General features: G+C 64.6%; 58 protein-coding genes, 1 tRNA gene and 2 pseudogenes (1 of these 61 only partly in view). 26 read left to right on the forward strand and 35 right to left on the reverse strand.

Features of this window, described 5'->3' with window-relative positions:
- Positions 1–48: 48 nt before the first annotated feature.
- The 7 genes from AC1D3B_RS15730 to AC1D3B_RS15760 all read left to right on the forward strand — a co-directional run bounded on the left by AC1D3B_RS15730 (position 49) and on the right by AC1D3B_RS15760 (position 7,827).
- On the forward strand, positions 49–978 hold the full coding sequence (locus AC1D3B_RS15730; RefSeq protein ID WP_478191607.1) for a branched-chain amino acid ABC transporter permease: 930 nt from the start codon (positions 49–51) through the stop codon (positions 976–978).
- 7 nt (positions 979–985) lie between these two features.
- The gene (locus AC1D3B_RS15735) at positions 986–2,050 is read left to right on the forward strand and encodes a branched-chain amino acid ABC transporter permease (protein ID WP_478191608.1); all 1,065 of its coding nucleotides are present in this window, start codon (positions 986–988) and stop codon (positions 2,048–2,050) included.
- 41 nt (positions 2,051–2,091) lie between these two features.
- A complete protein-coding gene (locus AC1D3B_RS15740) occupies positions 2,092–3,420 on the forward strand; it encodes an ABC transporter substrate-binding protein (protein ID WP_478191609.1) in 1,329 nt (442 codons plus the stop codon).
- Positions 3,421–3,523: 103 nt separating this feature from the next.
- Positions 3,524–4,336 (forward strand): ABC transporter ATP-binding protein, encoded by an 813-nt coding sequence (locus tag AC1D3B_RS15745; RefSeq protein ID WP_478191610.1) that lies wholly within the window; start codon positions 3,524–3,526, stop codon positions 4,334–4,336.
- A gap of 135 nt (positions 4,337–4,471) precedes the next feature.
- Positions 4,472–5,719 (forward strand): phenylacetate--CoA ligase family protein, encoded by a 1,248-nt coding sequence (locus tag AC1D3B_RS15750; RefSeq protein WP_478191611.1) that lies wholly within the window; start codon positions 4,472–4,474, stop codon positions 5,717–5,719.
- 68 nt (positions 5,720–5,787) lie between these two features.
- The gene (locus AC1D3B_RS15755) at positions 5,788–7,122 is read left to right on the forward strand and encodes a cytosine deaminase (RefSeq protein ID WP_478191612.1); all 1,335 of its coding nucleotides are present in this window, start codon (positions 5,788–5,790) and stop codon (positions 7,120–7,122) included.
- 102 nt (positions 7,123–7,224) lie between these two features.
- On the forward strand, positions 7,225–7,827 hold the full coding sequence (locus tag AC1D3B_RS15760; RefSeq protein ID WP_478191613.1) for a hypothetical protein: 603 nt from the start codon (positions 7,225–7,227) through the stop codon (positions 7,825–7,827).
- A gap of 12 nt (positions 7,828–7,839) precedes the next feature.
- On the opposite strand, the gene AC1D3B_RS15765 is transcribed toward AC1D3B_RS15760, so the two are convergent.
- On the reverse strand, positions 7,840–8,472 hold the full coding sequence (locus AC1D3B_RS15765) for a class I SAM-dependent methyltransferase (protein ID WP_478191614.1): 633 nt from the start codon (positions 8,470–8,472) through the stop codon (positions 7,840–7,842).
- A 17-nt stretch (positions 8,473–8,489) separates the two neighbouring features.
- Positions 8,490–8,930: a CBS domain-containing protein gene (locus AC1D3B_RS15770; RefSeq protein WP_478191615.1), complete on the reverse strand. Its 441-nt coding sequence runs from the start codon at positions 8,928–8,930 to the stop codon at positions 8,490–8,492.
- Between the two features lie 144 nt (positions 8,931–9,074).
- Between AC1D3B_RS15770 and AC1D3B_RS15775 the strand changes: the two genes are divergently transcribed.
- Positions 9,075–9,830, forward strand: a complete 756-nt coding sequence (locus AC1D3B_RS15775; protein ID WP_478191616.1) for an SDR family NAD(P)-dependent oxidoreductase — start codon at positions 9,075–9,077, stop codon at positions 9,828–9,830.
- Positions 9,831–9,842: 12 nt separating this feature from the next.
- Positions 9,843–10,790: an acetamidase/formamidase family protein gene (locus tag AC1D3B_RS15780; protein ID WP_478191617.1), complete on the forward strand. Its 948-nt coding sequence runs from the start codon at positions 9,843–9,845 to the stop codon at positions 10,788–10,790.
- Here the strand turns inward: AC1D3B_RS15780 and AC1D3B_RS15785 are convergent.
- The 3 genes from AC1D3B_RS15785 to AC1D3B_RS15795 form a co-directional block, all read right to left on the reverse strand.
- Complete coding sequence (locus tag AC1D3B_RS15785) at positions 10,763–11,512, reverse strand: SIR2 family NAD-dependent protein deacylase (protein ID WP_478191618.1); 750 nt, start codon at positions 11,510–11,512, stop codon at positions 10,763–10,765. The genes AC1D3B_RS15780 and AC1D3B_RS15785 overlap by 28 nt on opposite strands.
- Positions 11,513–11,561: 49 nt before the next feature.
- Positions 11,562–12,932, reverse strand: a complete 1,371-nt coding sequence (locus AC1D3B_RS15790) for a tetratricopeptide repeat-containing protein (RefSeq protein ID WP_478191619.1) — start codon at positions 12,930–12,932, stop codon at positions 11,562–11,564.
- A 111-nt stretch (positions 12,933–13,043) separates the two neighbouring features.
- Entirely contained in the window at positions 13,044–13,565 is a 522-nt protein-coding gene (locus AC1D3B_RS15795) for a hypothetical protein (RefSeq protein ID WP_478191620.1), read from the reverse strand.
- A 255-nt stretch (positions 13,566–13,820) separates the two neighbouring features.
- On the opposite strand from AC1D3B_RS15795, the gene AC1D3B_RS15800 reads away from it, so the two are divergent.
- Positions 13,821–14,795, forward strand: coding sequence for a tripartite tricarboxylate transporter substrate-binding protein (locus AC1D3B_RS15800; RefSeq protein WP_478191621.1), 975 nt, complete (start codon positions 13,821–13,823; stop codon positions 14,793–14,795).
- Positions 14,796–15,026: 231 nt separating this feature from the next.
- On the opposite strand, the gene AC1D3B_RS15805 is transcribed toward AC1D3B_RS15800, so the two are convergent.
- A complete protein-coding gene (locus AC1D3B_RS15805; protein ID WP_478191622.1) occupies positions 15,027–17,135 on the reverse strand; it encodes a PQQ-dependent dehydrogenase, methanol/ethanol family in 2,109 nt (702 codons plus the stop codon).
- Positions 17,136–17,267: 132 nt separating this feature from the next.
- Between AC1D3B_RS15805 and AC1D3B_RS15810 the strand changes: the two genes are divergently transcribed.
- On the forward strand, positions 17,268–18,521 hold the full coding sequence (locus AC1D3B_RS15810; RefSeq protein ID WP_478191623.1) for a helix-turn-helix domain-containing protein: 1,254 nt from the start codon (positions 17,268–17,270) through the stop codon (positions 18,519–18,521).
- Position 18,522: 1 nt separating this feature from the next.
- Here AC1D3B_RS15810 and AC1D3B_RS15815 read toward each other — a convergent pair whose 3' ends face one another.
- The 4 genes from AC1D3B_RS15815 to xylF all read right to left on the reverse strand — a co-directional run bounded on the left by AC1D3B_RS15815 (position 18,523) and on the right by xylF (position 22,763).
- Positions 18,523–19,671 carry an ROK family transcriptional regulator gene (locus tag AC1D3B_RS15815; protein WP_478191624.1) on the reverse strand — a complete coding sequence of 383 codons (1,149 nt, stop codon included), beginning with the start codon at positions 19,669–19,671 and terminating at the stop codon, positions 18,523–18,525.
- Positions 19,672–19,783: 112 nt separating this feature from the next.
- Positions 19,784–20,551, reverse strand: a complete 768-nt coding sequence (locus tag AC1D3B_RS15820; protein ID WP_478191625.1) for an ATP-binding cassette domain-containing protein — start codon at positions 20,549–20,551, stop codon at positions 19,784–19,786.
- A complete protein-coding gene (locus tag AC1D3B_RS15825; protein WP_478191626.1) occupies positions 20,552–21,736 on the reverse strand; it encodes a sugar ABC transporter permease in 1,185 nt (394 codons plus the stop codon).
- 4 nt (positions 21,737–21,740) lie between these two features.
- Positions 21,741–22,763, reverse strand: coding sequence for a D-xylose ABC transporter substrate-binding protein (xylF, locus tag AC1D3B_RS15830; RefSeq protein ID WP_478191627.1), 1,023 nt, complete (start codon positions 22,761–22,763; stop codon positions 21,741–21,743).
- Between the two features lie 184 nt (positions 22,764–22,947).
- Here xylF and AC1D3B_RS15835 point away from each other — a divergent pair, with 184 nt between their 5' ends.
- The 4 genes from AC1D3B_RS15835 to AC1D3B_RS15850 all read left to right on the forward strand — a co-directional run bounded on the left by AC1D3B_RS15835 (position 22,948) and on the right by AC1D3B_RS15850 (position 26,544).
- The gene (locus AC1D3B_RS15835; RefSeq protein ID WP_478191628.1) at positions 22,948–23,967 is read left to right on the forward strand and encodes a thiamine pyrophosphate-dependent dehydrogenase E1 component subunit alpha; all 1,020 of its coding nucleotides are present in this window, start codon (positions 22,948–22,950) and stop codon (positions 23,965–23,967) included.
- A complete protein-coding gene (locus AC1D3B_RS15840; protein ID WP_478191629.1) occupies positions 23,958–24,965 on the forward strand; it encodes an alpha-ketoacid dehydrogenase subunit beta in 1,008 nt (335 codons plus the stop codon). The genes AC1D3B_RS15835 and AC1D3B_RS15840 overlap by 10 nt, the downstream gene beginning before the upstream one ends.
- Positions 24,962–25,417, forward strand: coding sequence for a MarR family winged helix-turn-helix transcriptional regulator (locus AC1D3B_RS15845; RefSeq protein WP_478191630.1), 456 nt, complete (start codon positions 24,962–24,964; stop codon positions 25,415–25,417). Before AC1D3B_RS15840 ends, AC1D3B_RS15845 begins: the two co-directional genes overlap by 4 nt.
- Positions 25,418–25,578: 161 nt before the next feature.
- Positions 25,579–26,544, forward strand: a complete 966-nt coding sequence (locus tag AC1D3B_RS15850) for a Bug family tripartite tricarboxylate transporter substrate binding protein (RefSeq protein WP_478191798.1) — start codon at positions 25,579–25,581, stop codon at positions 26,542–26,544.
- 109 nt (positions 26,545–26,653) lie between these two features.
- On the opposite strand, the gene AC1D3B_RS15855 is transcribed toward AC1D3B_RS15850, so the two are convergent.
- On the reverse strand, positions 26,654–26,935 hold the full coding sequence (locus tag AC1D3B_RS15855) for a DUF1840 family protein (protein WP_478191631.1): 282 nt from the start codon (positions 26,933–26,935) through the stop codon (positions 26,654–26,656).
- A gap of 52 nt (positions 26,936–26,987) precedes the next feature.
- The gene (locus tag AC1D3B_RS15860) at positions 26,988–28,256 is read right to left on the reverse strand and encodes a class I SAM-dependent methyltransferase (protein WP_478191799.1); all 1,269 of its coding nucleotides are present in this window, start codon (positions 28,254–28,256) and stop codon (positions 26,988–26,990) included.
- A gap of 107 nt (positions 28,257–28,363) precedes the next feature.
- On the opposite strand from AC1D3B_RS15860, the gene AC1D3B_RS15865 reads away from it, so the two are divergent.
- The 6 genes from AC1D3B_RS15865 to AC1D3B_RS15890 are packed head-to-tail and all read left to right on the forward strand — an operon-like array spanning position 28,364 to position 35,252.
- Positions 28,364–30,721, forward strand: coding sequence for a bifunctional salicylyl-CoA 5-hydroxylase/oxidoreductase (locus tag AC1D3B_RS15865; protein ID WP_478191632.1), 2,358 nt, complete (start codon positions 28,364–28,366; stop codon positions 30,719–30,721).
- 1 nt (position 30,722) lies between these two features.
- On the forward strand, positions 30,723–31,199 hold the full coding sequence (locus AC1D3B_RS15870) for a MarR family winged helix-turn-helix transcriptional regulator (RefSeq protein ID WP_478191633.1): 477 nt from the start codon (positions 30,723–30,725) through the stop codon (positions 31,197–31,199).
- On the forward strand, positions 31,196–32,050 hold the full coding sequence (locus tag AC1D3B_RS15875; protein ID WP_478191634.1) for an enoyl-CoA hydratase family protein: 855 nt from the start codon (positions 31,196–31,198) through the stop codon (positions 32,048–32,050). Before AC1D3B_RS15870 ends, AC1D3B_RS15875 begins: the two co-directional genes overlap by 4 nt.
- 3 nt (positions 32,051–32,053) lie before the next feature.
- Positions 32,054–33,247 (forward strand): acyl-CoA dehydrogenase family protein, encoded by a 1,194-nt coding sequence (locus tag AC1D3B_RS15880; protein WP_478191635.1) that lies wholly within the window; start codon positions 32,054–32,056, stop codon positions 33,245–33,247.
- Positions 33,244–34,860, forward strand: coding sequence for an AMP-binding protein (locus tag AC1D3B_RS15885; RefSeq protein ID WP_478191636.1), 1,617 nt, complete (start codon positions 33,244–33,246; stop codon positions 34,858–34,860). Before AC1D3B_RS15880 ends, AC1D3B_RS15885 begins: the two co-directional genes overlap by 4 nt.
- Positions 34,857–35,252: a RidA family protein gene (locus AC1D3B_RS15890; RefSeq protein WP_478191637.1), complete on the forward strand. Its 396-nt coding sequence runs from the start codon at positions 34,857–34,859 to the stop codon at positions 35,250–35,252. Before AC1D3B_RS15885 ends, AC1D3B_RS15890 begins: the two co-directional genes overlap by 4 nt.
- An 85-nt stretch (positions 35,253–35,337) precedes the next feature.
- Here the strand turns inward: AC1D3B_RS15890 and AC1D3B_RS15895 are convergent.
- The 19 genes and pseudogenes from AC1D3B_RS15895 to rplN form a co-directional block, all read right to left on the reverse strand.
- Positions 35,338–35,414 (reverse strand) — tRNA-Met (locus AC1D3B_RS15895).
- Positions 35,415–35,432: 18 nt separating this feature from the next.
- On the reverse strand, positions 35,433–35,834 hold the full coding sequence (gene rplQ, locus AC1D3B_RS15900; RefSeq protein WP_478191800.1) for a 50S ribosomal protein L17: 402 nt from the start codon (positions 35,832–35,834) through the stop codon (positions 35,433–35,435).
- An 85-nt stretch (positions 35,835–35,919) separates the two neighbouring features.
- Positions 35,920–36,909: a DNA-directed RNA polymerase subunit alpha gene (locus tag AC1D3B_RS15905; protein WP_158721727.1), complete on the reverse strand. Its 990-nt coding sequence runs from the start codon at positions 36,907–36,909 to the stop codon at positions 35,920–35,922.
- A 131-nt stretch (positions 36,910–37,040) separates the two neighbouring features.
- A complete protein-coding gene (gene rpsD / locus AC1D3B_RS15910; protein ID WP_093105298.1) occupies positions 37,041–37,664 on the reverse strand; it encodes a 30S ribosomal protein S4 in 624 nt (207 codons plus the stop codon).
- A gap of 129 nt (positions 37,665–37,793) precedes the next feature.
- Positions 37,794–38,198 (reverse strand): 30S ribosomal protein S11, encoded by a 405-nt coding sequence (gene rpsK, locus AC1D3B_RS15915; RefSeq protein WP_009124825.1) that lies wholly within the window; start codon positions 38,196–38,198, stop codon positions 37,794–37,796.
- Positions 38,199–38,210: 12 nt separating this feature from the next.
- On the reverse strand, positions 38,211–38,576 hold the full coding sequence (gene rpsM / locus AC1D3B_RS15920; RefSeq protein WP_019653977.1) for a 30S ribosomal protein S13: 366 nt from the start codon (positions 38,574–38,576) through the stop codon (positions 38,211–38,213).
- 24 nt (positions 38,577–38,600) lie between these two features.
- Positions 38,601–38,714, reverse strand: coding sequence for a 50S ribosomal protein L36 (gene rpmJ, locus AC1D3B_RS15925; RefSeq protein ID WP_038201958.1), 114 nt, complete (start codon positions 38,712–38,714; stop codon positions 38,601–38,603).
- A 33-nt stretch (positions 38,715–38,747) separates the two neighbouring features.
- A pseudogene (gene infA, locus AC1D3B_RS15930) lies at positions 38,748–38,965 on the reverse strand (translation initiation factor IF-1).
- A 6-nt stretch (positions 38,966–38,971) separates the two neighbouring features.
- Positions 38,972–40,282: a preprotein translocase subunit SecY gene (secY, locus tag AC1D3B_RS15935; protein ID WP_435518284.1), complete on the reverse strand. Its 1,311-nt coding sequence runs from the start codon at positions 40,280–40,282 to the stop codon at positions 38,972–38,974.
- 25 nt (positions 40,283–40,307) lie between these two features.
- A complete protein-coding gene (rplO, locus tag AC1D3B_RS15940; RefSeq protein ID WP_478191638.1) occupies positions 40,308–40,739 on the reverse strand; it encodes a 50S ribosomal protein L15 in 432 nt (143 codons plus the stop codon).
- Positions 40,740–40,763: 24 nt separating this feature from the next.
- Entirely contained in the window at positions 40,764–40,949 is a 186-nt protein-coding gene (gene rpmD / locus AC1D3B_RS15945; protein ID WP_009124818.1) for a 50S ribosomal protein L30, read from the reverse strand.
- Between the two features lie 15 nt (positions 40,950–40,964).
- Positions 40,965–41,483, reverse strand: a complete 519-nt coding sequence (gene rpsE, locus AC1D3B_RS15950) for a 30S ribosomal protein S5 (RefSeq protein WP_028250822.1) — start codon at positions 41,481–41,483, stop codon at positions 40,965–40,967.
- A gap of 18 nt (positions 41,484–41,501) precedes the next feature.
- A complete protein-coding gene (rplR, locus tag AC1D3B_RS15955; RefSeq protein WP_478191801.1) occupies positions 41,502–41,867 on the reverse strand; it encodes a 50S ribosomal protein L18 in 366 nt (121 codons plus the stop codon).
- Positions 41,868–41,881: 14 nt separating this feature from the next.
- Entirely contained in the window at positions 41,882–42,415 is a 534-nt protein-coding gene (gene rplF / locus AC1D3B_RS15960) for a 50S ribosomal protein L6 (protein WP_478191639.1), read from the reverse strand.
- Positions 42,416–42,439: 24 nt separating this feature from the next.
- Positions 42,440–42,835 carry a 30S ribosomal protein S8 gene (gene rpsH / locus AC1D3B_RS15965; protein ID WP_478191640.1) on the reverse strand — a complete coding sequence of 132 codons (396 nt, stop codon included), beginning with the start codon at positions 42,833–42,835 and terminating at the stop codon, positions 42,440–42,442.
- 20 nt (positions 42,836–42,855) lie between these two features.
- A complete protein-coding gene (gene rpsN / locus AC1D3B_RS15970; protein WP_038118843.1) occupies positions 42,856–43,161 on the reverse strand; it encodes a 30S ribosomal protein S14 in 306 nt (101 codons plus the stop codon).
- A gap of 8 nt (positions 43,162–43,169) precedes the next feature.
- Positions 43,170–43,709: a 50S ribosomal protein L5 gene (rplE, locus tag AC1D3B_RS15975; RefSeq protein WP_478191641.1), complete on the reverse strand. Its 540-nt coding sequence runs from the start codon at positions 43,707–43,709 to the stop codon at positions 43,170–43,172.
- Positions 43,710–43,720: 11 nt separating this feature from the next.
- Complete coding sequence (gene rplX, locus AC1D3B_RS15980; protein WP_478191642.1) at positions 43,721–44,038, reverse strand: 50S ribosomal protein L24; 318 nt, start codon at positions 44,036–44,038, stop codon at positions 43,721–43,723.
- A gap of 13 nt (positions 44,039–44,051) precedes the next feature.
- Entirely contained in the window at positions 44,052–44,420 is a 369-nt protein-coding gene (gene rplN, locus AC1D3B_RS15985; protein WP_435518278.1) for a 50S ribosomal protein L14, read from the reverse strand.
- A gap of 368 nt (positions 44,421–44,788) precedes the next feature.
- On the opposite strand from rplN, the pseudogene AC1D3B_RS15990 reads away from it, so the two are divergent.
- Together AC1D3B_RS15990 and proC are read left to right on the forward strand one after the other, a co-directional pair.
- Positions 44,789–45,633 (forward strand): annotated as a pseudogene (locus AC1D3B_RS15990) (esterase-like activity of phytase family protein).
- 3 nt (positions 45,634–45,636) lie between these two features.
- A complete protein-coding gene (proC, locus tag AC1D3B_RS15995; RefSeq protein ID WP_478191643.1) occupies positions 45,637–46,494 on the forward strand; it encodes a pyrroline-5-carboxylate reductase in 858 nt (285 codons plus the stop codon).
- A gap of 18 nt (positions 46,495–46,512) precedes the next feature.
- Here the strand turns inward: proC and ubiA are convergent, their stop codons facing one another.
- The 3 genes from ubiA to AC1D3B_RS16010 all read right to left on the reverse strand — a co-directional run bounded on the left by ubiA (position 46,513) and on the right by AC1D3B_RS16010 (position 49,114).
- Positions 46,513–47,352, reverse strand: a complete 840-nt coding sequence (gene ubiA, locus AC1D3B_RS16000) for a 4-hydroxybenzoate octaprenyltransferase (RefSeq protein WP_478191802.1) — start codon at positions 47,350–47,352, stop codon at positions 46,513–46,515.
- Positions 47,353–47,419: 67 nt separating this feature from the next.
- Entirely contained in the window at positions 47,420–48,013 is a 594-nt protein-coding gene (locus AC1D3B_RS16005; protein ID WP_478191644.1) for a Dps family protein, read from the reverse strand.
- Positions 48,014–48,148: 135 nt separating this feature from the next.
- Positions 48,149–49,114, reverse strand: a complete 966-nt coding sequence (locus AC1D3B_RS16010; RefSeq protein WP_478191645.1) for a LysR substrate-binding domain-containing protein — start codon at positions 49,112–49,114, stop codon at positions 48,149–48,151.
- A gap of 307 nt (positions 49,115–49,421) precedes the next feature.
- On the opposite strand from AC1D3B_RS16010, the gene AC1D3B_RS16015 reads away from it, so the two are divergent.
- The gene (locus AC1D3B_RS16015; RefSeq protein ID WP_478191803.1) at positions 49,422–50,390 is read left to right on the forward strand and encodes a M23 family metallopeptidase; all 969 of its coding nucleotides are present in this window, start codon (positions 49,422–49,424) and stop codon (positions 50,388–50,390) included.
- A 30-nt stretch (positions 50,391–50,420) separates the two neighbouring features.
- Here the strand turns inward: AC1D3B_RS16015 and recG are convergent, their stop codons facing one another.
- Entirely contained in the window at positions 50,421–52,529 is a 2,109-nt protein-coding gene (recG, locus tag AC1D3B_RS16020; protein WP_478191646.1) for an ATP-dependent DNA helicase RecG, read from the reverse strand.
- Positions 52,530–52,605: 76 nt separating this feature from the next.
- On the opposite strand from recG, the gene queA reads away from it, so the two are divergent.
- Both queA and tgt read left to right on the forward strand, forming a co-directional pair.
- Positions 52,606–53,649 carry a tRNA preQ1(34) S-adenosylmethionine ribosyltransferase-isomerase QueA gene (gene queA / locus AC1D3B_RS16025; RefSeq protein WP_478191647.1) on the forward strand — a complete coding sequence of 348 codons (1,044 nt, stop codon included), beginning with the start codon at positions 52,606–52,608 and terminating at the stop codon, positions 53,647–53,649.
- Positions 53,643–54,675, forward strand: the 5' portion of a protein-coding gene (gene tgt, locus AC1D3B_RS16030) for a tRNA guanosine(34) transglycosylase Tgt (protein ID WP_478191648.1). 140 nt of this gene lie beyond the right edge of the window; the window shows 1,033 of its 1,173 coding nt (coding positions 1–1,033); the start codon lies at positions 53,643–53,645; the stop codon falls past the right edge of the window. The genes queA and tgt overlap by 7 nt, the downstream gene beginning before the upstream one ends.

Raw genomic sequence — 54,675 nt, forward strand, 5'->3', positions numbered from 1 at the left:
CCCCCACCCCAACCCTCCCCCAGCGGGGGAGGGAGAAAGAAACTGACCATGGGCTTTTTCCTCGAAACCCTCTTTGGCGGCCTCATGGTCGGCATGCTGTATTCGCTCATCGCGATCGGCTTCGTGCTCATCTACAAGGCGTCGGGTGTCTTCAATTTTGCGCAGGGCGCGATGGTGCTGTTCGCGGCGCTTGCGATGGCGCGCTTCGCGGAGTGGCTGCCGCAATGGCTCGGCTTCGAGAGCCTGGTGCTCGCCAACGTGCTGGCCTTCTTCGCCGCCATGGGCGTGATGGTCGTGGTCGCCTGGCTGATCGAGCGGCTTGTGCTCAGCAAGCTGGTCAACCAGGAAGGCATCACGCTGCTGATGGCCACCCTCGGCATCGCCTATTTCCTCGACGGACTCGGGCAGACGCTCTTCGGCAACGACATCTACAAGATCGACGTCGGCATGCCGAAGGAGCCGCTGATGGTGCTGGAAAACATCTTCCAGGGCGGCCTGCTGTTGAGCCAGGAAGACCTGATCGCCGCGCTGGTCGCCGCGGCGCTGGTCGTGGTGCTGGCGCTCTTCTTCCAGAAGACATCGACCGGCCGCGCGCTGCGTGCCGTGGCCGACGACCACCAGGCCGCGCAGTCGATCGGCATCCCGCTCAGCCGCATCTGGGTCATCGTGTGGTCCGTCGCGGGCTTCGCGGCGCTGGTGGCGGGGATCATCTGGGGCTCGAAGCTGGGCGTGCAGTTCTCGCTGTCGCTCGTGGCATTGAAGGCGCTCCCTGTGGTGATCCTCGGCGGTCTCACTTCGATCCCGGGCGCGATCATCGGCGGGCTGCTGATCGGTGTCGGCGAAAAGCTGTCGGAGATCTATCTCGGCCCGATGCTCGGCGGCGGCATCGAGATCTGGTTTGCCTATGTGCTGGCGCTTGTCTTCCTTCTCGTGCGGCCACAGGGTCTGTTCGGCGAGAAGATCATCGATCGCGTCTGAGGCCAACATGTTCTACAGAGAAAACGGCCAGTTCAAGTCGACATACCGCGCCGACCAGCAGATCTTTCCGATCCTGCAGGACCGCGTGCTGATGCTCGCGCTGCTGGTCTTCGCCTTCGCGGTGGTACCGCTCACCGCGCCTGAATACTGGTTCCGCGCCATCCTGATTCCCTTTCTCATCCTCGCGCTCGCCGCGCTGGGTCTCAACATCCTGGTGGGCTACTGCGGGCAAATCTCTCTCGGCACCGGCGCGTTCATGGCGGTGGGCGCATACGCCGCCTACAACTTCCATGTGCGCATCGAAGGGATGCCGCTGATCCTGTCGCTGCTCCTGGGCGGGCTGTGCTCCACGGCCGTCGGCGTGCTGTTCGGCATACCGAGCCTGCGCATCAAGGGGCTCTACCTTGCGGTCGCGACACTGGCCGCGCAGTTCTTCGTGGACTGGGCCTTCCTGCGGATCAACTGGCTCACCAACAACTCGTCGTCCGGCTCGGTGACTGCCTCGGGCCTGAACCTGTTCGGATTTCCGGTGGAGTCCGCCGTGCAGAAATACCTCCTGTGCCTGACGCTCCTGGTGGTGTTCGCGGTGCTCGCCAAGAACCTCGTCCGCAGCGCGATCGGCCGCGAATGGATGGCGATGCGCGACATGGACGTCGCGGCCGCGGTGATCGGTATCCGGCCCGTCTACGCCAAGCTCACGGCCTTCGCCGTGAGTTCATTCATCGTCGGCGTCGCCGGTGCGCTGTGGGGCTTCGTTCACCTGGGGACCTGGGAGCCGGCCGCCTTCAACATCGACCGCTCGTTCCAGTTGCTCTTCATGGTGATCATCGGCGGCCTCGGCTCGATCATGGGCAGCTTCTTCGGCGCGGCCTTCATCGTGCTGTTGCCGATCCTGCTCAACCAGCTTCCGGGCTGGTTCGGCATCTCGATCTCGACGGCGTTCGCATCGCACCTGGAATTCATGATCTTCGGCGCGCTCATCGTGTTCTTCCTCATCGTCGAGCCGCATGGGCTGGCTCGACTCTGGTCAACCGCAAAGGAAAAGCTGCGCCTCTGGCCTTTCCCTCACTGATTTCGTTAGCAAACCGGCACCGTGTGCCCAAGGAGACTGGCATGAAACTGAAATCGCTCGCTGTGACCGCCGCCCTGGCGGCCAGCACCTTCGGCGCGGTGCTCGCGCCATCGCTCGTGCAGGCGCAAGCCAAGGAGCAGTTCTTCCCGCTCCTGGTGTATCGCACTGGGCCCTACGCGCCCAACGGCACGCCGTGGGCCAACGGCAAGCAGGACTACATCAAGCTCATCAACGCGACCGGCGGCATCAACGGCGTGAAGCTCAGCTACGAGGAATGCGAGACCGGCTACGCGACCGACAAGGGCGTCGAATGCTATGAGCGCCTCAAGGGCAAGGGCGCGACGCTGATCGACCCGCAGGCGACCGGCATCACCTTCGCGCTGACCGACAAGGCGCCGGTCGACAAGATCCCGCTGGTCACGCTGGGCTACGGGCTCTCGGCCTCGCAGGACGGCAACGTGTTCAAGTGGAACTTCCCGCTGATGGGCAGCTACTGGACCGCGGCGGACATCCTGATCCAGCACATCGCCAAGAAGGAAGGCGGCGCCGACAAGCTCAAGGGCAAGAAGATCGCGCTGGTCTATCACGACTCGCCCTTCGGCAAGGAGCCTATCCCGCTGCTGCAGGAGCGCGCGAAGATGAACGGCTTCGAGCTGTCGCTGATCCCGGTCACTGCGCCCGGCATCGAGCAGAAGTCGGCCTGGCTGCAGGTGCGTCAATCGCGGCCTGATTACGTGCTGCTCTGGGGCTGGGGCGTGATGAATTCGACCGCCCTCAAGGAGGCTGTCGCCACCGGCTACCCGCGCGAGAAGATGTACGGCGTGTGGTGGGCCGGCGCGGAACCCGACGTGAAGGACGTGGGCGCCAACGCCAAAGGCTACAACGCGCTGGCACTCAACACCTCGGGCACGCAACCCAAGGTGATGCAGGACATCATCAAGAACGTCCATGACAAGGGCCAGGGCACAGGCCCGAAGGACGAGGTCGGCTCGGTGCTGTACACGCGTGGCGTGATCATCCAGATGCTCAGCGTCGAAGCCGTGCGGCGCGCGCAGGAGCGCTTCGGCAAGGGCAAGGTCATGACCGGCGAGCAGGTGCGCTGGGGCCTGGAGAACCTCGCGCTCGACCAGAAGAAGCTCGATGCACTGGGCTTCGCCGGTGTGATGCGGCCGATCGGCACCTCCTGCCAGGACCACATGGGATCGACCTGGGCGCGCATCGAGACCTGGGACGGCAGCAAGTGGAACGTCGCGCCCGATTGGTACGAGGCTGACGAGCAGATCATCAAGCCGATGGTGAAAGTAGCTGGCGAGAAATATGCAGGCGAGAAAAAACTGACCCGCCGCGACGTCTCCGACTGCAGTAGCTGAGCACACCCCCTTGCAGGGGGCAACACCTGCGGACCGGCGGAGCCGGATCCGCGGTGTTTCCCGAAGACTCGCGTGAGCGCCGAGGGTGATTGAAAGAGCATTCATGAGCGAACCCAACATTCTTCTCAACGTCAACGGCATCGAGGTCATCTACAACCACGTGATCCTCGTGCTGAAGGGCGTCTCGCTCGTGGTGCCGGAGGGCGGCATCGTGGCGCTGCTCGGCGGCAATGGCGCGGGCAAGACGACCACGCTGCGCGCCGTGTCGAACCTGCTGGCCGGAGAGCGCGGTGCGGTCACCAAGGGAACGATCGAGTTGCGTGGCGAGCGCATCGAGGCACTGTCACCGGCCGAGCTGGTCAGGCGCGGACTGATCCAGGTGATGGAGGGGCGCCATTGCTTCGCCCACCTGACGATCGAGGACAACCTGATGACCGGCGCCTACACGCGCACCGACGGCAAGGCGGCGGTCGCACAGACGCTGGAGAAGGTCTATGCCTACTTCCCGCGCCTGAAGACACGTCGCACCTCGCAGGCGGCCTACACCTCCGGCGGCGAGCAGCAGATGTGCGCGATCGGCCGGGCCTTGATGGCGAATCCGAACATGGTCCTGCTCGACGAGCCTTCGATGGGACTCGCACCGCAGATCGTCGAGGAAGTGTTCGGCATCGTGAAGGACCTGAACGAGAAGGAGCGCGTGACCTTCCTGCTCGCCGAGCAGAACACCAACATGGCCCTGCGCTTCGCCGACTACGGCTACATCCTCGAGAACGGCCGCATCGTGATGGACGGTGAAGCCAGGAGCCTGCGGGAGAACGAGGACGTGAAGGAGTTCTACCTCGGCGTCGGCGGCGCGGACCGCAAGAGCTTCCGCGATGTCAAAAGCTACAAGCGCAGGAAACGGTGGCTGGCTTGATTGGCCCACCCCCAGCCTCGCCCACTTCGTGTGGCTCTGCACCCCCTTCCAGGGGGCAACACCAGCGGACCGGCGAAGCCGGTTCCGCGGTATTTCCCGACAGCGCAATTGAATTGATTTACGGAGTCGACGGTCATGGGTGACTACTACGACGCACTCGAGATACGCGATCCGGCGGAGCGCGAGCGCGATCTGCTGGCGGCGCTGCCTCGTCAGGTCATGCAGGCACAAAGCGCGGCGCCGGCGTTCGCGAAGATCCTCGACGGCGTGAAGCCCGCCGACATCACGAGCCGCGATGCGCTGGCGAAGCTGCCGGTCACGCGCAAGTCGGAACTGCTCACGTTGCAGAAGGAGCGGCGGGCGAGCGACCCGTTCGGCGGCTTCTCCGCGATCCACGTCGGGCCGAGGATGACGCGCGTGTTCGCGAGCCCCGGCACCATTTATGAGCCCGAAGGCGAGGCGCGCGACTACTGGCGCACGGCGCGAGCCCTGTACGCAGCCGGATTCCGTGGCGGAGAGCTGGTTCACAACAGCTTCAGCTATCACATGACGCCGGCCGGCGCCATCATGGAGACCGGCGCGCATGCACTGGGTTGCACCGTGTTCGCGGGCGGCACGGGACAGACCGAGCAACAGGTGGATGCCATTGCCGACCTGCGGCCCGCAGGCTATGCAGGCACACCGAGCTTCCTCAGGATCATCATCGAGAAGGCCGCGGAGAAGAAGGTGCCATTGCCTTCGCTCACCAAGGCGCTGGTGTCGGGCGAAGCCTTTCCGCCCAGCTTGCGCGACTGGATCGCCGAGCGTGGCGTGACCGGCCTGCAGTGCTACGCCACGGCCGACCTGGGGCTGATCGCCTACGAGACCTCTGCGCGCGAAGGCCTCGTATTGGACGAAGGCGTGATCGTCGAGATCGTCCGGCCCGGCACCAGCGACCCGGTGCGCGAAGGCGAAGTCGGCGAGATCGTCGTCACGACGCTGAATCCCGACTACCCGCTGATCCGCTTCGGCACGGGCGACCTCTCTGCCGTGATGCCCGGCCGCTGTCCGACGGGGCGGACCAATTCGCGCATCAAGGGCTGGCTCGGTCGCGCGGACCAGACCACCAAGGTGCGCGGGATGTTCGTGCACCCGGGGCAGGTCGCCGACATCGCTCGCCGCTTTCCGGAAGTGCAGCGGTCGCGGCTGGTCGTCGAAGGCGAGATGGGCGACGACCGCATGACGCTGCAGGTCGAATGCCCCGCCGCGGCCGAGGGCCTGGCAGAGCGCATCGGCGAAGCGATCCGCGACGTGACCAAGCTGCGCGGCACGGTGGAGTTTGTCGCGCCCGGCAGCCTGCCCAATGACGGCAAGGTGATCGAGGACGCGCGCAGCTACCGCTAGCCGCTGCCGGCGGCTTCGGCCGCCGGCATGCTCCTTGCGTCGAGGTCGGTCCCGCTACGATGCCCTCGATGACCCACTCCTTCTTCCTGCCACCCGCCGGCTCCCGCTTCGCCCTGCGCAACCTCCGCGCGCCCCGCTGCCTGGTGCAGGCCGAGCTGCCGGCCAGCGCCGACGGTGAGCTCATCGCCATCGACCTGCTGATCGACCACGGCCGGATCGCAGCGATCGACGTCGCCGGCGCCATGCCGGCCGAACTTGGCCCCGATCTCGACGCATCGATGGTGCTGCCGGGCATGGTCGATTGCCACACGCACCTCGACAAGGGCCACATCTGGCCGCGCCAGCCCAACCCCACGGGCGACGGCGCGGGCGCCTCGATGGCGACGATGTGCGACCGCACCGCGCGCTGGAACGCGGACGACGTGCGCCGGCGCATGGAGTTCGGCCTCAGTACCGCCTACGCCAAGGGCGTGGTCGCCATCAGCACGCATCTCGACTCGCTCGCGCCGCAGGCGTCAATCTCGTTTCCCGTGTTGCGGGAGATGCGCGAACGCTGGTCCGGTCGCATCGACCTGCAGGTGTCGTCCATCGCGCCGCTCAACATCTTCCTGACGGACGAAGGCCGCCAGCTCGCCGACATCGTGGCCGAAAGCGGCGGCAAGCTGGGCTGCGTGACGCGCTCGGCCAAACATCCGACAGAGACCATGCCGCCCGACTTGGACGAGGCGCTCGTGCGCGTGTTCCAGCTCGCAGCCGAGCGCGACCTCAACCTCGACCTGCACGTCGACGAATCGACCGATCCTCGCGCCCGCGCGCTCATCCGCGTGGCACGCACCGCCGTCGCGCAGGACTTCGCGGGGCGCATCCTGTGCGGCCACGTCACTTCGCTGGCCCTGCAGACCGACGAGTTCATCGAGGAAACGATCGCGGCCTGCAAGGACGCGGGCATCGATATCGTGAGCCTGCCCACGGTCAACATGTACTTGCAGGACCGCAGCCAGGAGGCCCGCACACCACGCTGGCGCGGCGTCACGGTGCTGCACGAGATGAAGGCGCGCGGCCTGCGCGTGGCCGTCGCGGGCGACAACTGCCGGGATCCGTTCTACGCGTACGGCGACCACGACATGCTCGACACCTTCACGCAGGCGGTGAAGATCCTGCACCTCGACCATCCGCTGGGCGACTGGATCCGCGCCGCCACCGAGACGCCGGCCGCCATCATGGGCATCGAGCGCGGCGTTCTGAAGGCCGGCACGCCGGCCGACCTGCTCGTGCTCAAGGCGCGCAACTATTCGGAGATGCTCGCGCGCACCCAGTTCGACCGCACGGTGCTGCGCGCGGGCCGCGCGATCGACACCACCCTGCCCGACTACCGTCTGCTCGACGATCTCATGACCGCCTGAACGCGCAGATTTCCGCCCGATTCGTGCGGTCTTCGTGGTCAACGCGGGATAGCCTCGCGCCGCCCCGGCGTCGCGTCAGGGGGTGCGTGGCATTCTCGGCCGATGACTTTCGAGAGACTTCGCATCACCGGACGCGACGGAGAACGCTATGAACTGGGCGAACCGATGCACGTGCACGACGGCAGCGTCCACCTGGGAGCGCTCGACCCCGTGAGGGTCAGCCGCGACGGGACGGAAGTGCGCATCGAGCGCTTCCTGCCTTCCTCCTTCGTGAAGGAACAGAAGCGGAATTTCGGCCCGCTCGTCCTGCTCGAGGTCACCACTTTTCTTGCCGAGCAGTTCGACGGCATCCAGACCATCAGCTACGCGCTCACCCGCGAAATCGAGATGCACGGCGACGGCATGAAGGTCGCCTCGGCGCGCTCGGCCCTGCTGCTGGACATCGGCGCCGAAGCCGTCACGATCACGCCCAGCCCGGATCTCGAGACGCCCGGCAACTTCATCGTGCAGGGCATCTGGACCTACAACGAGCGGAACCTGGCGGCGCTGCACCAATGCCTGGCCCGGGAGCGCGAGATCTACCGGCAGTGGGAGGCAGCCGCCGCGCAGCCGCCGATGGCGATTCCGGGCCTGCGCAACCGGCTCCGGCAACTGCTGGTGCGCGGAGCCCGCGAGTCCGCCCGCGGTGGCGAAGCGGCCGACTGATCCCGCCTTCGCCTAGACCCGGGGTTTGCGCCACACGCTCGCCAGCCACGGCTGCTGCTCGAAGGGCAGACCGGTCGGGCGGTAGTAGTGGGCCAGCTCGACGAATCCGGCGGCCGTCATCCGCTGGCGCCAGCCCGACAGATCGTGAAAGGCGCCGTAGCGATCCCCGCGCCAGCCTTCCTGGCCATCTCCGCGCGGATTGGAGCTGAACAGCACCCCGCCCGGCTTCAGCGTCGCATGCAGTTCCCGCAGCACGCGGGGCAATTCCTGGACGGGCACATGGAACAGCGCCGCGTTGGCGTAAACGCCGTCGAAGCGGCCGTCCGGCAGGTCGAGCGCGAGGAAGTTCTGCTGCAGCACCTCGCAACCGCTGTGAACGCGCGCCATCTCCGCCAGTTGCGGAGAGCCCTCGAGCCCCGTGGCGACATGCCCGAGCTGCGTGAACGTCCGAAGGTCGCGCCCGGGGCCACAGCCAAAGTCCAGGATCGCGAACGGCGGCGTGCCCTCGATGTGCTGGAGCAACGCCGCGATATTCTGGCTGACGTCATGGTCGCGCGTGGCGAGCCAGAAGTCTTCCGCCCCCTGGTCGTAGTGGGCCAGGGTCACCGTCGCGATGCGTTCGAGATCCTCGGGCGTGAGCGGCATGGTCGGGCGGGGCAGGCTCAGCGAGGCTCTCCCGCGATGTAGTGCTGAAGCTGTTCGATGATGAAGTTCTGCTCCGAGATGATCCCCTTCACGATGTCGCCGATCGAGATCAGCCCCACCAGCTTGCCGCCGTCCATGACCGGCAGGTGGCGCACGCGGTTCTCGGTCATGAGCGCCATGCATTCCTCGCTTGTCTGGCTGGGCCCCACATAAATCACGGCCGAGGTCATCACGTCGCGCAATGGGGTGTCTTTCGACGAGCGCGCCAGCAGCACGACCTTGCGTGCGTAGTCGCGTTCTGTCACCACGCCGACGATGCGATCGTGCTCCATGACGAGAAGCGCGCCGATGTTCTTCTGCGCCATCAGCTTGACGGCGTCGAAGACCGTGGCCGTGGGCTCGATGGCGTGCACCGTCGAATCGCCTTTGGCCTTGAGAATTTCCGCCACGGTTTTCATGTTCTGTTCCTCCAGGAAGAGCCTGTGCCTCTCATTCTGCGCGGCCCGCATGGGCGCCACAAGCCAATGCAACGATGCGCGTGACGACATTTACAGCGCCTGCGCGCGCGCTCAGAATGCACTCCCCCTCAAGAAGGAGTTGCCATGGACCTCGGACTCAAGGGCAAGCGGGCGGTCGTCACCGGCGGCAGCCGGGGCATCGGCAGGGCCATCGCCGAATGCTTCGCCGCCGAAGGCGCGGACGTCTCGATCTGCGCGCGCAAGGAAGCGGAGGTGGGCGAGACGGCCGCCGCCTTGCAGGCCAGGGGCGTCAAGTCCTTCGGACGCGCGCTGGATGTGGCCGACGGGGCGGCTTTGAGTGCCTGGATCACTTCGAGCGCCGACGTGCTGGGCGGCATCGATGCCCTGGTGTGCAACGTGAGCGCATTGGCCGTGGGCGACACGGCGGACTCCTGGGAGAAGTCGTTCCGGACCGACATGATGCACACCGTCAACGCCGTGGCGGCGGCCGTGCCCTTTCTCGAGAAATCCGACAGCGCGTCGATCGTGCTCATATCGAGCGTCTCCGGCTTCGAGGTCGACTTCGCCGCCGGCTCCTACGGCGCGATCAAGGCGGCGCTGATCCACTACGCCAAGGGGCTGAGCCGGCAACTGGTCGGCAAGGGCATCCGCGTGAACTGCGTGTCGCCCGGAAACACCTATTTCGATGGCGGCATCTGGCAGAACATCGAGAAGAACCTGCCCGACCTGTACGCGTCGACGCTCAAGGTCAATCCCACCGGCAAGTTCGGCACCCCGGACGAAGTGGCGCGCGGCGTGGTGTTCATTTCGAGCCCTGCAGCGAGCCGCATCTCCGGCACGAACCTGGTGATCGACGGCGCCCTCACCGTCGCGGTCTAGGAGTCACCTCCCATGAGCGAACTCACTACCCGTCACACGATCCACAAGGACCACATCCACCACGGCTGGAACAACGCGTTCGCGCCCTGCCTGACGATCGCGCCGGGCGAGAGCGTGCAGTTCGAGACCGTCGACGCGTCCTCCGGCCAGCTCACGCGCACCTCGACCGCCGCCGACCTCGAGAAGCTCGATCTCGCCCGCGTGAACCCGGTGACGGGCCCGGTGTACATCGATGGCGCCAAGCCGGGCGACGCGCTCAAGGTCACGATTCTGTCGCTGCGCCCCTCGGGCTGGGGATGGACCGGAAACATCCCCGGCTTCGGTCTGCTCACCGATCAGTTTCCCAAGGCGAGACTGCATCACTGGAATTACGACCCCGGCGGATCGACGCCCGCGATGTACGGCCCCGGCGGACACGTGCCGCTGCGGCCGTTCACCGGCACCATCGGCGTCGCGCCGGGCGAGCCCGGCCTGCACAGCATCATTCCGCCGCGCAACGTCGGCGGCAACATGGATGCGCGCGACATTGCGGAAGGCACCGAGCTGTACCTGCCGATCGAAGTCGACGGTGCGATCTTCTCCGTCGGCGACACGCATGCCGCACAGGGGGACGGCGAGGTCTGCGGCACCGCGATCGAAAGCCCGATCGACGTGGCCCTCAAGTTCGAACTGGTCAAGGACGCCCGCCTGCGCTCGCCGCGCTACGTCACGCCCGGGCCGGTCAGCCGGCATTTCGACGTGAAAGGCTATGAGGTCACCACCGGCATCGGCCCCGACCTGATGGCCGGCGCCCGGATGGCCGTCTCCGAGATGGTCGAGCTGCTGAGCCGCCGCTACGGCTACGAGCCGATCGATGCCTACATGCTGTGCAGCGTGTGCGCCGACCTGCGCATCAGCTCGATCGTCGACGTGCCCAACTGGGTGGTGTCGTTCTACTTCCCGAGGGTCGTGCTCGAATAGCCCATCCCCTCCATCAGGCGGGGCAGCAGATCCTCCGAGGCGCCGCGCAACACCGCCGACGCCAACGCATCCAGATGCAGCGCTTCCATGTTGAGCGTGACGAGCCGCCCGCCTCGGGCGAGCGCCTGCAGGGGCAGGTCCGCCGCCGGGTAGACCACGGCGGTGCTGCCAACCACGACGAAGACGTCCGACTCCTGGGCTGCCGTCTGGGCGTCCATCAGCACGCCCTCGTTCAGCATCTCGCCGAACATCACGACGTCCGGCCGCGCGCGCGCGCCGCAGCGCTTGCAGCGATGAAAAAGCCAGGGGCCATCGCGGTTGCCGCAGTGGTCACAGCGCCAACAGCGCAGCGATCCGTGCAGTTCCAGCACGTCCATGCCGCCGGCCAACGTCAGCAGACCGTCCACGTTCTGCGTGATGAGCCGGGTGGAGGGGCGCAGCCGCTGCAGCTGAGCCAGTGCCAGGTGGCCTGGATTGGGCCTGGCGGCCTCGACCACGGCCAGCCGATGTGCCCAGAACTTCGTGAAGCCGGCCGGGTCGCGTGCGAGATCGTCGGCGTGGGAGAACTGGACCGCGTTCTGGTTCATCCAGAGGCCATCGGCGTCGCGGTAGGTCGGTATGCCGGAGGCCTTGGACAGGCCCGCGCCGGAGAAGACGACGATGCGTCGGGCCGAGCGCAGCAACTCGATGGCCGTGTCGAGCGGCCCTTTGCTTTCAGTCATCGATCGGAATTGCGGGGAGCTTCGTACAGCAGGAGCGTGAATTCTCGCTCTATCCGCCGGCGGATGGCGGCCGGAGCTTCTGCAGCCGGGCCACGACGCCCTCGAGGCGAAGCTTCACCGCTGCGTCGCTCACATAGGGCAGGCTTTCCGCGATGCTGCTGACCGTCGTGTCCAGCTTCCAGAGATCGCCGCCCTCTTTTTCCACGAGATCGACGATCAGCTCGGCCTGGTCGGCATCCGGCAGATCGAAGGCGCTGCCCAGCAGCGTGGGGCGTGCCCATTCGTCCGGCGCGCCACGCTTGAGCGCACGCTCGCAGGCGGCGATGGTGACGTGCAGCGCGGTCTGCGCACGCGCCTCGTCGCCCTTGTCGTTGCGGGCGCGGTACAGGCGGGGCAGGTTCGACGACGGGTAGTAGTCGTTCAGGTCGAGCGTCATGCCGCGTTCGTAGTGGTCGATCGCCTGGTTGCGGAAGTACGTGGCATCCGTGGCGCGTCCGGCCTTCTGGGCCGCGCGCATGAGTTCCTTGTAGCGGCCGCCCAGCAGGCCCTCGCGCTCCGACGTGCCGCCAGCGCTCTCGATCAGCAGGTTGAGCTCGGTGATGGCGTCGTCGGGTCGATTGAGCTTTCCGAGGGCCAATGCGCGCTGCTCGCGAACATACGGGTCCTTGGCGAATTCGGGGTTCATGCCCTCGATGTAGGTCAGGAGACCTTGCCAGTCGTTCGTGTCGTCGATGGTGCTGACCAGCAGGCGCAAGAGCCCGATCGCCACCGAATGCACGCCCGGTCCACCGCCGAATTCGGCGCAGGCCTCCTTGACCTTGTCCTTGCGCATCTGCGGCGGCATGGTGCGCAGCGTACGCATCCTTGCCTGGAAGGCCGCGAGCGAGTCGACCTGGTCCCGCACTCCAGTCGCCTTGGCCTCGTCCACGTCGGCCGGATAGCCGGGCAGCACTTCGTACACAGGTGACTCGCCCGCACGCATCTTGACGATGCCGGGCCGGAGCGTGTCGCGGATTGCCTTCGCCTGTTCGTCGCTGACATCGCCCTCCGGCAGCGGATAGCGCACGGTGCGCATCTGCACGATGTCGAAGAGCTGCTTCGACCAGTCCGCCGCCAGCAATACGCATCCATCCCGCTGCGCAGCATGGCGAACGCCCAACTCGTAGTACACGTTGCCGTTGGGGATGGTGATGTCCACCAGCACGAGATCCGAGAAATAGAGCCGCTCCAGCATCTGGTTGATGATGAGCGAGCCCGTCTCCTGGTCCGCGCGGATCGGCTTGTACCCCAGCTCGACCAGCAGCGGGAAATACGCCTTGTCCCACAGCGCGTTGAAGTCGATCTCCGCGGGCCCCTTGCCCGGCTCCGCCTGCGTGGGCTTGCGACCAAATGGCATGACCATGAAACAGAACGGTGTCATCCAAGTTCTCCAAGTCCAGAAATGCCGCGGAACCGGCTCCGCCGGATCGCCGGCATTGCCGCCGGCAGGGCTAGGCGAAGCGACACGAAGTGCGCCCAGCCTGGGGGCGAGTCACAGCTTTTTTATGTCGATCCAGTGGATGGCCCCGCCGAACTGCCGCACCGCTTCCATCATGTGCTGTGCCCCGCCCGGCCCGTCGCCACCCTCGCCGTTCCACACGCAGACGAAGGAAACCTTGTCGCCGGCCAGGCGCTGCGCCTCGTCGAGCATCCAGAGGTTGGTGCGCTCGTACGGGTCCTCGCCTTCGGCCAGGGCACCCAACACATCGGGTGCAATGAACACCTCGGCCTCGGCCGCGACGATCCTGTAACGCTCCGTCCAGCGATCGCCGGCAAAGCTGACAGATTTCGCGAGGAAGGTCGGTTCGTCGAAAGGCAGGTACATGCGCAGCGGCACGCCGGCATCGAGCACCGTTTCCGCGAACAGGATGTCGCCGCCGCAGGCGCCGCTGCAGATCGCCACGTCGCCGGGACTCGCCTGCAATCGGTGCACTTCGCTCTCGATCGCCCGGGCCACGACGGGCTCCAGCGCGGGCGGAAAGCGCGGCTCGGGGCGGTCGGGCGCGTCGATCATGTGCCCGCTGAAAAGAAGAGCCCGGCCCGCGGCATTCCGGGCGGATGGATCGGATGTCACTCGACGCTCCCGTTGGCGCAACTCCGCTGCGAAGGCGGAATTGTGAGCGCCATCGCCGGGACTGTCGATGGCGCGTCGCGGCCCGTCGTTGGTCAGGCCTCGCCCCCGCGTCTTTGCAATTCCTTTAGGGCAATCCGGGATTCGTCAGCTTCCGTTCAGCCGATAAGATCGCGGCCATTTCAATTCGGAGAGATCATGAAGAAACTGCTCGCTTTCACGGCCATCGCAGCAGCCGTCGTGGGCGTCCATGCCCAGGACTACCCTACCAAGCCCATCAGCATCGTGGTGCCTTTCGCCGCCGGCGGCCCGACCGATCGCGTCGCGCGCGACCTGGCCGAAGCCCTGCGCAAGCCCCTCGGCGGCGTGAGCATCGTCATCGACAACGTGCCGGGCGCCGGCAGCTCGATCGGCGCGGCCAAGGTGGCGCGCGCGGCGCCGGACGGTTACACGCTGCTGCTGAACCACATCGGCATGTCGACCATCCCGACCCTCGTGCGCAACGTGCCCTTCAAGGTCGAGACGGACTTCGAATACCTCGGCATCGTCAACGACGTGCCGATGACGCTGATCTCCAAGCCCGGCATGCCGGCGAACAACTACAAGGAACTGAGCGCCTGGATCGCCGCCAACAAGGGCAAGATCAACCTCGGCAACGCCGGCGTCGGCTCGGCATCGCACCTGTGCGGCCTGCTCTTCCAGACCGCCACGAAGACCGAGATGACGCCCGTGCCCTACAAGGGCACGGCGCCCGCCATTACCGACCTGATCGGCGGCCAGATCGACCTGCTGTGCGACCAGACGACCAACACCTCGCCGCAGATCGAGGGCAAGAAAGTGAAGGCCTTCGCCGTCACCACCGACAAGCGCCTGACCACGCCGCTCCTGAAGGATCTGCCGACGCTCCAGGAATCGGGCCTGAAGGACTTCCAGGTCACGATCTGGCATGGCCTCTACGCGCCGAAGGGCACGCCGCCGGCCGTCACCAAGAAGATCAACGACGCACTCAAGATCGCGCTGAAGGACCCTGCCTTCGTCAAGAAGGAGGAAGACCTGGGCGCCGTGGTGGCCGCCGACGGCCGCATCGAGCCCGAAGGCCACAAGAAGTTCGTCGCCGCCGAAATCGCAAAATGGAGCCCCATCATCAAGGCCGCCGGCGTCTACGCTGATTAAGTGTTGCTCGCCCCCAGGCTCGCGCACTTCGTGTCGCTCTCCACCCCCTACCGGGGGCAACACCGGCGGCCCGGCGGAGCCGGTTCCGCGGTGTTTCACCAACACAAAGCCCCTCGACGAGGGGCTTTGTTGTTTCAGGGCTGCCCCGGAACTGGCTTTGCCAGGCCGGAGGCAGCGCCCCCGGTAGGGGGTAGGCGAAGCGACACGAAGTGCGCGCAGCCTGGGGGCGAGCTACTTCGGCCGGATGGCGTCGGCAGTGCCCTGGATGAAGGCCTTGATCTTTTCGACATCGTCCGGCGTCAGCTTGCCGCTGAAGTCGGGCATGCCGCGTTCCATGGCGGGACCCTTGAAGACGGACTTGTCGAGGTTCTCGATAAGGGCCGAGTTCATGTAGCCGAGGTTCGGGATGTTGCCGCCGCGGTCCACGCCGGGCACGCCGTGGCAGAAGACGCAGTTGCTCACGTAGAGCATGGTGCCGGCCTCGACCTTGGCGGGGTCGTACTTGACGCCCTGCAGCAGCTTGTCCATGCGGTACTGCACGAACTCCGGCTTGGGGGCATTGCCACCGATGGCGAAGGTGTAGACCGTGCCCGGGCCCTGTCGATCGGTCGCGCGTTGCGCCAGGCCGTACACGCCGCCCCAGCCGACCGCCACCGACACGTACTGCTTGCCGTCGACCATGAAGGTGGCCGGCGCGGCCACCACGCCGGTGCCGGTGGGTGTCTCCCAGAGCTTCTCGCCGGTCTTGGCGTTGTAGGCGACCATGCGGCCGTCGGCTGTTCCCTGGAACACCAGGTTGCCTGCGGTCGTGAGCGTGCCGCCGTTCCAGGGCGACACGTGCTCGACGCCCCACACTTCCTTCTGCGTGACCGGGTCCCACGCAACCAGCCGGCCCATGGGCTTGCTGGCAGGCGGTTGCGCATTCGCGAACACGGCGGTGTTCCAGCCCAGCGCGGCATGCGGCCGGCCCGGCGCGTTCTGGTTGAACTTCCAGTCCTTGTCGTCCATCAGGTTGAGCGGCACGTTCTGGGCCGGCAGGTAGGCCAGGCCCGTCTGCGGATTGAAGGACATCGGTTGCCAGTTGTGCGCACCGAAGGGGCCGGGGATGCTGTCGTAGGGCTTGGTGCCCTGCCGCGCGGCGGGCACTTCGATCGGCCGGCCGTTCTTGTCATAGCCGGTGGCCCAGTTCACGTCGACGAAGTTCTTCGCAGAGATGAACTTGCCGTTGGTCCGGTCTACGACGAAGAAGAAGCCGTTCTTCGGCGCATGCAGGATCACCTTGCGCGGCTTGTTGTCGACCTTGATGTCGGCCAGGATCATCGACTGGGTCGATGTGTAGTCCCAGTTGTCGCCCGGTGTCTCCTGGTAGTGCCAGACGTACTTGCCGGTGTCGGGGTTGAGCGCGACGATCGATGCCAGGTAGAGGTTGTCGCCACCCTTCGGGCTGCGCTGGCTGCGCGCCCACGGCGACCCGTTGCCCGTGCCGACGTACAGCAGGTTGAGCTCGGGGTCGAAGGCAATCGAATCCCAGGGGGTGCCGCCGCCGCCCGATTCCCAGTACTTGTTGCTTGGATCCCAGGTCTTCGCGGCCTTGGCCATCGAGGCGTCCTCGAAGGGCTTGGACGGATCGCCCGGCACCACGAACCACCGCCACTTCTGGTCACCCGAGCCGGCATCGTAGGCCGTGATGTAGCCGCGCACGCCGTACTCTGCGCCGCCGTTGCCGATGAGCACCTTGCCCTTGACCACGCGTGGCGCGCCGGTGATGGTGTAGGACCTCGCATGGTCGATGATGGTGTCCTTCTCCCATATCGGCTGGCCGGTGGCCGCGTCGAGCGCGATCAGCCGACCGTCGTACGAAGCGACATAGACCTTGCCCTGGTAGATCGCGACGCCGCGGTTGACCACGTCACAGCAGCCCTTGTAGCCCTTGGAGCGATCGACCTTGGGGTCGTAGGTCCAGATCTTCTTGCCGGTGCGCGCATCGACAGCGTGCACAACGCTCCATGAGGCGGTGACGTACATGATGCCATCGACCACCAGCGGCGTGGCCTCGACGCCGCGCGTGGATTGCAGGTCATAGGACCACACCAGGCCGAGGTCCTTCACGTTGCCGGCATTGACCTGGTCGAGCTTGCTGAAGCGCGTCTCGGCGTAGTCGAGACCGTAGCTGGGCCAGTCCGGCGTCTTGGCGGCGTTGGCGCGAATGAAGGAGCCGTCCACGCGCTGGGTGGCGGCCTTGATGTGCTCGGGGGAGCCCTTCGCGGGTTGGGCCGTCGCGGTCGCGGCACCCAGGCACAGCAGCGCGCCGAGCGCCAGCGCGGCGTGAATCTTGGTCATCGTGTCGTCTCCAGTCGTTGTGGGGCGAAGGATCGTCCGAGACGAAGCTTTGTTCATCTTCGGGAATTCCCTAGACCCCGACTGTTCCATTGCGGAACAGATTCGACGTCTTTCCCAACTCTGGAGACGGCAGTGCCCCAGTCGACAGCCAATCGGGCGGGTGGTCCCCGGCAGTTGTTCGCGAAAACTTCCGCCGAGCGTGTGGCATTCGCACGGCAGCAGTTCTTCGAGGAAGGAGTGCGCCCATCGGGGCTGGTCGGCGAGGCGGTGATCCAGTCGTGGATGCGCTGTACCCGGAGTCACGCCGACCGGCAACGCATCGTGGCCTTCGATGCGGTCACGCCGAGCCGGCTGCACGCCACGCTGGGCCGCAACCGCGAATTGCTGGAGGCCGCGCGCAAGGAACTGGTGAGCATGGAAAGCTCGCTGGCGGGCACCGATTGCCGCGTGCTGTTGACCGACGCGCAAGGCGTGATCGTCCATGTCACGCAGCATCCCTCGGCCGCGCAGCAACCCATCCTGCAGAAGACGGCACGCCTGGGCGTGAACATCGCCGAAAGCGTGGTCGGCACCACGGCGCCCGGTATCGTCGCGACCACCGGCCAGGCTTGCACGGTGGATGGCGCGGAGCACTACTTCGACTGCCTGCGCGAGATGCAATGTGCGGCCGCGCCGATCCGCGACGTGCACGGGCGCCTGGCCGGCGTACTCGATCTCACCGTGGAATCACGGCGCTTCGGATTCGATGCGGCGTCCATGGTCGCGCTCTTCGCCACCACGATCGAGAACCGCCTGCTGCTCGCCCAGTCGCAGGATCAGCTCGTGCTGCGATTCCAGGCCAGTCCCACGCTCCTCGGCACGCCGCTGGAAGCGCTCGCGGGCATTGCGCCGGACGGCACCGTCGCGTGGTTGAACTCGGCGGGGGCGCGCCTGATCGGCGGCGTGCCGGAGGCGGGACGCTGCGGCGTCGAGATGCTGTTCGGCCTCGATCTCGCCGGCATGCTGCGCATGCGCTTCCGCGAAGCTGCCCAGCCGGTGCGGCTCGCCAGCGGTCTCGGCGTATGGCTGCAGGCCCGACTGCAGGCACGCGACGGCGTGGATTTCGGGCACGCGGTGAGCATGGCGCCAGCGATGCGGGCCGTGCCGACCGAGGTGGACGCAGCGACCATCGATGCGGCACCGGAGCCGCTGCGGCAAACGGCAACCGTGTCGGCTTCACCCTCCGATGGCGATGGCACCTTGCGCGGCCACAGCCGGAAGCTGATCGAAGACACACTGGCCGCGCACGGCGGGAACATCTCGCACACCGCTCGCCAGTTGCGGGTGTCGCGCGGCACGCTGTATCGACATCTCCGAAGCTGGCGAGAACCAGCGGCAGGCGCGTGAACTACACGGCCGAATCGGCCGCCGCGCGCTCGCGCCTCGCTTCCGCGGTCGGATGCAGAGGCCGCAGGTATTCGTGCAGCGCGAGCGCTGCCGCGCCGACCGCGGGCGCCCATTCGCCATAGCGCACGCCACGCACGACCGGCGGTGGCATGCCGGCACTTTCCGCGTAGCGCCCGACCGCCTCGATCGCCAGGCGCAGGAACTCCGGATGCGCCTGGCACGACTTGCCGCCGACCACGATCGCGCGAGGCTCGAAGGTGACCCACAGGTTCTGGAGCAGAACGCCGAGGTAGCCGGCGGCACGGCGCAGGTCGCCGGCCTCGCGGTCGAGCACGCGCGAACCGAGAAAGACTTCGGCGCAACCACGCCTTCCGCAGGAACAGCGCGGCCCATCGATCTGCAGCACCGTGTGGCCAATCTCGCCGGCCATGCCTTGCGCGCCGACGAAGAGCCGGTCGTTCAGCACGATGCCAGCACCGACGCCGACGTCGCAACTCACGTAGATCAATGGGTCTTCGCCTTCGCCGTCCGAGAACTCGAATTCGCACAGTGCAGCCGCGTCGGCGTCGTTCTGGAGTTGCACGGTGGTGCCCGCTACGCCCTCGGCCGCGAGTGCATCCACAAGCCCGGGGAGCAGGCTGACGTTGCGCCAACCGAGGTTGGGCGCGAAGCGCACCACCCCAGTCGCATCGTGCACCGCACCGGGAATGCCGACGCCGATGCCGGAAAGGCTGAGGCCCGAGGCGAGCAGGTGCCGGTGCGCGGCGGCCACCATCCTCGCGACCTGAGCGCACACCACGGCGGGCGCGTGATTGCCGAGCGGCTGCGCCTCGGAATAGAGCACATCGCCCTGCAGCGACACGCTCACGACGCGCACGACCTCGATGGCGATCTCCACGCCGATCAACGCGCGCACGCCGACGTTGATCCGAAGCGGCGTCGAAGGCCGACCGAGCCCGTCGGCAACCGGTGCGCCGGCCTCGTCGAGCCAGCCGTCGTCGAGCAACTCGCGCACGAGAAGACTCACCGTGGATTTGGTGAGCCCGCTTTCGGCCGCCAACCGCGCGCGCGACAGCCCTGGCTGCGCACGCAAAAGTCGCAGCAGCACGCTGCGGTTGATGCGTCGAACCAGTTGCTGGTCGCCGATCATGGACCCACCCCCAGGCTTGCCCACTTCGTGTGGCCGCCCACCCCCTTGCAGGGGGCAATGCCTGCGGACCGGCAAAGCCGGTTCCGCGGCATTCCTGGACTGACTCGCCTGGTCACCGCGGTGCCTGCTCCTTTCCCTCGGGCCGTTTGCCGGCAATGATCATTCCGAGCACTTCGTCCTCGGTCACGTCGTCCGTTCGATAGGTGCCGACGAGGCGGCCGTTCTTCATGACGGCGAGGCGGTCGCTCAGTCCGAACACGTCCGGCATGTCGTGCGTGATCAGGAAGATGCCGACGCCGTCGGCCTTGAGCTGCCGCACCAGCGCGCCGACCATGGCCGTCTCTTCCGGGCCGAGCGCGGCGCAAGGTTCGTCCATGATCAGGATGCGCGCGTTGAAGTACAGCGCCCGTGAGATCGCCACCACCTGGCGCTGCCCGCCAGACAACCGGCGCACCGGCACGCGGATGTTGGTGAAGTTCTTGTTGAGGCGCTGGAACACCTTGCGCGCCTGGCCTTCCATGAAATGGTCGTCGAGCGTGCGCCATGGCGTGAGCTTTTCGCGGCCGAGGAACAGGTTGGCGACCGAATCGAGGTTGTCGGCCAGCGCGAGCGTCTGGTAGATGGTCTCGATGCCTTGCGCCTGTGCTTCGGAGGGCGTGCGGATCTGGACCTTCTCGCCCGCGATGAGCGTCTCGCCGGCGTCGATGGGGTAGGCGCCCGCGAGCATCTTCATCAGCGTCGACTTGCCCGCACCGTTGTGGCCGAGCAGCGCGACCACTTCGCCAGGATAGAGGTTGACGCTGACGCCGTCGACGGCCTTCACGCCGCCGAAGGCCTTGTGGATGTCGCGCAGTTCGACCAGGGGTGGGTTGGTGCTCATCTAGTTCTCCCCGAAGCGCTTGCGGTAGAGCACGTCGAAGACGACCGCGATGATGAGGACCTGCCCGATGATCACCATGCGCTTGCCGATCGGCACGTCCAGCAGCAGCATGCCGCTGTCGAGCGACTGCATGATCAGCGCGCCGAGCACCGAACCGAAGATCGAACCACTGCCGCCCGCGAGCGCGGTGCCCCCGATCACCGCCGCGGCGATCACGTAGAGCTCCATGCCGCTGCCCAGCGAATTGGTGCCGGCGTTGAGCCGCGCGATGGAGACGATCGCGGCAATGGTCACCAGCACGGCCAGCAGCGCGAACAGCATCAGCGTCACGCGCTTGACGGGGATGCCGACCAGCGCAGCCGCATCGGGATTGCCGCCCATCGCGAACACGTAGCGCCCGAAGCGCGTGCGGTGCACGATGAACGACAGCACCACCGCCACCACGGCCCAGATCAGCACCGGGATCGGCATGCCCTGTGCTTCCGTCTTGGACGAGATCTGGTAGTTGTTCATGGTCGCCGCGAAGGCGAAGACGACGATGACCGGAACGGCCGTCAGCAACAGATCCAGCCACAGGGGCTCGACCGGCATGTCGTGGCGCTGCCGCGAGCGGCGCTTCTGCAGCATCCGTGCGAACAACACGATGCCGACGAAGGTCGCCAGCGCCCACGTCGCCGTGGTGCCGATGCCGCCGTCGTAGCCGCCACCCAGGCGCTGGAAGAACTCGTCGTTGACCGGTTGCGTCTTGCCGTCGGCCACCAGGAAGGCGGCACCGCGAAAGGACATGAGGCCGCCGAGCGTCACCACGAACGACGGCACGCCGAGCACCGCGGTGAGTCCGCCCTGGTAGAGCGACACCAGCAGCGCCACGGCCAGCCCCGCGAGGCTCGCCGCCGGCCACGACCATCCCGAGGTGTATTGCAGGTACGCGACCAGGACGCCGACGAAGCCCATCACCGAGCCGACCGACAGGTCGATGTGGCGCGCGACGATGATCAGCACCATCACGGTCGACACGATCCCCACCACCGCCGTCTGCTGCGCGATGTTGTAGAGGTTCTCGGGCGACAGGAACACGCCGCCCGACATCATGTGGAACACGATCGCCATCACCACCAGCAGCACGCACATGAGCAGCAGCCGGAGGTCGACGCCCGTGCGGCGCCACAACCCTGGGGAACTCATCGTGTCACTTGCAGGCGGACGGGGCCTTGTCGCTCGCTACGCCCTTGCAGAGTTCGTCCTTCTTGATCCAGCCTTCCTTGACGACGACATCGAGGTTGTCGCGCGTGATCGGCACCGGCGTCAGGAAGCGCGAGGAGATCGCAATCTTCTTTTCGCCGCCGCTCCAGTTGGCCGCCTTGTCCGCCGGCTTGCCTTGTGCCAGCGCGACCGCAGCGGAGGCGGCTTCGCGGCCGAGTTCGCGCGAGTCCTTCCACACGGTGACGGTCTGCGTGCCGAGCGCGACGCGGTTGAGTGCCGCGAAGTCGGCGTCCTGCCCCGACACGGGGATGCCGCGGATGCCCTTGGCCGAAAGCGCCGCCACCGCGCCGCCCGCGGTGCCATCGTTCGCCGCCACCACGGCATCGACCTTGTTGCCGACCTTGGTGAGGATCTGCTCCATGTTCTTCTGCGCCACCTCGGGCTTCCAGCCGTCGGTGTATTCGTCGCCGACGATCTTGATGTCGCCCTTCTTCACCGCGTCGGCGATCACCTCCTGCTGGCCGGCGCGCAGGAAATTGGCGTTCGGGTCGGTCGGCGAGCCCTTGATCATCACGTAGTTGCCCTTGGGCTGGACCTTGTAGACCGCACGCGCCTGCATGCGGCCGACCTCGACATTGTCGAAGGTGATGTAGAAGACGCCGGGCGTTTCGATCAGGCGGTCGTACGCGACCACCGGCACCTTCTGCTTCATCGCCTTGTTGACGGCGGGCAGGATCGCGTCCTTGTCCATGGCCAGCACGATCAGCGCCTTGGCGCCCTTGCTCATCAGTCCCTCGATGTCGCCGAGCTGCTTTTCGGGCGAGCCTCCGGCGTCGGCGCTGATGTACTTGGCGCCCAGTTTTTCGAGTTGCGCCTTGATCGCGGCTTCGTCGGTCTTCCAGCGTTCTTCCTGGAAGTTGGACCAACTCACCCCCACCACGGTTTGCGCGCAGGCGCCGATGGCAGTCAGGCCGAAGGCCAGGGTGGTCAGGGTGCGTGCGAGCTTCATGTGCAGGTCTCCAGCTTGTGATGATTCGTTGGCTCGAATTAGTTCGAGTGCCAAACTAACTATCGCAGCGCTCAGCGGAAAACGGCATCGGGACATTCCCTGCGGGTAAATGCGCTACATCAGGATTGGTCACAGTCGATACGATTTCGCTCCGAACGCACGCCGTGCGCGTGCTGGAGACGACATGAAGTTTGACAATTCAACGGATGCGCTTGCGGCGCTCTATCGCACGATGGTGCGCATCCGCGCTTTCGAGAACGCCGCCGAGACCGCGAGCCAGGGCGGCGTGAGCGCCTATGGCCAGCAAGCCGCCGGTGGCGCCAAGGTGCGCGGCCCGCTGCACCTTTCGACCGGCCAGGAGGCGGTGCCGGCCGGCGTGTGCGCCCATCTGACACGGGTGGATTACCTCACCTCCACCCATCGCGGGCACGGCCACACGCTTGCCAAGGGTGCGGACCTGGGCCGGATGATGGGCGAGCTCTTTGGCAAGGCCACGGGCTTCAACGGCGGCAAGGGCGGCTCGATGCACATCGCCGACTTCTCGGTCGGGATGCTGGGTGCGAACGGCGTGGTCGCCGCCGGCCTGCCGATCGCGGTCGGCGCGGCGCACGCACAGAAACTGCTGAAGAAGGATGCGATCACGGTCTGCTTCTTCGGCGATGGCGCGATCAACCGCGGACCCTTTCTCGAATCGCTCAACTGGGCCCGCGTGTACGGGCTGCCGGTGCTGTTCGTCTGCGAGGACAACCGCTGGAGCGCCACCACCGCGAGCGGCCCGATGACGGCCGGGGACGGTGCCTCGGCGCGCGCCGAGGCCATGGACATTGCGTCGACGCAGGTCGACGGCAACGACGTGTTCGCAGTGCATGCTGCGGCCGGCAGGCTGGTCGCGGAAGTGCGCGCCGGCAGCGGGCCGCGCCTGTTGCATGCCCTCACCTACCGCGTGAAGGGTCATGTGTCGGTCGACCCGGCGGCATACCGAGATCCGGCCGAACTGGCCGCGGCGCTCGAAACCGATCCGATCGCACACGCACGCGCCCGACTGCTGGCCGAGGGCGTCAGTGCCGCAGCGCTCGAAGCAATCGAGAACGAGGCGCATGCGGAAGTCGATGCCGCACTGGCGGCGGCCGATGCCGCACCATGGCCCGAGGCCAGCACCGCCTACACCGATGTGCAAACCACGGGAGCGGGCCAATGGATATGAAGAGCGACATGGCCGGAGGCGGCGTGCCTGCACTGATCACCGTGCAAGAACTCAGCTACGCCGAGGCCGCCGTGATGGCGGTGCGCCGGGAGATGGAAGCCGACGCCAAGGTGGTCGTGCTGGGTGAAGACGTCGGCCGGGGCGGCATCTTCGGCCAGTACAAGGGCCTGCAGCAGACCTTCGGCCCCGATCGCGTGATCGACACGCCGATCTCCGAAGCCGCGATCATGGGGGCCGGCGTCGGCATGGCGCTGGCGGGCTTGCGGCCGGTGGTCGAGATGCGCGTGGTCGACTTCGCGCTCTGCGGAATGGACGAACTCGTGAACCAGGCCGCCAAGAACCGTTTCATGTTCGGCGGCCAGGGCCGCGTGCCGCTCGTGGCCCGCATGCCCGGCGGCATCTGGGACGCCTCGGCGGCCCAGCACTCGCAGTCGCTCGAAGCATGGTTCGCGCACCTGCCGGGCGTGGTGGTCGCATGCCCATCAACACCCCAGGACAACTATTCGATGCTGCGAGCGGCGCTGCAGTGCGGCGACCCGGTGGTCTACATCGAGCACAAGACGCTATGGGGGGTGCGCGGCGAGGTGGATGAAGGCGTGGCGGTGCCACTCGGCAAGGCCGCCCATGTATGCCGGGGTGACGCACTCACGCTGGTGAGCTGGGGAAAGCAGATGCATACCTGCATCGCCGCCTGCGGCGTGCTCGCGGCCGAGGGCATCGCGGTCGACCTGATCGACCTGCGGACACTGTGGCCCTGGGACCGCGAGGCGGTGCTCGCTTCCTGCGGCCGTACCGGCCGCTTGCTGGTGGTTCACGAGGCGGTGCAGGCCGCCGGCTTCGGCGCGGAGATCGCCGCGACAGCCGCCGAGGCCACCGGCTGCCGCGTCAAACGACTCGGCGCACCGCGCATTCCTGTCGGCTACGCGCCAGTCCTGGAGGCGCAATCGCGCGTGAGCGCCGAACAGATCGTGAAAGCCGCGAAGGCGCTGTCGGGATGAGCACGGGACTGGAGGATTCGGTCTTCTTCAAGCTGGTCCGCGTCGTCAACCTGACGGCGCGGCCCTTCCAGCAGCGGGTGGGCGAGCAGCACCAGCTCACGCTCAACGAGTGGCGGACGATGGCCGCGCTCGGCGCTCGGCCGGGCCTTACGGCCACGCAGGTCGCGGACCTCACCGGGCTGGACAAGATGGCGGTCAGCCGCGCGCTGGCGGGTCTCCAGCGGCACAAGCGGCTGCACCGTCATGAAGATCCGACCGACCTGCGCCGCAGCAGGCTCTACCTGAGCAGCATCGGCAAGGATCTCTACGCGATCGTCAGTGCCCAGGCGCGCGAACGCGAGGCCGAACTCTTCGCGGGCGTCGCGGCCGATGAACTCCGCGCGATGAATGCCACGCTCGACAAGCTGATCGCGTCGGTCTCCGGGACTGTCGAATCGGGCACCCTGGCCTGAGGCCGGGCCGCCCGGGGTTTTCACCCGCGACGCGGCTTCCGCTTCGCCTGTAAAAACAGGAGCACCGCGCCGACGCAGACCGGCGCTCCCTCATCCACAGGAATCCGAGCATGACCCTCCCCATCCCCTTTCGCCGCCGCACCGCACTGACCCTGGCTGCAATGGCCGTACTGACCATTGCCGCGGGACCGGTGGCAGCGCAGTCGACGTGGCCGACCAAGCCGGTGCGCATCGTCGTGCCCTTCGCGCCGGGCGGCACGACCGACATCCTGGCGCGCGCTGTCGCGCCTGAACTGTCCAAGGCATTCGGCCAGCAGTTCATCGTCGACAACCGTGCGGGCGCCGGCGGCAACGTGGGCGCCGAGATCGTGGCGAAGTCGCCCAACGACGGCTACACGCTGCTGATGGGGACAGTGGGTACGCACGGCATCAACCGCGCGCTGTACCCGAAGCTTCCCTTCGACCCAATCAAGGACTTCGCGCCGATCACGCTGGTCGCCGCCGTCCCGAACGTGATGGAGATGAACGTCGACAAGGCCAAGGCACTCAACATCAACAACGTCGCCGACTTCGTGAAGTACGCCAAGGCCAACCCGGGCAAGCTCAACATGGCATCGAGCGGCAGCGGCACCTCGATCCACCTGGCCGGCGAGCTCTTCAAGACCATGACCGGCAGCTACATGACGCACATCCCCTACCGGGGATCGGGCCCGGCGCTGCTGGACCTGGTAGGCGGCAATGCCGATGTGATGTTCGACAACCTCCCATCGTCGATGCAGCAGATCAAGGGCGGCAAGCTCAAGGCGCTGGCCGTGACCAGTTCGCAGCGTTCACCCGCGCTGCCCGACGTCCCGACGGTCGAAGAAGTCGGCGGCCCGGCCCTGAAGGGCTACGAGGCCAGTTCGTGGTTCGGCCTCCTGGCCCCGGCCGGCACCTCGCCGGACATCATCAACCGCATCCAACAGGAAGTCGCGAAGGCCCTCGGCACACCCGCCCTCAAGGAAAAGATGGTGGCCCAAGGCGCCATCCCCAGCGGCAACACCCCCGCCGAGTTCGCCAAGCTGATCGACAGCGAGCACACCAAGTGGGCAAAGGTAGTGAGAGCCTCCGGCGCAAAAGTCGACTAAGGCCGCAACCGAATTCGTGAGCCGCGGCGGAACCGGCTCCGCCGGTCCGCTCGCGGCGCCCCCTGCAGGGGGTGGGCGGCTACACGAAGTGAGCAAGCCTGGGGGTGAGCTAGACCTCCCAGACCACGTCCTTGCCGTCAGCCAGGGAGTCCTTGAGCATGTGAAGGAGCGGCGCGGCGCGCTGGCGCAGGCCGATGTGCTGTTTCTCGGCGTCCTCGTCGTGGCCCTCGACCGCATAGGAATCCGCGTTGTGCGCATTGCGGCTCTCGTTGGCCATTGCAGCTTCCAGGGCGGCAATGGCAGCGGGCATCTGCTCGCCGGTGATGACACCCTTGGGCGCCGGCGTCTTGCCGATGATGTCGAACAGCTGGCGCGCATGCACCTCGAGCATGACGAAGGGGGGAGTCGCCCGAGATTGAAATCGATACAGCATGGTGCCTCACTCACTTGTAGATGTAGTCGCGAACAAAAGGGTACTCCGATTGTGAGCCACGCAGCGGCCGGCGGTCGACTTCGCCATCCGGCTTCGTGGCGAGCATCTGGTGCAGCGAGATCCAGCCCTGTTCGAAGCTCATCGCGGACCCGGCGAGGTAGAGCCGGTATGCGCGCAGGATGCGCTCCGCGTTCGCGCCTTGCCGGCCGCCAGCGCGCTGAAGCACCTCACGCGCGGCGTCGAGCTCAGACTCGAGCGAGTCGGACCAGGCCCACAAAGTGCGGGCATAGTGCGGCCGCAGGTTCTCGGTGTCCACCATCTCGAGGCCGGCGGCCGCGGTCTCGCGCAGGACGTGGGTGACATGCAGGAGTTCGCCGCCCGGGAAGATGTACTTCTCGATGAAGTCCCCCATGCCGGCCCCGAGCTGCTGGTAATCGAGTTGGCCCGACGTGATGCCGTGATTCATGACCAGGCCACCGGGTGCCAGCAGCGAATGAATCTTGCGGAAGTAGGTCGGCATGTTGGCGCTGCCGACGTGCTCGAACATGCCGACCGACGAAATCTTGTCGAAGGGCCTGTCGTTGTCGAGCTGGCGGTAGTCGCGCAGTTCGACGCGCACGCGGCCCTGAAGCCCTTTCTCTTCGATCAGCCGCTGTACGTGGGCGTGCTGGTTCTTCGACAGGGTGATGCCGGTCGCATCAACCCCATAGTGCTCGGCGGCCCACATCAGGAGCGCCCCCCAACCTGAACCGATGTCGAGATAGCGCTCGCCCGGCTTCAGCATGAGCTTGCGGCAGATGTGGTCGAGCTTGGCTTCCTGCGCCTGCCCCAGCGTCATGTCCAGCTCGCGGAAATAGGCGCACGAGTAGACCCGCCGCGGATCGAGCCACAGCGCATAGAAGTCGTCGGAGACATCGTAGTGGAACTCGATCTGGGCTGCGTCCTTGCCGAGGGAATGCGATCCGCGGGACTTGGCGCGGCGCTGCAGGCGGCTCCACCATCCGGTGTTGGTCTCGGCCGGATTGCCGGGCAGCAGGCCGACGGCCGCGTCGATGAGGTCGCGCATGGCGCCCTCGATCTGCACGCGGCCCTCGACGTAGGCCTCGCCGATGGCGCCGATCTGTCGCCCCGCCAGCTTGGCGAGGACCGACCATTCGTTGAAAGCGAGTGTCACGCGTGACCCGGGCTTCGCAACCTGCCGGCCGTCTGGCAATTGCAGCGTGATGGGCACGGACAGTGAAGAAAGCTGGGACTCGATCTTCGGAATCAGGCTTTGCATGGGATTGATTTTTGCCATGCGCAAGCAGCCACGTCAACTGGCCTCCGCGAGCCTCCCCGGGGTCTCCAGGGTTGACATCAGATTGTTTATGTCTAAACTATTTATCCATGAATAGCTTCACCCCGAACCTTCAGCGCGTCTTGTGCATCGGCGGCGGCCCGGCAGGGCTGTACTTCGCGTTGTTGATGAAAGCGCGGCAGCCGAGCCTCGAAATCACGGTGATCGAGCGCAATCGCCCCTTCGACACCTTCGGCTGGGGCGTGGTGCTGAGCGATCAGACCCTCGCCAACCTCGCCGCGGCCGACCCTGGCACGGCGGACATCATCGGCCGGGAGTTCCACCACTGGGATGACATCCAGGTGTTCTTCAAGGGCGGGCAGGTGCGATCGGGCGGCCACGGCTTTTGCGGCATCGGGCGCAAGCGGCTGCTCAATATCCTGCAGGAGCGTTGTCTCGCGCTCGGCGTCAACCTCGTGTTCGAGACGGACGCCACGGACGACCAGGCGCTGGCCGCGGAGTACAACGCCGACCTGGTGATTGCCTCCGACGGCCTCAACAGCCGCATCCGCCAGCGCTATGCGGAAGTGTTCGAGCCCGATATCGACCTGCGGCAATGCCGCTTCGTCTGGCTCGGCACGAACCAGACTTTCGACGCCTTCACCTTCGCCTTCGAGAAGACCGAGCACGGCTGGTTCCAGGCCCATGCCTACCAGTTCGACGACAAGACGTCGACCTTCATCATCGAGACGCCCGAGGCGGTCTGGCAGGCGCACGGCCTCGACAAGATGGAGCAGCCGGAGGCGATCGCCTTCTGCGAGAAACTCTTCGCGAAGTACCTCGATGGTCATTCGCTGATCAGCAATGCCACGCATCTGCGGGGTTCGGCCAACTGGATCCGCTTCCCGCGCGTGGTCTGCAAGCACTGGACACACCGCGTCAGCGTGAACGGCAAGACGGTGCCAGTCGTGCTGATGGGCGATGCGGCGCATACGGCGCACTTTTCCATCGGTTCCGGCACCAAGCTCGCCCTCGAAGATGCGATCGACCTGGCCAACGAGTTCGCCGGCGGCGGCGACATCGACCATGTGCTCGAGGGCTACGAGGCGCGACGCAGCGTCGAGGTGCTCAAGATCCAGAACGCAGCGCGCAACTCCACGGAGTGGTTCGAGAACGTGCAGCGCTACACCGGCATGGAGATCGAGCAGTTCGCCTACTCGCTGCTCACGCGTTCGCAGCGCATCAGCCACGAAAACCTGCGTCTGCGCGACACGGCATGGCTGGGCGGGTACGAGCAGTGGCTGTCGGGCGGCAAGCCCTTGCCTCCGATGCTGATGCCGCTCACCGTGCGCGGCCTGACGCTCAAGAATCGCATCGTCGTGTCGCCGATGGCGACCTACAGCGCGGTCGATGGCGTGCCGCAGGACTTCCTGCTCGTGCATCTCGGCGCGCGCGCACTCGGCGGCGCGGCCATGGTGTTCGTCGAGATGACCAGCCCGACGCCTGAGGGCCGCATCACGCCGGCCTGCACGGGGCTCTACAACGACGCGCAGTCTGCGGCGTTCAAGCGCATCGTCGACTTCGTGCACTCGCAGTCGAGCGCGAAGATCGGCATTCAACTCGGCCACAGCGGACCCAAGGGCTCCACGCAGGTCGGCTGGGAAGGCACGGACGAGCCACTGCCGGAAGGCAACTGGCCGCTGTTGGCCGCCAGTGCGCTTCCCTATGGTGAGCAGAACCAGTTGCCTGCTCAGATGACGCGCGCCGACATGGACCTGCTGCGCGACCAGTTCGTCGAATCCACCCGGCGTGCCGCCGAGGCCGGATTCGACTGGCTCGAGTTGCATTGCGCGCACGGCTACCTGCTGTCGTCCTTCATCAGCCCGCTGACCAACTTGCGCACCGACGAGTACGGCGGCGACATCGACAACCGCTGCCGCTACCCGCTCGAGGTCTTCCGCGCCATGCGCGCCGTGTGGCCTGCCGATCGTCCGATGAGCGTCCGTATCTCGGCCCACGACTGGGCGCCTGGCGGCAATACCGACGCCGACGCGGTGGTGGTGGCACGCGCCTTCAAGGACGCGGGTTGCGACTTCATCGATGTCTCGTCCGGCCAGACCACGCGCGCCGCGAAGCCGGTGTACGGACGCATGTACCAGACGCCTTTCGCGGACCGAATCCGCAATGAGGTCGGCATCTCGACAATCGCTGTCGGCGCCATCACAGATGCCGACCAGGCCAACAGCATCATCGCTGCGGGGCGTGCCGACCTGTGCGCTGTCGCGCGCCCACACTTGGCCGACCCGGCGTGGACGCTGCACGAAGCGGCCAAGCTGCAAAACCGCGACGTCGACTGGCCCAAGCAATACCTGAGCGGCCGCGACCAGATGTACCGCGAGATTGCCAAGCAGCAGCAACTCGCAGCGGCGATGGCGGCAGCGCCACGCGTGCCCGAAGAGGAGCAATAGCATGGACCTCGAAGCTCGAGCGCACAGCGAACATCCCGACGAGCTCCGGCTCTGGCTGCGCCTGCTGACCTGTACCCAATTGATCGAGAAGCAGGTACGCAACGAATTGCGCGAGCAGTTCGCCACGACCCTGCCTCGTTTCGACCTCATGTCGCAACTGGAGCGTTCGCCCGACGGGCTGAAGATGAACGAGCTGTCGCGCCGCATGATGGTCACCGGCGGCAACGTCACCGGCATCACCGATCAGCTTGTGACCGAAGGCCTGGTGGAGCGGGTGGATGTCGCAGGCGACCGCCGGGCATGGCGCGTGCGCCTCACGGCGCGCGGTCGCAAGCTCTTCAACGACATGGCGGAGCAACACGAGGCGTGGATCTGCGACGCCTTCTCGGCACTGAACCCCAAGGAGATCAGCCAGCTGCACAAGCTGCTCGGCAAGGTCAAGCAACACTCACATCAGCAAATGGCGGAGACTCTATGAAGCACTACATCGGCGCGGACAGCCCTATGCGCGCACAGTTCGAACCCAAGTCCGGATACAAGGCCGAGCATTTTTCGTGGTCGTTCGACGCTGGCGTCGGCACGGTCACGCTGAACCGGCCCGAGCGCAAGAACCCCCTGACCTTCGATTCGTATGCCGAACTGCGCGACCTGTTCCGCGCACTGAGCTTTGCCACCGACGTCAAGGCGATCGTCGTCACGGGTGCCGGGGGTAACTTCTGCTCCGGTGGAGACGTGCATGAAATCATCGGCCCCCTGACGAAGATGCGCATGCCCGAACTGCTGGAGTTCACGCGCATGACGGGCGATCTGGTGAAGGCGATCCGCCATTGTCCGCAGCCCATCGTCGGAGCGATCGATGGCGTCTGTGCCGGCGCGGGCGCGATGATCGCGCTGGCCTGCGACCTTCGCTACGGAACCCCGGCGACCCGCACAGCATTCCTGTTCACGCGCGTCGGGCTGGCCGGTGCCGACATGGGCGCCTGCGCGTTGCTGCCCCGAACGATCGGGCAGGGCCGCGCGTCCGAGTTGCTTTTCACCGGCCGCGCGATGACGGCTCAGGAAGGGCATGCCTGGGGATTCTTCAACGCATTGCACGAGAGCGATGCGCTGCTTGCCGCCGCCACCGCGACCGCACGCGATCTTGCGGAGGGCCCGAGCTTCGCCCACGGCATGACCAAGACCATGCTGTCGCAGGAATGGTCCATGACCATCGACCAGGCCATCGAGGCCGAAGCACAGGCGCAAGCGATCTGCATGCAGACGGAGGATTTCAAGCGCGCCTACGAGGCCTTCGCGGCCAAGCGCAAGCCCGTGTTCGGAGGGGACTGAGTCATGGCTGCATCGGCTGTCGATCCTTCCACGGCGCATCTCGCGCTGCCCTTCTTCGACGACGCGCATCGTGCGCTCGCACGTGAGTTGCTGCCCTGGGCGGCGGCACAGGCGGTGGATGAGCGCGATGACCGCGCGGCCTGCCGCGACTGGGTCCGTCGGCTCGGCCAGGCCGGCTGGCTGCGCTACTGTGTGCCGGCTGCCTCCGGCGGTGCGCTGGAGCGGCTCGATTCGCGTGCGCTCGTGCTGTTGCGCGAGACGCTCGCGTTCCATTCGCCGCTGGCTGATTTCGCCTTTGCGATGCAAGGGTTGGGCAGCGGAGCGATCACGCTGGCTGGCACCTCGGCGCAGCATACCGACTACCTCGCGCCTGTCGGTCGCGGGGACAAGATCGCAGCCTTTGCGCTCAGCGAACCCGAAGCCGGCTCCGACGTCGGCGCGATGGCGATGCGTGCCGAAGCCACGGCCGACGGATGGCGTCTGACCGGCGAGAAGACCTGGATCAGCAATGGCGGCATTGCCGATTTCTATTGCGTCTTCGCAAAAACGGATCCAGCCGCAGGATCGCGAGGCATCACGGCATTCATCGTCGGCGCCAGCACCCCCGGACTCGACACCTCGGGCCACATCGAGGTGATGGCGCCGCATCCGCTGGCAACCTTGCGCTTTGACGGGTGCGTGGTGCCGCGCAGCGCGCAGCTCGGGGAGTTGAACGGCGGATTCAAGCTGGCGATGCGCACGCTAGACATCTTCCGTGCCTCCGTCGCCGGCGCCGCGCTCGGCATGGCGCGACGCGCCTTGTCGGACGCGATCCAGCACGCCCAGAAGCGAAGGATGTTCGGCCAGACGCTGGCGGATTTCCAGCTGACCCAGGCGAAGCTCGGCGAGATGGCTGCAATGATCGACAGTGCCGCGCTCCTCACCTACCGCGCGGCTTGGATGCGTGACGACAGCGAGCGGCGCGGCAAGCCCGCCGTCGGCGACCTCACCGCGGCCGCCGCCATGGCGAAGATGTGCGCGACCGAGAACGCGAGCCGCGTGATCGACATGGCGCTGCAGATGCATGGCGGGCTCGGCGTGAAGGTGGGCACCAAGGTCGAGAGCCTCTACCGCGACATCCGCTCCTTGCGCATCTACGAGGGCGCAACGGAAGTCCAGCAACTGATCATTGGCAAAGCCGTCCTGAGGAACAAATGACCCCTAGTGCTCAGATCGATCGCTTCGTGCACGACCGGCTTCCGCCGGCGGATCAATTGCCGATCTTCCGGTACGACCTGCCCGAACTCCGGCTGCCGGATCGGCTGAATCTGGTGGAGGAGTTGCTCGATAACGCATCGTCAAAGGGCTTCGCCGACAGGCCAATGTTGCGTTCGCCAGCGCGCACGCTCACGTATGGGGAAGCGGCCGTCGAAGTCAATCGCATCGCTCAGGTGCTGACCGAGGATCTCGGCCTGGTCCCTGGGAATCGCGTGCTGCTGCGCGGGGGGAATTCGATACCCATGGCCCTGGCGTGGCTGGCGGTGGTCAAGGCCGGCCTGATCGCGGTCGCCACCATGCCGTTGCTGCGCGCCAAGGAACTGGGCGAGATCATCGAGAAGTCGCAGCCGGCGGTCGCGCTGTGCGAGGGCAAGCTGCTCGACGAACTGCGGACGGCGCAGGCGGCGCATCCGGTGTTGAAGACGATCGTCGCGTTCAACCTGCCGGAGGCGCCCGATTCACTCTCTGCACGCGCTGCGGGAAAGACGGGGGTGTTCGAGGCATGTCCGACGGCTGCGGACGATATCGCCCTGCTGGCCTTTACCTCCGGCACGACAGGCAAGCCCAAGGCGCCGGTAACGACCCACCGCGACGTGCTCGCGATGTGCCAGACTTGGCCGCGGCATGTCCTTCGGGCGTGCAGCGACGACATCGTCGTCGGCTCCCCGCCGCTGGCCTTCACGTTCGGGCTGGGCGGCCTTTTGATCTTCCCGATGTCGGCAGGCGCATCCGTGTACTTTCATGATGCGCCGTATACGCCGGAAACCATGGTCAACGTGATTCGCGAGATCGGCGCGACGATCTGCTACACCGCGCCCACCTTCTATCGCCAGATGGCGGTCTTTGCCAAGGCGGGAATGCCAAGTCTGCGGATCAGCGTCAGCGCCGGCGAGGCCCTGCCCGATGCGACGCGTCAACTCTGGAAGCAAGCGACCGGCATAGAGATGCTCGACGGCATCGGTGGAACCGAGGTGTTCCACATCTACATTTCCGCTGCTGGCGACGACGTCCGGCGCGGCGCAGTCGGCAAGGCGGTGCCGGGTTTTATCGCCAGGATCGTGGATGACGCCGGCAACGAAGTGCCACGCGGGACGGTCGGCAAGCTGGCGATCATCGGCCCAGTCGGCTGCCGCTACCTCGACGATCCGAGGCAGGCGGACTATGTGAGGAACGGCTGGAATTACCCCGGCGATGCATTCGTCGAGGACGAAGACGGTTATTTCTTCTACCAGTCTCGCGCCGACGACATGATCGTCACGGCGGGCTATAACGTGGGCGGGCCGGAGGTCGAGGATGCGCTGCTGAAGCATCCGGCCGTCGCCGAGTGCGGCGTGATCGGCAAGCCCGATGAAGAGCGCGGAATGATCGTCAAGGCGTTCTGCGTGCTCAAGCCGGGTCATGTGGGCGACGCAACGCTGGTCAAGGCACTGCAGGACCACGTCAAGGCCACCATCGCGCCCTTCAAATATCCCCGGGAGGTCGCTTTCGTGACCAACCTGCCGCGCACGGAAACCGGAAAACTTCAACGATTCAAACTGAGGCAATTGACATGATCAAACTCTTGCAGCCCCCGGGCTGGATGCCCCCGAAGGGCTATGCGAATGGCGTGGCAGCGCGCGGCACGATGGTCTTCGTCGGCGGGCAGATCGGATGGAATGCGCAGCAGCAATTCGAATCCGACGATTTCATCGAACAGGCGGGCCTGGCACTGCGGAACATCGTCGAGGTCCTGCGCGAAGCTGGCGCGGGACCCGAGCACATGGTGCGGATGACGTGGTATGTGGTGGATCGCGACGAGTACAGCCGTCGCCTTGGCGAGCTTGGACCGGTCTACCGCGAAGCAATGGGAAAGAACTTCCCGGCGATGACCTGTGTGCAGGTCGCGGCCCTTGTCGAATCTCGCGCGAAGGTGGAGATCGAGGTCACTGCGGTCATTCCGGACTGAGCACTAAGAAGTCGGAACTCACAAAAGCAAAAAGCCCACCGAAGTGGGCTTTTTGTCGTTTCGACGATTTCCATCGCCGGAAATTTGGTTGCGCGAGCAAGATTTGAACTTGCGACCTTTGGGTTATGAGCCCAACGAGCTACCAGGCTGCTCCATCGCGCGGCAAGATGGAATTATAGCTTATTCTGCGGCATTCTGCTCGTCAACAGTTGCTTCTGTCACTTCGGGACGATCAACCAGTTCGACGAGCGCCATGGGCGCGTTGTCGCCCACGCGGAAACCCATCTTCAGGATGCGCGTATAGCCGCCTGGACGTGCTTGGTAGCGGGGACCGAGTTCGCCGAACAGCTTGACGACGCTGTCGCGATCGCGCAGACGGTCGAATGCGAGGCGTTTATTGGCGACCGTCGGCTTCTTGGCCAGCGTGATCATCGGTTCGATGACGCGGCGCAGTTCCTTGGCCTTGGGGACGGTGGTCTTGATGACTTCATGCTCGATGAGCGAATTCATCATGTTCTGCAGCATCGCGAGGCGGTGCGAGCTGGTGCGGTTGAGTTTACGAAGTCCGTGTCCGTGACGCATGGTGCTTTCCTTTACTTTATAAAAACAGGCAGCCGTATCAGGTACTGCCCGGTGCACTGCGGGCCCTTCCGGCCCGCCAAAAAAATCAGCGCTTGTCCAGACCGGCCGGCGGCCAGCTTTCAAGCTTCATACCCAAAGTCAGGCCGCGAGATGCGAGCACTTCCTTGATTTCGTTGAGCGACTTGCGACCCAGGTTCGGCGTCTTGAGCAACTCGTTTTCTGTGCGCTGGATCAAGTCACCGATGTAGTAGATGTTCTCCGCCTTGAGGCAATTGGCCGAACGAACCGTGAGTTCAAGCTCGTCGACCGGGCGCAACAGGATCGGATCGAACTGTTGAGCGCTACGCGGTGCGGGTGCGTCGAACGCAGCGAGTTCGCCACCTTCGAGCTGTGCGAACACTGCCAGTTGCTCAACAAGGATCTTTGCCGATGCGCGAACCGCATCTTCGGCAGTGATCGCACCGTTGGTTTCGATCTCGACCAGCAGTTTGTCCAGGTCGGTGCGCTGCTCGACGCGAGCGCTTTCCACCGTGTAGCTCACTCGCTTGACCGGCGAGAAGGAGGCGTCCAGAACGATACGGCCGATCGATTTGGTCGGTTCGTCCGCATAGCGGCGCATCGTTCCGGGGACGTAGCCACGGCCCTTTTCAACCTTGATCTGCATGTCGAGTTTGCCGCCTTGCGACAAGTGGGCGATCACGTGATCAGGGTTGATGATCTCGACATCGTGCGGCGTCTGGATATCCGATGCGGTGACGGCGCCTTCGCCGTCCTTGCGCAAGCTCAGCGTGACTTCATCGCGGTTGTGAAGCTTGAACACCACGCCCTTGAGATTCAGCAGAATATTGACGACGTCTTCCTGCACACCATCGATCGACGAGTACTCGTGCAACACGCCGGCAATCGTGACTTCGGTGGCCGAATAGCCGACCATCGACGACAGCAGAACGCGACGCAATGCGTTGCCGAGCGTGTGGCCGTAGCCGCGCTCGAACGGCTCGAGCGTGACCTTGGCCTTGTTGGGCGCAAGTTGCTCGACTTGGATGGTCTTGGGTTTCAGCAGGGTGGTTTGCATGCAGACTTCCTCTCAATACCCCCGGCTCGTTACACCGGTAAGGCTGGTGAAGCACCTGACCCGAAGCGACGTGCGGGGGCAGGAACGTGAACAAAAATATCGGCCCGCGCACAGATGCGCGGGCCAAAAAATCAGCGCGAATAGAGTTCGACGATCAACGATTCGTTGATATCAGCTGCAAATTCGTCGCGATCGGGAACCTTCTTGAAAGTGCCTTCGCCTTTGTCGGCATTCACTTCGACCCAAGCCGGGATCCCGACTTGCTGAGCCAGCTGAAGTGCCTCGGCAATGCGGGTCTGCTTCTTCGACTTGTCCCGCACGGCGATCACGTCACCGGTCTTTACTAGGTACGACGGGATATTGACCGACTGACCATTCACCGTGATTGCCTTGTGCGACACCAACTGGCGCGCTTCGGCGCGGGTCGAACCAAAGCCCATGCGATAGACCACGTTGTCCAGTCGCGATTCGAGAATGAACAGCAAATTGGCGCCGGTGTTGCCACGACGGCGGTCGGCTTCCTCGAAGTACCGGCGGAACTGCTTCTCGAGCACGCCATACATGCGTTTGACCTTCTGCTTTTCACGCAGTTGCAGGCCGAAGTCGGAGGTGCGCTGACCCGAGGTCCGTCCGTGCTGGCCCGGTTTGGAGTCGAACTTGGCCTTGTCCTGGATCGAACGACGGGCGCTCTTCAGGAACAAGTCAGTGCCTTCGCGGCGGGAGAGTTTGGCCTTGGGGCCGAGATAGCGTGCCACTTGATCTTCCTTTGTGTCATCTACCGCAGTTTGATGCGGGAGCCATCAGCGGCGTGCCGACGGCGGTGGGCTTGTTGAAAAACAAAATGCGCAGCCGCTGTGAAGCGGGCTGCGCCGGACGTCCTCGTCTCAGATCCGACGACGCTTTTGCGGACGACAGCCGTTGTGCGGCACCGGCGTCACATCGGCAATGGAGTTGATCCGGATGCCGAGCGCGGCGAGCGCGCGCACCGACGATTCGCGACCAGGACCTGGGCCCTTGATCTCGACGTCGAGGTTCTTGATGCCTTGTTCGACCGCAGCACGACCGGCGACTTCAGAGGCGACCTGCGCAGCGAAAGGCGTCGATTTGCGCGAACCCTTGAAGCCCTGACCACCCGAAGACGCCCATGACAAAGCATTGCCTTGGCGATCGGTGATCGTGATGATCGTGTTGTTGAACGAAGCGTGCACGTGGGCGATGCCGTCCGCAACGTTCTTGCGAACCTTCTTGCGAACGCGTTGTGCAGCGTTATTGGCAGGAGCTTTAGCCATGCTGGTCTATCCTTATTTCTTCAGGGACTGCGCCGCCTTGCGCGGACCCTTGCGAGTGCGAGCATTGGTGCGCGTACGCTGGCCGCGCATCGGCAGGCCGCGACGATGACGGAAGCCGCGATAGCAACCGATGTCCATCAAGCGTTTGATATTCATCGTCGTTTCGCGACGCAAGTCGCCTTCGATGGTGAAGAGCGCGATCTGGTCGCGGATCTTCTCCAGATCGGCGTCGGTCAGATCTTTGATCTTCTTCGAATACTCGATGCCGCTCGCTTCGCAGATCTTGCGGGCGCGGGTGCGACCGATACCGAAAATGGCGGTCAGGCCGATTTCAGCGTGCTTGTGCGGCGGAATGTTGATGCCAGCAATACGTGCCATGTGCGTCCTCTAATACTCGTTCAATCAACCTTGGCGCTGCTTGTGGCGCGGGTCGGTACAGATCACGCGCACCACACCTTTGCGGCGGATGATCTTGCAATTACGGCAAATGGTTTTGACCGAAGCCGAAACTCTCATTTCATTCTCCTAAAACTCTTTCAACCCGGCGACTCATTTCGCCCGAAACACAATGCGCGCCCGGCTCAAGTCGTAGGGCGTCAACTCAACGGTGACCTTGTCACCTGGAAGGATGCGGATGTAATGCATCCGCATCCTTCCGGAAATATGTCCAAGGACGATGTGCCCATTTTCCAGCTTCACCCGGACGTTGCATTTGGAAGGTTCTCCAGACCCTCACCGTGCATCTGGATGACATCGTCCTTCGACATCTACACCTACGATGTCTTGAAATTGGCCTTCTTCAGCAGCGATTCGTATTGCTGAGACATCATGTAGTTCTGTACTTGGGCCATGAAGTCCATCGTGACAACCACGATGATCAACAGGGATGTACCTCCAAAATAGAAAGGCACGTTGTATTTGAGGATCAGGAACTCGGGCAGGAGGCAGACGAAGGTGATGTACACCGCGCCGGCCAATGTCAAGCGAACCAGGATCTTGTCGATGTAGCGCGCAGTTTGGTCACCCGGGCGGATGCCAGGAATGAACGCGCCGCTCTTCTTCAGGTTGTCGGCGGTCTCGCGACTGTTGAACACAAGCGCCGTGTAGAAGAAGCAGAAGAACACAATGGCGCTGGCATACAGCAGCACATAGATTGGTTGTCCCGGTCGAAGGGCGCCGGCAATATCCTTGATCCAACGCATGCTCTCGCCGGTGCTGAACCAGCCCACGACCGTGGTGGGCAGCAGGATGATCGACGACGCGAAGATCGGCGGAATCACGCCAGCCATGTTGAGCTTCAAAGGCAGGTGGGACGACTGTCCACCATAGACCTTGTTTCCAACCTGTCGCCGCGCATAGTTCACAAGGATCTTGCGTTGACCGCGCTCGACGAACACCACGAAATAGGTCACCAACACCACCACCGCGACGATGAACAGCGCGACAAGCACATTCATTGCCCCGGTGCGGACCAATTCGAGCAGCCCGCCAATCGCATTCGGCAATCCGGCTGCGATACCCGCGAAGATCAGAATCGAAATTCCGTTTCCAAGACCACGCTCCGTGATCTGCTCCCCGAGCCACATCAGGAACATCGAGCCAGCGGTGAGGCTAACCATGGCCGTGATCCGGAAACCGAAGCCAGGCGAAATCACCAACCCGGCGGATGACTCGAGCGCGACCGCGATGCTGAACGACTGGAACAGTGCGAGCGCTAGCGTACCGTACCGGGTGTACTGCGTGATCTTGCGACGGCCCGCCTCGCCTTCCTTCTTCAACTGCTCGAAGGTCGGAACCACATAGGTCATCAATTGCATGATGATCGACGCGGAGATGTAAGGCATGATGCCCAGCGCGAACACGGTGAAGCGCGACAACGCGCCACCCGAGAACATGTTGAACAGGCTCAGGATGCCGCCTTGCTGGCCCTGGAACAGCTGCGCAAGTTGGTCCGGGTTGATGCCCGGCACCGGAATATGTGCCCCGATGCGATAGACCACAAGCGCGAGCAGCAAAAAGACCAGTCGACGACGCAGGTCGCCGAACTTGCCTGTTTTTGCGAGCGTTGCCGCGTTGGTTGCCACGAAGAACTTCTTTCAGTCCGTGTGTTTAGGCGACGCTGCCGCCAACTGCTTCGATAGCGGCCTTGGCGCCGGCAGTCGCACCAATGCCCGTCAACCTGACGGCCTTGGTGAGTTCACCCGACTTGATGACCTTCACCACTTTGGCGATCTGCCCCACAAGACCCGCTTGCTTCAGCGCCAGCACGTCCACTTCGGCCAGGCCGAGCTTCTCAAGGGAGGCAAGCGTGACTTCGGCGTTGTACTTCAGCAGGTGCGACTTGAAGCCACGCTTAGGCAGACGACGCTGCAGCGGCATTTGACCGCCTTCGAAGCCGACCTTGTGGAAACCGCCTGCACGCGACTTCTGACCCTTGTGACCACGACCCGCGGTCTTCCCGAGGCCGGAGCCGATACCACGGCCGACGCGGCGCTTGGCGTGCTTGGCGCCGGCTGCCGGCTTGATGCCATTGAGTTCCATATACGTCTCTCTCAGCGACTCTGTTTAGAGCACTTTGACCAGATAACTGATCTTGTTGATCATGCCGCGCACCGCGGGTGTGTCTTGCAATTCGCTCACGCTATTGAGCTTTCGCAGACCCAGGCCACGCACTGTGGCGCGATGCGATTCCTTGGTGCCGATCGGGCTCTTGACCAATTGCACCTTGAGGGTTTGTTGTTGCGTCGTCATCTCGATACTCCCGGTTTAGGCGAAGAGTTCTTCGACGGTCAGACCACGCTTGGCAGCCACTTCGGATGCCGTCGTTGAATTCTTCAATCCGTCGAGCGTAGCGCGAACCATGTTGTACGGGTTCGACGATCCATGGCTCTTGGCCACGATATCGGTGATGCCCATCACTTCGAACACGGCACGCATCGGGCCGCCGGCAATGATGCCGGTACCCTTCGGGGCCGGAATCATGACCACCGAGGCGGCGCCATGATGGCCGGTCACGCGGTGATGCAGCGTACCGTTCTTGATCGAAATCTTTGCCAGGTTGCGACGTGCTTCTTCCATCGCCTTCTGCACTGCGGCCGGCACTTCCTTCGATTTGCCCTTGCCCATGCCGACGCGACCATCGCCATCACCGACCACGGTGAGCGCTGCGAAACCGAGGATACGACCACCCTTCACCACCTTGGTGACGCGGTTGATCGCGATCATCTTCTCGCGCAAACCGTCTTCGGGGCCTTCGTTCTGCGTTCTTGCCTGAATCTTTGCCATTTTGAATCTCGTATCCGGTTAGAACTGCAGGCCAGCTTCACGAGCGGCATCGGCCAGCGCCTTGACGCGGCCGTGATACGCGAAACCTGCGCGATCGAACGCAACTTTCTCGACGCCGGCAGCCTTCGCCTTTTCGGCGATGCGCTTGCCGATGGCGGTTGCAGCAGCGGTGTTGCCACCCTTGCCGGAGCCGCCCAGCGAGGAACGCACCTCGGCTTCGGCTGTCGATGCAGTCGCGATCACCTTGGAGCCGTCGTCGGAGATGACGGTGGCATAGATGTGCAAATTGGTGCGGTTCACCGTCAGCCGCGCCACGCCTTGCGTCGCAATGCGGATGCGGGTCTGGCGCGAACGGCGAAGACGCTGTGCTTTTTTGGTCAACATCATTTTGCTGCCCCTTATTTCTTCTTGGTCTCTTTGATCACGATCTTTTCGTCCGAGTACTTGATGCCCTTGCCCTTGTAAGGCTCAGGCGGACGAACAGCGCGGATCTCAGCGGCGATTTGGCCAACGCGTTGGCGATCGGCACCCTTGATCAGGATTTCAGTCGGCGTCGGGGTTGCCACCGTGATGCCTTGCGGCATATCGATGTTGACCGGATGCGAATAGCCGACTTGCAGATTCAGCTTGGCGCCCTGTGCGGCAGCCTTGTAGCCGACGCCGACCAGGGCGAGCTTCTTTTCGAAGCCCTTGGTCACGCCAACGACCATGTTGTTCACCAGCTGACGGACCGTGCCGCTCATTGCATTCGCTTCGCGCGACTCGTTCGCAGGTTCGAAATTCAGCTTGCCGTCATTACTGACGATCTTGACCAGTGCATTGCGCTCGAGGCTGAGCGTGCCGCCCGTGCCCTTGACGCTGATCTGGTCGTCCTTGATCGACACATCCACGCCTGCGGGGATGACGATCGGCATTTTTCCTACTCGGGACATTTCAGTTTCTCCTCGATGTCTCGGTTACGCGACGTAGCACAAGACTTCGCCACCAACACCGGTAGCGCGCGCCTTGCGGTCAGTCATCACGCCCTTTGGGGTCGTGACGATGGCCACGCCTAGGCCGTTCTGAACTTGCGGGATGGCCGCGCTGCCCTTGTAGACACGCAGACCAGGACGGCTCACACGCTCGATGCGCTCGATGACCGGGCGGCCAGCGTAGTACTTCAACGCGATTTCGAGTTCGCTCTTGCCGGCTTCGGTCTTGACCTTGAAGCCGTCGATATAGCCCTCGTCCTTCAGCACCTGTGCGATCGCGATCTTCACCTTGGAAGACGGGACCGACACGGTGGGCTTCGCCACCATCTGCGCGTTGCGGATGCGCGTCAGCAGGTCGGCAATGGGATCACTCATGCTCATGTTGTTTGCTCCTGCCTGGCTTACCAGCTGGCCTTAGTGACACCAGGGATGTCGCCGTTGAAAGCCAGTTCGCGGATCTTGGCGCGGGCCAGACCGAATTGACGGAAGGTGCCACGCGGACGACCGGTGATTTCGCAACGGTTGCGTTGGCGCGTCGGGTTCGCGTTACGCGGGAGCTTCTGCAGGCCCAGGCGGGCAGCTGCGCGCTCTTCGTCGCTCTTCTTGGCGTCGTTGGCGATCGCCTTGAGTTCCGCGTGCTTCGCGGCGTACTTGGCGACCAGGTTGTCGCGCTTAAGTTCGCGCTGGATCAAAGATGCTTTAGCCACAGATCGCCTCAGTTCTTGAACGGGAAACGGAAGCCAGCGAGAAGCGCCTTGGCTTCCTCGTCGGTCTTGGCCGTCGTCGTGATGCTGATATTGAGACCGCGCAGGGCATCGACCTTGTCGTATTCGATCTCAGGGAAAATGATCTGCTCTTTGACGCCGATGTTGTAGTTGCCACGGCCATCGAACGCACGGCCAGAAATCCCACGGAAGTCACGGACACGCGGCAGAGCCACCGTCACGAAGCGATCCAGGAATTCATACATCTGAACGCCACGGAGCGTGACCATGCATCCGATCGGCTGGTTCTCGCGGATCTTGAAACCAGCGATAGCCTTCTTCGACTTCGTGACGACAGGCTTCTGGCCCGCGATCTTGGTCAGATCGGCAACGGCGTTGTCGAGGACCTTCTTGTCGGCGACCGCTTCACCCACGCCCATGTTGAGCGTGATCTTGGTCAGACGCGGAACCTGCATTGGCGTGGTGTAGCCAAACTTCTCGGTCAGATCTTTCGCGATCTTTTCGCGATAGTGTTTTTGGAGACGTGCCATGTGAGTACCCCTTAGGCGGCCTTGATTTCTTCGCCGCTGGACTTGAAGACGCGAACGCGCTTGCCGTCCGTGACCTTGATGCCCACGCGATCGGCCTTGCCGGTCGCAGCATTGAAGATCGCCACGTTGGATTGGTGAATCGGCATGGCCTTCTCGACGATGCCCCCGGTCGTACCCTTGAGTGGATTCGGCTTGGTGTGCTTCTTGACGATATTGATGCCGTCGACAACCAGATGCGAATCATCCTTACGCAGGGACACAGTCCCACGCTTGCCCTTGTCGCGCCCGGCCAACACGATGACCTGGTCGCCTTTGCGAATCTTGTTCATGGCGTTGTTGTCCTTACAGAACTTCGGGGGCCAGCGACACAATCTTCATGAACTTCTCAGTGCGCAGTTCGCGCGTGACCGGTCCAAAGATGCGGGTGCCGATCGGCTCCAGCTTGGCATTGAGCAACACAGCTGCGTTGCCGTCGAACTTGACGAGCGAACCGTCGCTGCGACGGATGCCCTTGGCGGTGCGGACCACCACTGCGCTGTAGATCTCACCCTTCTTGACGCGACCACGGGGAGCGGCCTCCTTGACGCTGACCTTGATGACGTCGCCCACGCTGGCATAACGCCGCTTGGAGCCACCGAGCACCTTGATACACAGGACGGATTTCGCGCCCGTGTTGTCGGCCACATCGAGCCGGGATTCAGTTTGGATCATTTCGTGATATTCCCAACTTGTACTGCTCGTTGCCCGGACACTTCCGAATCAACTCCGCAGTCAGTCTTGGGCCCGTCGTCCACGCACCGACCAGTTCGATGCGCTTCCGCTGGGCAGAAGCTTCGCCTTTTCAAGCGAAGCCTGCGATTGTCACATAGTCCGCAGGCGCCGTCAACAACCCAACTGGCGCATTCTTTGGAAACGTAGACTTCGAGATGTGCACGACCAGCCAACGCCCCTAACCACTCGTCGGCGGATATTGGCCGCCGCTTCGATTTCCTTCTCGGGCGAGTTGGGCGGATGCACAGGTGGCATCACGGCACCACTTCGCTTCTATGGCATGCGCTGCTCAGCTGCCAGCGGGAATGATGTGCCTCGCCCGGTCGGCGTCACAGTTCTCAGCCAACCCGACGGGACGCCATGGCCAGCGCGGCGGCGCGCGCCCCAGGGCACACCGGTTCCCGACCCGGAGGCGATCCGTTTGCGCCGCGCCACCGAGACGGTGCTCTGGGCCAGCGAGGGCGACGTGGCGCGGCTTCGGCCCGGCACTCTACGAGTCGAAGCGCGACGGAACGCTGGTTCGCGAAATCCTCCTTCCAGCCATGTTTCAACCTGATTCCGGACGAAAGCGCGGCGCAAGGGACAACCTCGGTCCGGAGGGACTCGCCCTGACGCCTGACGATCGTCACGCCTGGCTGGCCATGGAAAACGCCCTTGCCCAAGACGGCCCCGTCCCGACGGTGGCCTCGCCAGGCGGTCCTTGCCGATTCACCCAGATCGACCTTGCGACCGGCAGGACCAGCCGGCAGGTCGCCTACGTCCCGGACGCCATCCCCCAACGCCCGCTGCTGCCAGGCCTGCATGCCGACAATGGGGTCAGCGAGGTGCTGGTGATTGACGCCCATCGCATGCTGGTCCTCGAGCGCGCCTACGCCACCGGAATCGGCAACTCGCTGCGGCTCTACGAAATCGATACCCGCACCGCCTCGGACACTCTGGCCGTAGAGGCGCTGAGCTCGGACAATCACACTCCCTCCCCCAAGAAACTGGTCGCCAACTTCGCACGCTGGGTCTGTCCCGCCTGGACAATAGTGAGGGCCTGTGTTGGGGCCCCAATCTGCCGAACGGCAGCCGCCTCCTCGTCGTGGTGAGCGACGACAATTTCAATCCGCTGCAAATCACTCAGTTCGCAGCATTCGAATTCACCGGATAAGCCATGAACATCGCAGTCACTTTCCTGCCCCGACGGGAGCCGACGCCCTTGCCACCCATCGCGTTCATCGGCGGCGGCAACATGGCAAGCGCCATCATCGGGGGCCTCATCAAGCAGGACGTACCTCCGGAGGCCATCGAGGTGGTCGAACCCTTCGCCGAAGCACGCGCCAAGCTTGCCCATGACTTCGGCATCACGGCGCAGGCCGAGGCTGGCGACGCACTTGCACGCTGCGAGGTCGTGGTGTGGGCCGTCAAGCCGCAGAGCTTCGCCGAGGCGGCACGCCCGGTGCGCGGACTGACGCCCGATGCACTCCATTTGTCAGTTGCCGCGGGGATCCCATCCAGCAGCGTCGTCCGCTGGCTTGGGACGGAACAGGTGGTTCGCGCCATGCCCAATACGCCAGCCCTTGTCGGCCAAGGCATGACGGGACTCTTTGCGCGCGAGGCCGTGGACAACACGGGTCGGAAACTGGTTGAACAGGTGCTCGCCCCCACCGGCGACTTGATGTGGGTAGACGAGGAAGGGGCTCTCGACGCCGTCACTGCGATATCGGGCTCCGGTCCGGCCTATGTCTTCTATTTCATCGAGGCGATGACGGAAGCCGCAGTCGAGCTCGGATTGACGCCGGAACAGGCGCACCAGCTGGCAGTGGGCACCTTCACCGGCGCGTCCGCCCTTGCCAGCAGCGCGACCGAGCCGCCGTCGGTTTTGAGGGAACGCGTGACGTCGAAGGGCGGCACCACCCATGCCGCCATCACGGCCATGGAGAGCGCCGATCTCAAGGCGAAATTCAAGGAGGCGATCCGCGCCGCACATCGTCGCGCGGCTGAACTGGGCCAAGAGTTCGGGCGCAACTGAGGAGAAAGGCGGTCGCAGTCAGCGCAGTGCGTATCCGGCCACGACACCCGCGAACACCGTGAAGCCCAGCCAATGGTTGAGACGGAAAGCCTTGAAGCAACCGTCGCGCGTCCGGTCATGAATCAGCCGCCAATGCCATAGCGCCTGCGCCGTCGCGATCCCTATCGCGACGAAGAAGAGCGCACCCAGCGCCTTGCCGGCACCTGCAAAGCCCCAGACGACCAGGAAGACGGCATAACTCGCCATGACGATCGCGACGTCGAGGCGCCCGAAAGTGATTGCCGATGTCTTCATGCCGATCTTGAGGTCGTCGTCGCGATCGACCATCGCGTACTCCGTGTCATAGGCCAGCACCCAGAACAGATTGCCCGCGAGCAGCCACCAGGCCAATTGCGGAACGTGGGCCTGAACGGCCGCAAACGCCATCGGTATGCCGAAGCTGAACGCGATGCCGAGCACTGCCTGCGGAATCGACACGAAGCGCTTGGCAAACGGATAGATCAGCGTCACGGCCAGCGCGGCGAATGACCAAATGACCGTGGCGGAATTGGTCGTGAGCACCAGACTGAATGCAGCCAGCGCCAGCACGGCACCGACGACCAGTGCCTCGGTGACCGAAATCGATCCGCTGGTCACCGGCCTGTTCGCGGTGCGCTTGACGTGGCGGTCGAAATCACGATCGGCCACGTCGTTGACACAACACCCTGCGCTGCGCATGAGAATGGTGCCCAACACGAACACGACGAGCAGATGCCAGCCCGGCCAGCCGTCAGCCGCAAACCAGAGGGCACCCAGCGTAGGCCAAAGCAGAAGCAGCCAACCCGCCGGGCGGTTCCAGCGGATCAGGTCGAGGTACAACGCAAAACGCCCGCGGCGGGGCGCGGGCGCAGACTGGGCCGGCCCCGCGGCGGGGCCGTCTGTGCGATCAGTCTTCAAGCAGCGAACGCAGCATCCAGGCCGTCTGGTCGTGCACCGTGCAACGCGCGGTGAGCATGTCGGCGGTCGGATCGTCTCCCGCCTCTTCGGCCACCGGAATGAACTCGCGCGCGATACGCGAAACCGTCTCGTGTCCCTTGACGAGGATGCGCACCATCTCCATCGCCTTCGGCGGGCTCTGCGGTACATCAGGCACGGTTGCGATCTTGCTGAATTCGGCGTACGAACCTGGCGCGTAGTGGCCCAGCGCCCTGATACGCTCGGCGATGACGTCCGTGGAGCCCCACAACTCCGTGTACTGGGTCATGAACATCGCATGCAGCGAATTGAAATGCGGACCCGTCACGTTCCAGTGGAAGTTGTGCGTGGTCAGGTAAAGCGTGTAGGTGTCTGCCAGCACGCGGCTCAGCCCTTCGGCGATGGCTGCGCGATCCTGGCGGTCGATGCCGATGTTGATCATCGGTGCATTGCGGCTGCCAGACTCCTCCGCGACCATGACGCCGCCCTTCTTGGGAACCTTGCCGGCAGACGCCGACGGCGCAGCGGTGGCGGGGGACTTCGGTTTCTTCACGACTTTGGCCATGGTGATGGGCTCTTTCTTCAAGTTGACTGACGGCATGGAAGCAGGGAAGCCGAAAGCGGACTTCACAACAGCCGCACTCTATCGCAGCTAGGTCGCGCGACACGTCGAGGACTCGTAGGTCGATGGCGCAAATTGCTAGGAGAGGCGCTTGACGCCCGGCAGCTCGCAAGCGTAGATCGCATTGCGCAGCGCGGCGATCGCCTCGTAGCGTGTGAAGCTGCGGCGCCATGCCAGCACCACGCGGCGTGTCGGCGGCTCACCCCCCTGTATGTCGCGGACGGGGAGATAGCGCACGATTTGCTCGGGCTCCTTGCGGCCCCTGGTCTTCGGCTTGAGCGCATCGCCAGGCACCGAAAGACGCGGGACCAGCGTCACCCCCATGCCCGACGCAACCATGTGCTTGATGGTCTCGAGCGACGAACCTTCGAAGCTCTTGCGGATGCCTTCGGCGTTGCTCGAAAACCGGGCGAACTCGGGGCAGACCTCCAACACGTGATCTCGAAAACAGTGACCGGTGCCCAGCAGCAGCATGGTCTCCTTCTTGAGTTCGTCGGAGGTCACGGATTCGCGGCCCGCCAATGCATGATGGGCCGGCAAGGCTGCCATGAAAGGCTCGTCGTAGAGGGGGGCCACGGCCAGGCCGGTGTCGGGAAAGGGCTCCGCCATGATTGCGCAGTCGATCTCGCCGGCGCGCAGCATTTCGAGCAGTTTAGCCGTGAAGTTCTCCTGAAGCACCAGCGGCATCTGCGGCGTGCGGGCGATGTTCTGCCGGACCAGGTCGGGCAGAAGGTAAGGGCCGATGGTGTAGATCACGCCCAGATTGAGCGGACCGGACAAAGGATCCTTCCCGCGCTTCGCAATTTCCTTGATGCTGGCTGCCTGGTCGAGCACGCTTTGCGCCTGCTGCACGATCTGCTCGCCCAGCGGCGTCACCGTGACTTCGCCTGCACTCCGCTCGAAGAGCTTGACCTCGAGTTCGTCTTCCAGCTTCTTGATCGCCACCGACAGCGTGGGCTGCGAGACATAGCAGGCCTCGGCAGCCTTGCCGAAATGCCGCTCCCGGGCGACTGCGACGATGTATTTGAGTTCCGTGAGCGTCATAGTTTTCGTCAATTATGCGCAGGTGGCCGCGCGCTGCGTCACAGATCTGAACCGGACCATAAGCGCTGAAGTTTCCATGTTTCGCGCGATGCGCGCCGCCCAGCCATCCAAGAAACGTCTGTACGTTTCGGACTTTTCGCATGGGCCAAGCAGAAGGCGCTAGGGACAATCAAGGCCTCCAGCGACTGCTGCGCCTCCGCTCATGGAGGCCGCCGAGATCCGGGGCTCCCGCGCGCATGACGACCTATGTGGTCAAGCCGTTCATGACGGCGAGATGGCGCGCTGATTTGAAACCGTTTACTTGCGAATGCGCCACTTACTCATGCTTAACTTAGATCGTCATCTCCGCAGTGGATCCATCCAGTTCACAACGCGCCGCACGGCGTTGGGAATCGCCGCAGCCGCGGCGTTCGGTGCATCGACTATCGCACTCGCCGGAGGCCTCGCGATCGGCGGTCGCATGGCTGAGCGCGGCACGGAAGCAAAGCAAGGTACCAATGAAGTCCAGCGCGCGCATGTCGCCGACGAACTGACCAAGCTGAACGCATCGGTCGCGCAGATGGAGCCGCGCATCGCCAGCCTCTCATCTCATGTTGGCGAGTTGCGCAGTTTCCACGCTCGTCTCAAGACGTCGAAGGTATCGCAGCGCGCTTTGAAGAGGAACGCGAAGGATCGCAAATTGCACGACGGTATGGGCGGCCCCGAGTTGCCGCCGCGCCCTTGTGCGGGACCGGCGAATGAACGCTCCGCCAGAGGAGCCGAAGCCGAGAAAGTCGAAGGTACGCGTCTCCAGGTCGCCTGCCTTGCCGAGACGCTGGAGCAACTCGAGGAGGAGGCCAAGATGCACACGGCTGCCTTTTCCTCGCTTCCCGGACGGCTGCCCGTCGACGGCGCCCGCTTTCGATCGCGCTTCGGCAACCGTGCCGACCCCTTCAATCGACGTCTGCACTTTCATTCCGGCATCGATCTCGCAGCTCGAACCGGCACACCCATCCGCGCGACGGCCGGAGGCCGCGTCATTTTCTCTGGCCAGAAGGCCGGCTACGGCAAAGTGATCGAGATCGACCACGGCAACCAGATCGTCACGCGGTACGGACACGCGTCGCGCCTGATCGCCAAGAAGGGCGACCTCGTGCAGCCACGCCAGCACATCGCCGATGTCGGCTCAACCGGCCGCTCCACAGGTCCGCATCTCCATTTCGAGGTGCTGGAAGACGGAGTAGCCACCGATCCGACCGCCTACCTGAGCCTGTTCGAAGGAAGCTCCTTCGGCTGATTCAGGCAATCCGGTCATGAACCGGCCCGCTCAGGCCTTCAGATATTCGGCTTTGCTGCCGAGCCACCGGTCGACATGCTTTTCGGCCAGTACCGGATGCTGATCCAGCATGCGAGGGGCCAACTCCCGGGCCCAATCCAGCAGCATCACGTCAGTACTCAGATCTGCGAAGCGAAGCAAGGGCGCCCCCGATTGGCGGGCCCCGAGAAACTCGCCTGGTCCGCGAATCTCGAGATCGCGACGCGCGATCTCAAAACCATCACCCGTCTCGGCCATGGCCTTCAGGCGCGCGCGCGCGGCCTCGCCGACCCGACCGCCTTCGTTCGGTGCATACAGGAGCACGCAGGCCGAGGCCGCCGCCCCCCGTCCGACGCGGCCGCGCAACTGATGCAATTGGGAGAGGCCGAATCGCTCGGCATGCTCGATGACCATCAGCGAGGCATTCGGAACGTCGACGCCAACCTCGATCACGGTAGTGCTCACCAGCACCTGAATCTGGTTGGCAGTGAATCCCTCCATCACCGTCTGCTTGTCCCCTGTGGGCATGCGCGAATGCAGGAGCCCGACGCTGACCTTTTCGCCCAGCGCTTCGGCCAGTTCATCACGCGTCGCGGTGGCATTGCGCAGATCCACGGCTTCGCTCTCTTCGATCAGCGGACACACCCAGTAGACCTGCCGCCCCTGCTCCACCTGGAAGCGGATCCGGTCGACGACTTCATCGCGCCGGTGCTCCGCCACCAGTTTGGTAACGATCGGCGTGCGCCCCGGCGGAAGCTCATCGAGCGTCGAGACATCCAGGTCGGCGTAGTAGCTCATCGCCAGCGTGCGCGGTATCGGCGTTGCGCTCATCATCAGCAGGTGAGGTTCGAGTTCTCCCCCGGCCTTGCCGCGCAATGCCAGCCGCTGCGCCACGCCAAACCGATGCTGCTCGTCGATGATCGCCAGCGCGAGGTTCCTGAAGCGCACCTTCTCCGAGATGACGGCATGCGTCCCGATCACGAGCGCTGCCTCGCCGCTCTGGACTGCGGCCGACATCGCGTCCCGCTCCTTCTTTTTCTGACTGCCCGTGAGCCACGCGACGCGCAGACCACGCTCGGCCAGTAGCGGATCGAGCCAACCGACCAGCTTGCCGAAATGCTGGGCCGCGAGGATTTCCGTCGGGGCCATCAGCGCACACTGAAATCCCGCATCGATGCAACGCGCGGCCGCAAGTGCCGCCACCACGGTCTTGCCCGACCCGACGTCTCCCTGCAGCAAGCGATGCATTGGAATGTCACGTGCAAGGTCACGGGTGATCTCGACGCCAACCCGTTGCTGGGCGCCAGTCAACGCGAACGGCAGGACAGCCAGAAGCTCCGCATGCAGCGGGCCCCCGGAAGCAGTCGTGTCGAGCGCCGGTGCTCTTTGCGCGGCGCGCGCGCGGCGAGCCTGCAATTGCGACAGTTGCTGTGCCAAGAGTTCATCGGCCTTGAGCCGCTGCCATGCAGGGTGACTGTGGTCTTCCAGCGTGGCCAGCGCGACATCGGGCGCAGGGTAATGAAGAAACGAGAGCGCACGCCGCAAGTCCCATGCTCCGCGCGGTGCCGCGCCTGTGGGCAGGGTTTCGTCGAGAACGGCCCGCGCGAGCCCCGAACGCACCTCGCGCCGCAAGACAGGCTGGGCAAGGCCCGCAATCGTCGAATAGACCGGTGTCAGCGCTTCCGGCAGGTCGGTGCCGGCAGCCTTCACTGTGGGATGCATCATCTGCCGGCCCAGGAAGCCGCCTCGAACCTCGCCACGCACTCTCACGCGCGCTCCGACCGCCAGCTGCTTCTGCTGCGACGGGTAGAAGTTGAAGAAGCGCAACTGGCAGGTATCGCTGCCGTCGTCCACCGTCACGATCAATTGCCGCCTGGGACGAAACACAACTTCGCTATCGGTCACGACCGCCTCGATCTGCGCCATCTCGCCGTCGCGCACCTGGTCCAGCCGCACGATGCGCGTTTCATCTTCGTAGCGCATTGGCAGGTAGAGCGCGAAATCGATATCCCGAACCAGCCCGAGCTTGCGCAACGCACGCTGCACCACACTCGGCCCTGTGCCAGGCGGCGGTGCGGGCAAGGGCTTTTGCGGTGGCGGGGACTTGGCGGCGGCGGGCATGGGACAATTCTGCCCGCCTCTTCACACCTGCTCCCTCACGCCTCCTTGGCACGGGCCCGTCCGGCCCTCAAGCACCATGCGCGCCTTCACGCTTTCCGATTTCGATTTCGACCTGCCGCCTGAACTGGTGGCCCAGCATCCCGCCGCCGAACGCAGCGCTTCGCGACTCCTGGATGGCTCCGTCGACCCGGCGGTCGACCGGATCTTCAGGGAACTGCCCTCCTTGCTTCGCCCCGGCGACCTCCTCGTATTCAACGACACACGCGTCGTCAAGGCACGCCTTTTCGGCGAAAAGCCCACAGGCGGCAAGCTCGAATTGCTGGTGGAGCGCGTGCTGCAAGGCGACGAAGTCGTCGCGCACATGAAGGTCAGCAAGAAGCCGCAAGTGGGGACCACGCTCGCGATGATAGGCGGATTCAGCGCAACCCTGCTCGGCCGATGGCCCGAGGAAGACGGCGCCCTCTTTCGCTTTCGCTTCGAAAGCCCGTCGAGCGAAGACCCGTACGCGCTGATGGCGCGCTGCGGGCATGTGCCGCTGCCGCCCTACATCACACATGCGGATTCATCGGACGACGAGAGCCGTTATCAGACGGTGTTCGCCCGTGTGCCGGGTGCGGTCGCCGCACCGACAGCGGCCTTGCACTTCGACGATGCGCTCCTCGGCGAACTCGAAATGCGTGGCGTGCAGCGCGCCAGCGTCACGCTGCACGTCGGCGCCGGCACCTTCCAGCCCGTCAAGACCGAGAACATTGCCGAGCACACGATGCACGCCGAACGCTACGAGGTGCCGGAGCCCACCCGGTGCGCCATCGCAGAGGCGAAAGCCCGCGGCGGCCGCATCGTCGCCGTCGGGACTACCACCGTTCGCACGCTCGAATCGTGGGCGAAGAGCGGCGAAGCGACCGGCGACACGCGCATCTTCATCACGCCAGGCTTCGTTTTCGAGCATGTGGACCTGCTCATCACCAACTTCCATCTCCCCAAGAGCACGCTCATGATGCTGGTGAGCGCCTTCGCCGGCTATGAACGCGTGATGGCGCTCTATGCCCATGCGATCCGCGAACGCTACCGCTTCTTCAGCTACGGCGACGCCATGCTTCTGGAACGAACAACATGCTGAACTTCGAACTCCTCGCCACCGATCCCGAAAGCCACGCACGTCGCGGCACGCTCACGCTCAACCACGGCGTGGTGCAGACCCCGATCTTCATGCCTGTAGGCACCTACGGTACGGTCAAGGGCGTGATGCCGCGCAGCCTCGATGAGATGGGCGCACAGATCATCCTCGGCAACACCTTCCACTTGTGGATGCGCCCGGGCCTCGACGTCATGGCGAGCTTCGGCGGCCTGCACCAGTTCGAGAAGTGGGACAAGCCCATCCTCACCGATTCGGGCGGCTTCCAGGTCTGGTCGCTGGGCGCGATGCGGAAGATCAGCGAGGAAGGCGTGAAGTTCGCATCGCCGGTCAATGGCGACAAGCTGTTTCTCACACCCGAGGTCTCGATGCAGATCCAGACCATCCTCAACAGCGACATCGTCATGCAGTTCGACGAATGCACGCCCTACGACACACAGGGGCACGTGACGACCGAGGCCGAAGCACGCAAGTCGATGGAACTCAGCCTGCGCTGGGCTCGCCGCTGCCAGGCGGAATTCGCACGGCTCGAGAACCCCAACGCCCTCTTCGGCATCGTGCAGGGCGGCATGTACGAGAACCTCCGCGAGGAATCTCTCGCCCAACTGGTCGAGATGGACTTCCCCGGCTATGCCATCGGCGGCGTGAGCGTGGGCGAGCCCAAGGACGAGATGCTCCGCATCATGGCGCATACGCCGCACAAGCTGCCGGCGCACAAGCCGCGCTACCTCATGGGCGTCGGCACACCGGAAGATCTGGTCGAAGGCGTCGCACAAGGCGTCGACATGTTCGACTGCGTGATGCCGACCCGCAATGCGCGAAACGGCACCCTCTTCTCACGCTATGGCGATCTCAAGATGCGCAACGCGCGCCACAAGAACGACCCCAAACCGATCGATCCGAGTTGCACCTGCCACGCCTGCGCGGGCGCTTCGGGCATGCCTTGGAACGAAGGGGGCCGCGACGGCTTCAGCCGCGCCTATCTCCACCACCTCGATCGTTGCGGCGAAA

The organism is Variovorax sp. P5_A3, assembly GCF_056400665.1.

Bases quoted from the DNA above. Each gene is read 5' to 3' on its own strand.
- AC1D3B_RS15770 (WP_478191615.1), bottom strand. From the start codon at position 8,930: ATGAAAACCGTGGCGGAAATTCTCAAGGCCAAAGGCGATTCGACGGTG.
- AC1D3B_RS15835 (WP_478191628.1), top strand. From the start codon at position 22,948: ATGAAGTTTGACAATTCAACGGATGCGCTTGCGGCGCTCTATCGCACG.
- rplF (WP_478191639.1), bottom strand. From the start codon at position 42,415: ATGTCCCGAGTAGGAAAAATGCCGATCGTCATCCCCGCAGGCGTGGAT.
- AC1D3B_RS15745 (WP_478191610.1), top strand. From the start codon at position 3,524: ATGAGCGAACCCAACATTCTTCTCAACGTCAACGGCATCGAGGTCATC.
- rpsE (WP_028250822.1), bottom strand. From the start codon at position 41,483: ATGGCAAAGATTCAGGCAAGAACGCAGAACGAAGGCCCCGAAGACGGT.
- AC1D3B_RS15800 (WP_478191621.1), top strand. From the start codon at position 13,821: ATGAAGAAACTGCTCGCTTTCACGGCCATCGCAGCAGCCGTCGTGGGC.
- AC1D3B_RS15890 (WP_478191637.1), top strand. From the start codon at position 34,857: ATGATCAAACTCTTGCAGCCCCCGGGCTGGATGCCCCCGAAGGGCTAT.
- AC1D3B_RS15840 (WP_478191629.1), top strand. From the start codon at position 23,958: ATGGATATGAAGAGCGACATGGCCGGAGGCGGCGTGCCTGCACTGATC.
- AC1D3B_RS16015 (WP_478191803.1), top strand. From the start codon at position 49,422: ATGCGCCACTTACTCATGCTTAACTTAGATCGTCATCTCCGCAGTGGA.
- AC1D3B_RS15885 (WP_478191636.1), top strand. From the start codon at position 33,244: ATGACCCCTAGTGCTCAGATCGATCGCTTCGTGCACGACCGGCTTCCG.
- AC1D3B_RS15855 (WP_478191631.1), bottom strand. From the start codon at position 26,935: ATGCTCGAGGTGCATGCGCGCCAGCTGTTCGACATCATCGGCAAGACG.
- AC1D3B_RS15825 (WP_478191626.1), bottom strand. From the start codon at position 21,736: ATGAGTTCCCCAGGGTTGTGGCGCCGCACGGGCGTCGACCTCCGGCTG.
- rplN (WP_435518278.1), bottom strand. From the start codon at position 44,420: ATGATCCAAACTGAATCCCGGCTCGATGTGGCCGACAACACGGGCGCG.
- rpsM (WP_019653977.1), bottom strand. From the start codon at position 38,576: ATGGCACGTATTGCTGGCATCAACATTCCGCCGCACAAGCACGCTGAA.
- AC1D3B_RS15860 (WP_478191799.1), bottom strand. From the start codon at position 28,256: ATGCAAAGCCTGATTCCGAAGATCGAGTCCCAGCTTTCTTCACTGTCC.
- proC (WP_478191643.1), top strand. From the start codon at position 45,637: ATGAACATCGCAGTCACTTTCCTGCCCCGACGGGAGCCGACGCCCTTG.
- AC1D3B_RS15730 (WP_478191607.1), top strand. From the start codon at position 49: ATGGGCTTTTTCCTCGAAACCCTCTTTGGCGGCCTCATGGTCGGCATG.
- AC1D3B_RS15740 (WP_478191609.1), top strand. From the start codon at position 2,092: ATGAAACTGAAATCGCTCGCTGTGACCGCCGCCCTGGCGGCCAGCACC.
- AC1D3B_RS15805 (WP_478191622.1), bottom strand. From the start codon at position 17,135: ATGACCAAGATTCACGCCGCGCTGGCGCTCGGCGCGCTGCTGTGCCTG.
- rplO (WP_478191638.1), bottom strand. From the start codon at position 40,739: ATGGAACTCAATGGCATCAAGCCGGCAGCCGGCGCCAAGCACGCCAAG.
- queA (WP_478191647.1), top strand. From the start codon at position 52,606: ATGCGCGCCTTCACGCTTTCCGATTTCGATTTCGACCTGCCGCCTGAA.
- rpsK (WP_009124825.1), bottom strand. From the start codon at position 38,198: ATGGCTAAAGCTCCTGCCAATAACGCTGCACAACGCGTTCGCAAGAAG.
- AC1D3B_RS15760 (WP_478191613.1), top strand. From the start codon at position 7,225: ATGACTTTCGAGAGACTTCGCATCACCGGACGCGACGGAGAACGCTAT.
- AC1D3B_RS15755 (WP_478191612.1), top strand. From the start codon at position 5,788: ATGACCCACTCCTTCTTCCTGCCACCCGCCGGCTCCCGCTTCGCCCTG.
- AC1D3B_RS15845 (WP_478191630.1), top strand. From the start codon at position 24,962: ATGAGCACGGGACTGGAGGATTCGGTCTTCTTCAAGCTGGTCCGCGTC.
- AC1D3B_RS15850 (WP_478191798.1), top strand. From the start codon at position 25,579: ATGGCCGTACTGACCATTGCCGCGGGACCGGTGGCAGCGCAGTCGACG.
- AC1D3B_RS15905 (WP_158721727.1), bottom strand. From the start codon at position 36,909: ATGCAAACCACCCTGCTGAAACCCAAGACCATCCAAGTCGAGCAACTT.
- AC1D3B_RS15870 (WP_478191633.1), top strand. From the start codon at position 30,723: ATGGACCTCGAAGCTCGAGCGCACAGCGAACATCCCGACGAGCTCCGG.
- AC1D3B_RS15880 (WP_478191635.1), top strand. From the start codon at position 32,054: ATGGCTGCATCGGCTGTCGATCCTTCCACGGCGCATCTCGCGCTGCCC.
- AC1D3B_RS15865 (WP_478191632.1), top strand. From the start codon at position 28,364: ATGAATAGCTTCACCCCGAACCTTCAGCGCGTCTTGTGCATCGGCGGC.
- AC1D3B_RS15785 (WP_478191618.1), bottom strand. From the start codon at position 11,512: ATGACTGAAAGCAAAGGGCCGCTCGACACGGCCATCGAGTTGCTGCGC.
- AC1D3B_RS15820 (WP_478191625.1), bottom strand. From the start codon at position 20,551: ATGAGCACCAACCCACCCCTGGTCGAACTGCGCGACATCCACAAGGCC.
- xylF (WP_478191627.1), bottom strand. From the start codon at position 22,763: ATGAAGCTCGCACGCACCCTGACCACCCTGGCCTTCGGCCTGACTGCC.
- AC1D3B_RS16005 (WP_478191644.1), bottom strand. From the start codon at position 48,013: ATGGCCAAAGTCGTGAAGAAACCGAAGTCCCCCGCCACCGCTGCGCCG.
- AC1D3B_RS15765 (WP_478191614.1), bottom strand. From the start codon at position 8,472: ATGCCGCTCACGCCCGAGGATCTCGAACGCATCGCGACGGTGACCCTG.
- rplQ (WP_478191800.1), bottom strand. From the start codon at position 35,834: ATGCGTCACGGACACGGACTTCGTAAACTCAACCGCACCAGCTCGCAC.
- rpmD (WP_009124818.1), bottom strand. From the start codon at position 40,949: ATGACGACGCAACAACAAACCCTCAAGGTGCAATTGGTCAAGAGCCCG.
- AC1D3B_RS15775 (WP_478191616.1), top strand. From the start codon at position 9,075: ATGGACCTCGGACTCAAGGGCAAGCGGGCGGTCGTCACCGGCGGCAGC.
- AC1D3B_RS16010 (WP_478191645.1), bottom strand. From the start codon at position 49,114: ATGACGCTCACGGAACTCAAATACATCGTCGCAGTCGCCCGGGAGCGG.
- AC1D3B_RS15875 (WP_478191634.1), top strand. From the start codon at position 31,196: ATGAAGCACTACATCGGCGCGGACAGCCCTATGCGCGCACAGTTCGAA.
- rpmJ (WP_038201958.1), bottom strand. From the start codon at position 38,714: ATGAGAGTTTCGGCTTCGGTCAAAACCATTTGCCGTAATTGCAAGATC.
- AC1D3B_RS15795 (WP_478191620.1), bottom strand. From the start codon at position 13,565: ATGATCGACGCGCCCGACCGCCCCGAGCCGCGCTTTCCGCCCGCGCTG.
- rplE (WP_478191641.1), bottom strand. From the start codon at position 43,709: ATGGCACGTCTCCAAAAACACTATCGCGAAAAGATCGCGAAAGATCTG.
- AC1D3B_RS15750 (WP_478191611.1), top strand. From the start codon at position 4,472: ATGGGTGACTACTACGACGCACTCGAGATACGCGATCCGGCGGAGCGC.
- rplR (WP_478191801.1), bottom strand. From the start codon at position 41,867: ATGTTGACCAAAAAAGCACAGCGTCTTCGCCGTTCGCGCCAGACCCGC.
- AC1D3B_RS15815 (WP_478191624.1), bottom strand. From the start codon at position 19,671: ATGATCGGCGACCAGCAACTGGTTCGACGCATCAACCGCAGCGTGCTG.
- rplX (WP_478191642.1), bottom strand. From the start codon at position 44,038: ATGAACAAGATTCGCAAAGGCGACCAGGTCATCGTGTTGGCCGGGCGC.
- AC1D3B_RS15735 (WP_478191608.1), top strand. From the start codon at position 986: ATGTTCTACAGAGAAAACGGCCAGTTCAAGTCGACATACCGCGCCGAC.
- AC1D3B_RS15790 (WP_478191619.1), bottom strand. From the start codon at position 12,932: ATGACACCGTTCTGTTTCATGGTCATGCCATTTGGTCGCAAGCCCACG.
- AC1D3B_RS15780 (WP_478191617.1), top strand. From the start codon at position 9,843: ATGAGCGAACTCACTACCCGTCACACGATCCACAAGGACCACATCCAC.
- recG (WP_478191646.1), bottom strand. From the start codon at position 52,529: ATGCCCGCCGCCGCCAAGTCCCCGCCACCGCAAAAGCCCTTGCCCGCA.
- rpsH (WP_478191640.1), bottom strand. From the start codon at position 42,835: ATGAGCATGAGTGATCCCATTGCCGACCTGCTGACGCGCATCCGCAAC.